Annotated in this window: 59 protein-coding genes (1 of these 59 only partly in view); 36 read left to right on the forward strand and 23 right to left on the reverse strand. The window is 70.3% G+C overall.

The window, feature by feature from the left end; genetic code table 11:
• Window positions 1–11 precede the first annotated feature (11 nt).
• Entirely contained in the window at window positions 12–2084 is a 2073-nt protein-coding gene (locus tag OO70_RS44270) for an FtsX-like permease family protein (RefSeq protein ID WP_324604910.1), read from the reverse strand.
• On the reverse strand, window positions 2078–2821 hold the full coding sequence (locus tag OO70_RS44275) for an ABC transporter ATP-binding protein (protein WP_043685250.1): 744 nt from the start codon (window positions 2819–2821) through the stop codon (window positions 2078–2080). Before OO70_RS44275 ends, OO70_RS44270 begins: the two co-directional genes overlap by 7 nt.
• Before the next feature lie 114 nt (window positions 2822–2935).
• Between OO70_RS44275 and OO70_RS44280 the strand changes: the two genes are divergently transcribed.
• Window positions 2936–4045: a DUF2786 domain-containing protein gene (locus OO70_RS44280; RefSeq protein ID WP_043685253.1), complete on the forward strand. Its 1110-nt coding sequence runs from the start codon at window positions 2936–2938 to the stop codon at window positions 4043–4045.
• A gap of 10 nt (window positions 4046–4055) precedes the next feature.
• Here the strand turns inward: OO70_RS44280 and OO70_RS44285 are convergent, their stop codons facing one another.
• The 4 genes from OO70_RS44285 to rpmB form a co-directional block, all read right to left on the reverse strand.
• Complete coding sequence (locus OO70_RS44285; protein ID WP_043685255.1) at window positions 4056–4574, reverse strand: DUF4232 domain-containing protein; 519 nt, start codon at window positions 4572–4574, stop codon at window positions 4056–4058.
• 554 nt (window positions 4575–5128) lie between these two features.
• Window positions 5129–5680, reverse strand: a complete 552-nt coding sequence (locus OO70_RS44290) for a hypothetical protein (RefSeq protein WP_234337083.1) — start codon at window positions 5678–5680, stop codon at window positions 5129–5131.
• Window positions 5681–5755: 75 nt separating this feature from the next.
• Window positions 5756–6061: a 30S ribosomal protein S14 gene (gene rpsN, locus OO70_RS44295; protein WP_043685258.1), complete on the reverse strand. Its 306-nt coding sequence runs from the start codon at window positions 6059–6061 to the stop codon at window positions 5756–5758.
• Window positions 6061–6297 carry a 50S ribosomal protein L28 gene (gene rpmB, locus OO70_RS44300; protein WP_043685261.1) on the reverse strand — a complete coding sequence of 79 codons (237 nt, stop codon included), beginning with the start codon at window positions 6295–6297 and terminating at the stop codon, window positions 6061–6063. Before rpmB ends, rpsN begins: the two co-directional genes overlap by 1 nt.
• A 74-nt stretch (window positions 6298–6371) precedes the next feature.
• Here rpmB and rpmG point away from each other — a divergent pair, with 74 nt between their 5' ends.
• The 5 genes from rpmG to OO70_RS44325 all read left to right on the forward strand — a co-directional run bounded on the left by rpmG (window position 6372) and on the right by OO70_RS44325 (window position 9250).
• Window positions 6372–6536, forward strand: a complete 165-nt coding sequence (gene rpmG, locus OO70_RS44305; RefSeq protein ID WP_043685264.1) for a 50S ribosomal protein L33 — start codon at window positions 6372–6374, stop codon at window positions 6534–6536.
• Between the two features lie 5 nt (window positions 6537–6541).
• Window positions 6542–6790 (forward strand): type B 50S ribosomal protein L31, encoded by a 249-nt coding sequence (locus OO70_RS44310; RefSeq protein WP_043685266.1) that lies wholly within the window; start codon window positions 6542–6544, stop codon window positions 6788–6790.
• A gap of 2 nt (window positions 6791–6792) precedes the next feature.
• Entirely contained in the window at window positions 6793–8478 is a 1686-nt protein-coding gene (locus OO70_RS53205) for a CobW family GTP-binding protein (RefSeq protein WP_043685269.1), read from the forward strand.
• A 2-nt stretch (window positions 8479–8480) separates the two neighbouring features.
• On the forward strand, window positions 8481–8714 hold the full coding sequence (rpsR, locus tag OO70_RS44320; protein ID WP_043685271.1) for a 30S ribosomal protein S18: 234 nt from the start codon (window positions 8481–8483) through the stop codon (window positions 8712–8714).
• Window positions 8715–9031: 317 nt separating this feature from the next.
• A complete protein-coding gene (locus OO70_RS44325) occupies window positions 9032–9250 on the forward strand; it encodes a DUF397 domain-containing protein (RefSeq protein ID WP_051742194.1) in 219 nt (72 codons plus the stop codon).
• A gap of 73 nt (window positions 9251–9323) precedes the next feature.
• Here OO70_RS44325 and OO70_RS44330 read toward each other — a convergent pair whose 3' ends face one another.
• Window positions 9324–9815 (reverse strand): ATP-binding protein, encoded by a 492-nt coding sequence (locus OO70_RS44330; RefSeq protein ID WP_051742184.1) that lies wholly within the window; start codon window positions 9813–9815, stop codon window positions 9324–9326.
• Between the two features lie 376 nt (window positions 9816–10191).
• On the opposite strand from OO70_RS44330, the gene OO70_RS44335 reads away from it, so the two are divergent.
• The 6 genes from OO70_RS44335 to OO70_RS44360 all read left to right on the forward strand — a co-directional run bounded on the left by OO70_RS44335 (window position 10192) and on the right by OO70_RS44360 (window position 15716).
• Window positions 10192–11016, forward strand: coding sequence for a helix-turn-helix domain-containing protein (locus OO70_RS44335; RefSeq protein ID WP_051742186.1), 825 nt, complete (start codon window positions 10192–10194; stop codon window positions 11014–11016).
• 90 nt (window positions 11017–11106) lie between these two features.
• Window positions 11107–12567, forward strand: a complete 1461-nt coding sequence (locus OO70_RS44340; RefSeq protein WP_043685279.1) for an aldehyde dehydrogenase family protein — start codon at window positions 11107–11109, stop codon at window positions 12565–12567.
• 134 nt (window positions 12568–12701) lie between these two features.
• A complete protein-coding gene (locus OO70_RS44345) occupies window positions 12702–13250 on the forward strand; it encodes a DinB family protein (protein WP_043685282.1) in 549 nt (182 codons plus the stop codon).
• Between the two features lie 24 nt (window positions 13251–13274).
• Window positions 13275–13916 (forward strand): PadR family transcriptional regulator, encoded by a 642-nt coding sequence (locus OO70_RS44350; protein ID WP_043685285.1) that lies wholly within the window; start codon window positions 13275–13277, stop codon window positions 13914–13916.
• Window positions 13917–14001: 85 nt separating this feature from the next.
• Window positions 14002–14958 (forward strand): daunorubicin resistance protein DrrA family ABC transporter ATP-binding protein, encoded by a 957-nt coding sequence (locus OO70_RS44355; RefSeq protein ID WP_043685288.1) that lies wholly within the window; start codon window positions 14002–14004, stop codon window positions 14956–14958.
• The gene (locus OO70_RS44360) at window positions 14955–15716 is read left to right on the forward strand and encodes an ABC transporter permease (RefSeq protein ID WP_043685290.1); all 762 of its coding nucleotides are present in this window, start codon (window positions 14955–14957) and stop codon (window positions 15714–15716) included. Before OO70_RS44355 ends, OO70_RS44360 begins: the two co-directional genes overlap by 4 nt.
• 190 nt (window positions 15717–15906) lie before the next feature.
• On the opposite strand, the gene OO70_RS44365 is transcribed toward OO70_RS44360, so the two are convergent.
• Both OO70_RS44365 and OO70_RS44370 read right to left on the reverse strand, forming a co-directional pair.
• Window positions 15907–17313, reverse strand: a complete 1407-nt coding sequence (locus OO70_RS44365; RefSeq protein WP_043685293.1) for a glutamate decarboxylase — start codon at window positions 17311–17313, stop codon at window positions 15907–15909.
• 39 nt (window positions 17314–17352) lie between these two features.
• Window positions 17353–18636 (reverse strand): ion channel protein, encoded by a 1284-nt coding sequence (locus OO70_RS44370; protein WP_043685296.1) that lies wholly within the window; start codon window positions 18634–18636, stop codon window positions 17353–17355.
• Window positions 18637–18758: 122 nt separating this feature from the next.
• On the opposite strand from OO70_RS44370, the gene OO70_RS44375 reads away from it, so the two are divergent.
• Window positions 18759–19517, forward strand: coding sequence for a MerR family transcriptional regulator (locus OO70_RS44375; protein ID WP_043685298.1), 759 nt, complete (start codon window positions 18759–18761; stop codon window positions 19515–19517).
• Window positions 19518–19542: 25 nt separating this feature from the next.
• On the opposite strand, the gene OO70_RS44380 is transcribed toward OO70_RS44375, so the two are convergent.
• Window positions 19543–19908: a YbjQ family protein gene (locus OO70_RS44380; RefSeq protein ID WP_043685301.1), complete on the reverse strand. Its 366-nt coding sequence runs from the start codon at window positions 19906–19908 to the stop codon at window positions 19543–19545.
• A 144-nt stretch (window positions 19909–20052) separates the two neighbouring features.
• Here OO70_RS44380 and OO70_RS44385 point away from each other — a divergent pair, with 144 nt between their 5' ends.
• Window positions 20053–20970, forward strand: coding sequence for a DedA family protein (locus OO70_RS44385; protein ID WP_407702893.1), 918 nt, complete (start codon window positions 20053–20055; stop codon window positions 20968–20970).
• 100 nt (window positions 20971–21070) lie between these two features.
• Here the strand turns inward: OO70_RS44385 and OO70_RS44390 are convergent, their stop codons facing one another.
• Window positions 21071–22723: a threonine/serine exporter family protein gene (locus OO70_RS44390; RefSeq protein WP_043685305.1), complete on the reverse strand. Its 1653-nt coding sequence runs from the start codon at window positions 22721–22723 to the stop codon at window positions 21071–21073.
• Between the two features lie 112 nt (window positions 22724–22835).
• Complete coding sequence (locus tag OO70_RS44395) at window positions 22836–23327, reverse strand: inorganic diphosphatase (protein WP_019070224.1); 492 nt, start codon at window positions 23325–23327, stop codon at window positions 22836–22838.
• A 79-nt stretch (window positions 23328–23406) separates the two neighbouring features.
• On the opposite strand from OO70_RS44395, the gene dacB reads away from it, so the two are divergent.
• From dacB to folE, 6 genes are all read left to right on the forward strand, one after another.
• Complete coding sequence (gene dacB / locus OO70_RS44400) at window positions 23407–25101, forward strand: D-alanyl-D-alanine carboxypeptidase/D-alanyl-D-alanine endopeptidase (RefSeq protein ID WP_078651804.1); 1695 nt, start codon at window positions 23407–23409, stop codon at window positions 25099–25101.
• Window positions 25102–25328: 227 nt separating this feature from the next.
• On the forward strand, window positions 25329–26450 hold the full coding sequence (locus OO70_RS44405) for a zinc-dependent metalloprotease (RefSeq protein ID WP_043685310.1): 1122 nt from the start codon (window positions 25329–25331) through the stop codon (window positions 26448–26450).
• A gap of 193 nt (window positions 26451–26643) precedes the next feature.
• Window positions 26644–27684, forward strand: coding sequence for a tRNA lysidine(34) synthetase TilS (gene tilS, locus OO70_RS44410; RefSeq protein ID WP_043685312.1), 1041 nt, complete (start codon window positions 26644–26646; stop codon window positions 27682–27684).
• A gap of 65 nt (window positions 27685–27749) precedes the next feature.
• The gene (gene hpt, locus OO70_RS44415; protein ID WP_019064278.1) at window positions 27750–28310 is read left to right on the forward strand and encodes a hypoxanthine phosphoribosyltransferase; all 561 of its coding nucleotides are present in this window, start codon (window positions 27750–27752) and stop codon (window positions 28308–28310) included.
• A gap of 186 nt (window positions 28311–28496) precedes the next feature.
• The gene (ftsH, locus tag OO70_RS44420) at window positions 28497–30530 is read left to right on the forward strand and encodes an ATP-dependent zinc metalloprotease FtsH (RefSeq protein WP_043685316.1); all 2034 of its coding nucleotides are present in this window, start codon (window positions 28497–28499) and stop codon (window positions 30528–30530) included.
• 132 nt (window positions 30531–30662) lie between these two features.
• On the forward strand, window positions 30663–31268 hold the full coding sequence (folE, locus tag OO70_RS44425; RefSeq protein ID WP_043685319.1) for a GTP cyclohydrolase I FolE: 606 nt from the start codon (window positions 30663–30665) through the stop codon (window positions 31266–31268).
• 66 nt (window positions 31269–31334) lie between these two features.
• On the opposite strand, the gene OO70_RS44430 is transcribed toward folE, so the two are convergent.
• From OO70_RS44430 to OO70_RS44455, 6 genes are all read right to left on the reverse strand, one after another.
• Window positions 31335–31823, reverse strand: a complete 489-nt coding sequence (locus OO70_RS44430; protein WP_043685322.1) for a DUF3180 domain-containing protein — start codon at window positions 31821–31823, stop codon at window positions 31335–31337.
• 59 nt (window positions 31824–31882) lie between these two features.
• Window positions 31883–32494 (reverse strand): 2-amino-4-hydroxy-6-hydroxymethyldihydropteridine diphosphokinase, encoded by a 612-nt coding sequence (gene folK / locus OO70_RS44435; RefSeq protein ID WP_043685325.1) that lies wholly within the window; start codon window positions 32492–32494, stop codon window positions 31883–31885.
• A complete protein-coding gene (folB, locus tag OO70_RS44440) occupies window positions 32491–32850 on the reverse strand; it encodes a dihydroneopterin aldolase (RefSeq protein WP_043685327.1) in 360 nt (119 codons plus the stop codon). The genes folK and folB overlap by 4 nt, the downstream gene beginning before the upstream one ends.
• A gap of 290 nt (window positions 32851–33140) precedes the next feature.
• Window positions 33141–33644, reverse strand: a complete 504-nt coding sequence (locus OO70_RS44445; RefSeq protein WP_043685330.1) for a nuclear transport factor 2 family protein — start codon at window positions 33642–33644, stop codon at window positions 33141–33143.
• Complete coding sequence (gene folP, locus OO70_RS44450; RefSeq protein ID WP_043685332.1) at window positions 33641–34549, reverse strand: dihydropteroate synthase; 909 nt, start codon at window positions 34547–34549, stop codon at window positions 33641–33643. Before folP ends, OO70_RS44445 begins: the two co-directional genes overlap by 4 nt.
• Window positions 34550–34824: 275 nt before the next feature.
• Window positions 34825–36636, reverse strand: coding sequence for a phosphatidylglycerol lysyltransferase domain-containing protein (locus OO70_RS44455; RefSeq protein WP_043685334.1), 1812 nt, complete (start codon window positions 36634–36636; stop codon window positions 34825–34827).
• Window positions 36637–36860: 224 nt separating this feature from the next.
• On the opposite strand from OO70_RS44455, the gene OO70_RS44460 reads away from it, so the two are divergent.
• Complete coding sequence (locus OO70_RS44460; protein WP_043685336.1) at window positions 36861–37991, forward strand: alpha/beta hydrolase; 1131 nt, start codon at window positions 36861–36863, stop codon at window positions 37989–37991.
• Window positions 37992–38072: 81 nt separating this feature from the next.
• A complete protein-coding gene (locus OO70_RS44465) occupies window positions 38073–39377 on the forward strand; it encodes a hypothetical protein (RefSeq protein ID WP_051742188.1) in 1305 nt (434 codons plus the stop codon).
• Between the two features lie 18 nt (window positions 39378–39395).
• Here the strand turns inward: OO70_RS44465 and OO70_RS44470 are convergent, their stop codons facing one another.
• Window positions 39396–40751, reverse strand: a complete 1356-nt coding sequence (locus OO70_RS44470) for a PH domain-containing protein (protein WP_043685341.1) — start codon at window positions 40749–40751, stop codon at window positions 39396–39398.
• A complete protein-coding gene (locus tag OO70_RS44475; RefSeq protein WP_043685344.1) occupies window positions 40748–41248 on the reverse strand; it encodes a PH domain-containing protein in 501 nt (166 codons plus the stop codon). Before OO70_RS44475 ends, OO70_RS44470 begins: the two co-directional genes overlap by 4 nt.
• Before the next feature lie 31 nt (window positions 41249–41279).
• Between OO70_RS44475 and OO70_RS44480 the strand changes: the two genes are divergently transcribed.
• Window positions 41280–42431 (forward strand): NADH-quinone oxidoreductase subunit D, encoded by a 1152-nt coding sequence (locus OO70_RS44480; protein WP_043685347.1) that lies wholly within the window; start codon window positions 41280–41282, stop codon window positions 42429–42431.
• An 88-nt stretch (window positions 42432–42519) separates the two neighbouring features.
• Here the strand turns inward: OO70_RS44480 and OO70_RS44485 are convergent, their stop codons facing one another.
• Window positions 42520–43548 carry an SAM-dependent methyltransferase gene (locus OO70_RS44485; RefSeq protein ID WP_043685349.1) on the reverse strand — a complete coding sequence of 343 codons (1029 nt, stop codon included), beginning with the start codon at window positions 43546–43548 and terminating at the stop codon, window positions 42520–42522.
• 118 nt (window positions 43549–43666) lie between these two features.
• On the opposite strand from OO70_RS44485, the gene OO70_RS44490 reads away from it, so the two are divergent.
• Both OO70_RS44490 and OO70_RS44495 read left to right on the forward strand, forming a co-directional pair.
• Complete coding sequence (locus OO70_RS44490; protein ID WP_043685352.1) at window positions 43667–44872, forward strand: sensor histidine kinase; 1206 nt, start codon at window positions 43667–43669, stop codon at window positions 44870–44872.
• 83 nt (window positions 44873–44955) lie between these two features.
• The gene (locus tag OO70_RS44495) at window positions 44956–45627 is read left to right on the forward strand and encodes a response regulator transcription factor (protein ID WP_043685354.1); all 672 of its coding nucleotides are present in this window, start codon (window positions 44956–44958) and stop codon (window positions 45625–45627) included.
• 30 nt (window positions 45628–45657) lie between these two features.
• Here OO70_RS44495 and OO70_RS44500 read toward each other — a convergent pair whose 3' ends face one another.
• Window positions 45658–46767 (reverse strand): DUF5937 family protein, encoded by a 1110-nt coding sequence (locus OO70_RS44500; RefSeq protein ID WP_043685441.1) that lies wholly within the window; start codon window positions 46765–46767, stop codon window positions 45658–45660.
• Window positions 46768–46866: 99 nt separating this feature from the next.
• Here OO70_RS44500 and OO70_RS44505 point away from each other — a divergent pair, with 99 nt between their 5' ends.
• Window positions 46867–47082 carry a hypothetical protein gene (locus OO70_RS44505; protein ID WP_043685357.1) on the forward strand — a complete coding sequence of 72 codons (216 nt, stop codon included), beginning with the start codon at window positions 46867–46869 and terminating at the stop codon, window positions 47080–47082.
• Between the two features lie 6 nt (window positions 47083–47088).
• On the opposite strand, the gene OO70_RS44510 is transcribed toward OO70_RS44505, so the two are convergent.
• Window positions 47089–48306, reverse strand: coding sequence for a threonine aldolase family protein (locus tag OO70_RS44510; protein WP_043685360.1), 1218 nt, complete (start codon window positions 48304–48306; stop codon window positions 47089–47091).
• 185 nt (window positions 48307–48491) lie between these two features.
• Here OO70_RS44510 and OO70_RS44515 point away from each other — a divergent pair, with 185 nt between their 5' ends.
• The 10 genes from OO70_RS44515 to OO70_RS44560 all read left to right on the forward strand — a co-directional run.
• Entirely contained in the window at window positions 48492–49412 is a 921-nt protein-coding gene (locus OO70_RS44515; protein WP_043685363.1) for a Rossmann-like and DUF2520 domain-containing protein, read from the forward strand.
• The gene (panC, locus tag OO70_RS44520) at window positions 49409–50416 is read left to right on the forward strand and encodes a pantoate--beta-alanine ligase (RefSeq protein ID WP_043685366.1); all 1008 of its coding nucleotides are present in this window, start codon (window positions 49409–49411) and stop codon (window positions 50414–50416) included. Before OO70_RS44515 ends, panC begins: the two co-directional genes overlap by 4 nt.
• Window positions 50413–52131: an L-aspartate oxidase gene (locus tag OO70_RS44525; protein ID WP_043685368.1), complete on the forward strand. Its 1719-nt coding sequence runs from the start codon at window positions 50413–50415 to the stop codon at window positions 52129–52131. The genes panC and OO70_RS44525 overlap by 4 nt, the downstream gene beginning before the upstream one ends.
• Window positions 52132–52136: 5 nt before the next feature.
• Window positions 52137–53114, forward strand: coding sequence for a carboxylating nicotinate-nucleotide diphosphorylase (gene nadC, locus OO70_RS44530; protein WP_043685371.1), 978 nt, complete (start codon window positions 52137–52139; stop codon window positions 53112–53114).
• A 2-nt stretch (window positions 53115–53116) separates the two neighbouring features.
• A complete protein-coding gene (locus tag OO70_RS44535; RefSeq protein WP_043685374.1) occupies window positions 53117–53914 on the forward strand; it encodes a type III pantothenate kinase in 798 nt (265 codons plus the stop codon).
• A 317-nt stretch (window positions 53915–54231) separates the two neighbouring features.
• Window positions 54232–54879 (forward strand): hypothetical protein, encoded by a 648-nt coding sequence (locus tag OO70_RS44540; protein ID WP_043685376.1) that lies wholly within the window; start codon window positions 54232–54234, stop codon window positions 54877–54879.
• A gap of 48 nt (window positions 54880–54927) precedes the next feature.
• Window positions 54928–55107 carry a hypothetical protein gene (locus OO70_RS44545; protein ID WP_043685379.1) on the forward strand — a complete coding sequence of 60 codons (180 nt, stop codon included), beginning with the start codon at window positions 54928–54930 and terminating at the stop codon, window positions 55105–55107.
• A gap of 108 nt (window positions 55108–55215) precedes the next feature.
• Window positions 55216–55641, forward strand: a complete 426-nt coding sequence (locus OO70_RS44550) for a BlaI/MecI/CopY family transcriptional regulator (protein WP_267881258.1) — start codon at window positions 55216–55218, stop codon at window positions 55639–55641.
• A 9-nt stretch (window positions 55642–55650) separates the two neighbouring features.
• Window positions 55651–56184, forward strand: coding sequence for an amino-acid N-acetyltransferase (locus OO70_RS44555; protein WP_043685384.1), 534 nt, complete (start codon window positions 55651–55653; stop codon window positions 56182–56184).
• A gap of 236 nt (window positions 56185–56420) precedes the next feature.
• Window positions 56421–56496, forward strand: partial view of a histone-like nucleoid-structuring protein Lsr2 gene (locus OO70_RS44560; protein WP_043685387.1) — the start only. 260 nt of this gene lie beyond the right edge of the window; the window shows 76 of its 336 coding nt (coding positions 1–76); the start codon lies at window positions 56421–56423; its stop codon lies off the right edge, out of view.

Genomic DNA, 56496 nt, shown 5'->3' on the forward strand with positions numbered 1-56496 from the left:
ACCACCGAGATCTACACGTAAGGAGTCGTCGGCAGCGTCAGATGTGTATAAGAGACAGCCCCCACGGCCACTATCGCCTCGCCCACCACAACTCCCAGCACCTGCACCCGAGTAGCCCCCGCGAGCCTCAGTGACCGCAGTTCCACACCCCGCGCGGACATCGCCATCAACAGCGTCGTGGCGAGCGAAATCCCCCCGTATATAAGGGAGATGCCCAACACCACGAACAACCCGAGCCGAGTCCGATCCCCGCCCTGACCACCCCCGCCACCCCACACCCCCATCCGCGGATACGCCTCCGCCAACCACGCCCCCGCACTCCGCACAGTCCCCCCGGACGCCCTCAACTCGGCCACCACCCGCGCCCGTTCAGCAGCCCCGCCGTCTCTGACCCGTACGTCCAGCCGATCCACCCCCGCCCCCGCCGCGTTCGCCGCCGTCACATATGCGCCGTTGTCCCCGGTCCCGCGCGCCAGCACCGCCACGATCCGCAGCCGGGTCGCCCGCCCGTCCCCGAGCCACACCCGCACCCACGTGCCGACCGTGTGCCGCTCCCACTCCTCGTTCACGACGATCGAGCGGTCGTCCAACTCCCTTACGTCACCGGCGACCACCGGCAACCGCGTGACCTCGGCGAACGCCCGCACATCCCGCACGGCACGGGCATCGGACCGGATGAGAGCGGTACCGCCCTCCCGTACGAAGACCGCAGTCGAGGCGGACGCGGAAACGACTGCCCCCGGAATCCCTGGAACCCCCGCTGCTCCCGACACCCCCGACACCCCCGGCACCCCCGGCACCTTCAACCCCTCACCCGTGACGACGATTTGCGCCCGAGTCCGCTCCCGCGCCTCCGCCGCCCGCGCCCCCGCGACCGTCCACGCCGACCCCAGCAACGAACCCGCCAGTGCCACCGTCACCAGAACAGGCGCCGCGACAGCGGCAGTTCGCCGCACCGAAGTGGCCGCGTTCTCGCGGATCAGCAGCCCACAGGCCCCCGGCAACCGCACCAGCAGTCGTACGACAGGGCCCACCAGCGCCGGTGCCAGCGCGGCCACCGCCGTGATGAGGATCATCGGCTGGGTCGTGTACGTCTTCCGTTTCAGCAGGTCCGCCGGGTCCGTCCACAACGACCGGGCGAGCAGGGCCAGTCCGGCCGCCAGCAGCAGCCCGCCGATCAGCCGACGTGACCACGGCAGCACCCCTGTGTCCACCGCCGCCTCCCGCAACGCCTCCGCCGGCCCCACCCGCCCGGCCCGTCGCGCCCCCGTCCACGCCCCGGTGAGCGCCACCAACACCCCCGCCCCGAAGGCGACTTCGTACGGCCAGCGCACCTCCTCCCGCAGCGTGAACCACGTCGGCGCCACCCCGCCCTCGACCAGCGCCCGCACCAACCAGGGCGCCGCCCACACCCCCAGCGCGCAACCGGCCGCCGATGCCACGACGCCCACCACCCCCGCCTCCCCGAGCAGCGTCCGCCGTACCTGACCCGGAGTCGCCCCCGCCATCCGCAGCAGCCCCAACTCCCTTCTCCGCAGGGCGATCACGAAGGCGAAGGTCGACGCCGTGACGAACGCGGACACGAAACCGGTGACCCCGGCGGCCGTGCCGAGCAGCGCGACGACGGACACCAACTGCTGGGCGTCACGCGCCGCGGCCGGATCGGCGAGCCGGCGCGAACTCCCCGTCAGCACACGCGCCCGCCCACCCACCACCGCCCGCACGGCGCCGACCGGTGCGTCGACCCCGACCGCGTCCCGCCGCCCGCCGCCGTCCATCTTCACCGGTCCCAACGCCCGCAAGTCGGCCAGGAGTTGGTTGTCCACAGGGTGTGGATGAGCGAGCTTCTTCGACACCCGGGCGGTGGACGGACCCCGCCGCACCTCCACCGTCAGCGTGTCCCGGCCCATCACCACGACCGGCGAGGACGCGAACCGTTCCGGCGCCCGGCCCGACGCACCGACCGCCGAGGCGAGCCCCGCGACCGTCGAGGCCATCACCGCGACACCGAGCGCCACGGCGACGAAGGAACCGAGCAGCGAGACCCACCGGGTACGCAACGACGACAGGATCAGGATCAGCACGGCACGCCCTCCAGATCCGTCAGGCGCGCCGCCACCTCGGCGGCGGACGGCGCGCGCAACTCCCCGCTCACCCGCCCGTCGACGAGGAATACGACCCGGTCGGCGTACGAAGCGGCCACCGGATCGTGCGTGACCAGGACCGTCGTCTGCCCGCCCCCGCTCCCATCACAGCCCCCGTCCACCAACTCCCGCAGCAGCAGGAGCACTTGACGACTGGTGACGGTGTCCAGCGCCCCCGTCGGCTCGTCCCCGAACAGCACCGCCGGGCGCGTGATCAGCGCCCGCGCCAAGGCAACCCGTTGCTGCTGCCCACCGGACAGCTGCGACGGCCGGTGCCCGGCCCGCTCCGCCAGCCCCACCCGCTGCAGCGCCTCGCGCACGGCCCCGCGCGAGGGACGACGCCCGGCCAGCCGTAGTGGCAACGCCACGTTCTGTGCGGCGGTGAGGGAGGGGAGGAGATTGAAGGACTGGAAGACGAACCCGATCCGCTCCCTCCGCAACAGCGTCCGCCGCCGTTCGCCCAGCGCGGCCAGCTCCACCCCGTCCACGGTCACGGTCCCGCCGTCGGGCCGTTCCAGCACCGCCGCGCACTGCAACAGCGTCGACTTCCCCGACCCGGACGGCCCCATCACCGCCGTGAACGTCCCGGTGCCGAAGTCCAGGTCCACCCCGTCGAGGGCGCGGACGTCGCCGTAGTGACGCCGTAGCCCCCGAATCCGTACGACTGTCTGTGTCATGCCCCCATCGCACCGCGTCCGGCCCGCGCGGACACGACCACCAGCGGGCGTCCCGGAGGTGGGCCCAGCCCTACCCACCCGAAGACCCCCGCCGTCCCATGACACGATCGACGGGTGAGCAGCACGACCGGCACCGTCGAGCGCGCCTTCGAGGCCGCCCTCTACACCGACACCCACGACGCCCTAGACGCGGGCGCCTCGATCCTCGCCGCCGACCCCGCGTCGGACGCCGAACTGGCCCGGCGCGGACGGGAGTTCGTGGCGGCGGCCTGGCGGCGCGGATGGCAGCCCGCAGATGTCGTACGACTGGTGCGGCGCGACCTGGACGACGTCCACGTACGACTCGTGTCGGCGCTGATCCGCGCGCAGGCGCCGGACGACCGGGCGCGCGGCCCCCGCTGGTCCGCCCAACTCGACGACCTGAGCCCCGAGGAGCCACCCCGCACGGACCGGTTCACGCACGCCACCACCGTGCTGGAGCTGTACCGTCTGCTGCTGCGCCTGCCGAGTCTCGAACCCCTGGACGAACCGAAACGGCACGACAGCCGCCGTCCCGCCTCCCGCATGCTCACCCGGATCCGCGCGCTGCTCGCGAAGGCGGAGGCGACCGGGTTCCCGGAGGAGGCGGAGGCGTTGAGCGCCAAGGCGCAGGAGTTGATGGCGCGGCACAGTATCGACGAGGCGCTGCTCGACGCGCAGGCGCCGGCGAAGGACGCGCCCGGCGCGTGCCGGATCGGGGTCGAGGCGCCGTACGAGCAGGCGAAGGCGGTGCTGCTGGACGCGGTCGCCGGCGCGAACCACTGCCGGGCCGTGTGGAACGAGGCCTACGGTTTCTCGACCGTCGTCGGCTTCGAGGGCGATCTGGAGGTGGTCGAGCTCCTCTACACCTCACTCCTCGTGCAGGCCACGACCGCGATGACGCGGGCGGAGGCGGCCCAGCGGGCGGGTGGCCGCAGGCGGACCAAGACCTTCCGGCAGTCCTTCCTCGCGGCCTATGCCCACCGCATCGGGGACCGGCTGGCGCAGGCCGCCGAGACACAGGTGACCGACGACCTGCTCCCGGTGCTCGCCACCCGCGAGGTCGCCGTCACCGACCGCGTCGACGAGATGTTTCCGGAGACGACCACGACCCGCCTGCGCGGGATCACCGACGAGGCGGGCTGGACGGAGGGCGCCGAGGCGGCGGACCGGGCACAGGTGAGGGCCCGCCCACCGCTCGACTGACGGGAGTTGTTCAGTCACCGGCCTGCGTGAAGGCGCTGACCGAGGCGTCCGAGTCGCTCACGGAGGTCTTGCCCTGGACGGGGCCGTACGACCACTTGTAGCTCGCGGTGTCGCTGCTGCCGGGCAGGGTGAGGACCAGCTTCGTCGCGGCCAGGCTCAGCTTGCCGCCCGCCGCGCCGCGTACGTAGGTGATGGTGAAGGACGCCGCGTCGCCCTTGGCGAGCTTCAGCTTCTGCGCCTTGGCACCCTTCTGTGTGGCGAGGGCGACCTTCGTGCCGCCGGCCTCCAGGGAGGCACCGGGGAAGCCGTCCAGCGTGCACGGCTTGCTCTGGTTGGTGATCGACACGGGAACCTCGCCCGTGTCACCGGCGGACGGAGCGGTACTGGCGGGCCCGACCTGGACACCGACTCCGTCGAACGAGCAGGCGGAGCCGTTCTTGCTGTCGGCCGAGCCACCACCACTGCCGTTGCAGGCGGTCAGGAGCAGGGCCGACGCGAGGGCGGTGACGGCGAGGGAAATGGTGCGCATGAGGGGATCATCCCGCACGGGAGGACACTCCGCCGACACGACGGGGTTCGGGTAAGACCGGGTTACGGCACGACTGGCCTCCGGCACGACTGGCCTCCGGCACAACCGGGCAACGGCACGACGGGCCTGTGGCAAGACCCGGCCATGGCACGACTGGCCTTTGGCACGACTGGGGTACGGCACGGCAGGGCTCCGCTACGGCTGGGCTCTGCTACGACCTGCCTCGAGCACGACCTGCCTCCGGCACCGAAGATGCCGCCCCCACCCCCGCCCCACCGCAAGCCGCCGACGGCGAGCCCGCCCCGCTGGGACCACCCGCACCCGACGACGAACCCGCCACAAACAGCGCACGCAGTGGCGGCGAAGCCGTCACGGAGGGCGCGCGCGAAGGCGACGGACCTGCCGCAGCCGCCCCCACCGGCCACGGAGCACCCGCGCCCGCCGACGGCGAACCCGCCCCACAGGGGCCACCCGCAGTCGACGACGAAACCCGCACGGGCGGTGCGGGTGGGAACACAAAGGCGGCCGAAGGCGAAGCCGAGGCCGTCGATCCGCTACGACCCGACGCTCGCCGTAGCCAGCCCGGACGGCAGCTTCCCGCCCTCCGCCCGGGTGTAGGTCTCCTTCCCGAGACTCCCCGACCAGGTGACCGCAAGGCCCGACTTACTGACGGAGCCGACCATTCCGCTAGCCCGGGCCTTGCTGCCGTCCGTGCACGTGAGATGGATCATCTGCATACCCGCCTCCTCACCGGCGGTCCCGCTGCACACACTCCCCCCGGTGGTGAAGAGCCCGGCCTCCTTACCGGTGATCACCAGCGCCACGGCCTTGCCGTCGGTCGTGGCGAGCCAGCTGCCCTGCAGCCCGTCGGACGCGGCCGACGGACTGCTGCCGGTGGAACCCCCGGTATCCGCGGTCGAGGTCGCGGTCGCGCTCGAGGTCACGGACGCGCTCGGCGTGGACGAGGAATCGTCCGTCGAGTCGCCACCACTGCACGCGGTCAGTACAAGCACGCCCGCCAGACCAGCGGCCGCGGCCACGATCCGTACCGTCGACACCGTCGACACGGTCGACCCGGCCGACACCGTCGAATTCGCCGTAGTCACTGGTAGCTCCCAAGCTGTAGCCGGACGGCCGCCCGGTCGGCCTTGGCCGGGACGACCGCAGCAAGCTACCAGGGGCTACCAGGAGGATTTACGAACGCCGGGTAGGTATCCGCTGTGAGCCTGCCCGCGCAGATTCACCCGGGACAGCCCGAAGGCGCGGAAGTAGCCGCGGGGCCGTCCGTCGACCTGGTCGCGGTTGCGCACCCGGGTGGCGCTGGCGTCACGCGGCTGACCACGCAACTCCCGCTGGGCAGCGGCCCGTTCGGCCTCGCTGGAGCCGGGCCGCCGGATGATCTCCTTCAACTCGGCCCGGCGCGCGGCATACCGCGCGACAACCCGCTGCCGCTGTTCGTTCTTCGCGACCTTGCTCTTCTTCGCCATCAGATCCGCACCCCCCGGGCACGGATCCTGGCCACGGCCGTCTCGACGCCGATCGCGTCGACGGTCTTGATCCCCTTGGTGCTCAGCCGCAGCCGTACGTAACGGCCCTCGCCTGGCAGCCAGTAGCGCTTGGACTGGATGTTCGGGTCGAAGCGGCGCGAGGTGCGCCGGTGGGAGCGGGAGATGCGGTTGCCGAAACCGGGCCGGGTGCCGGTCAGCATGCAGTGGGCGGACACGAGTGACGTACCTCTCCTCGATCGGGGCCGTAGCCGATGCTGCTAATGGAATTCATTTTCAGTAAGGTACCAGCATGGCTCGCAACGAACTCCGCCCGGTCATCAAGCTCCGGTCCACCGCCGGCACCGGCTACACCTACGTGACCCGCAAGAACCGCCGCAACGACCCCGACCGCCTGACCCTGCGCAAGTACGACCCGGTCGTCGCCCGCCACGTCGACTTCCGAGAGGAGCGCTGACCGAGATGCGCGAGAACATCCACCCGCCCTACGGCCCGGTCGTCTTCCGTGACCGCGCCGCGAACCACGCCTTCCTCACCCGCTCGACGATGACGAGCGCGAAGACGATCGAGTGGGAGGACGGCAACACGTACCCCGTAGTGGACGTCGAGATTTCCGACATCAGCCACCCCTTCTACACCGGCACGGCCCGCGTCCTGGACACGGCCGGCCGCGTGGAGCGCTTCGAGCGCCGGTACGGGAAGCAGGACTGACCGTGCCCGACCTCTCCGTCGCGATCGTCGCCGGCCTGCACGCCGACGCCCGCAGAGCGACCGTCGCCCAACTCCTCCACGACGTCCCCGGCAGCGTCGTACTCCACCACGACCTCGCTACGGCGGCGGCGGGCGTCGTCGTCCGCACGACCAGGGACGCCACCGGCATCCTCTCCCTCGTCGAGACCCCCCTCGTCAACGACTGCGCGTGCTGCGCGCTCCGCGAGGACCTGGTCCCGGAACTCCGCCGACTGGCCTCGTCCGGTCAAGTCCCGCTTGCCATCGTCGAGTTGTGGGACTCCGTCGAACCCAAGGCGATGGCCGAGGTAATCGCGTCCGGCGGCCTGACGCTCACCGGCGTCATCACGGCAGTCGACGCAGCACTGCTTCTTCCATATCTGGGCAACGGCGACGACCTCTCCACAGCCGGCCTCGCAGCGGCGGCCACGGACCAGCGCACGATCGCGGACACCTTCGCCCGCCAGCTGGAGTACGCCCCCGTCCTCGCCGTCCTCGACTCCGACCAGGCCGACGACGAAGACCGCGAGCTACTGGGCCAGTTGCACCCGACGGCACGCCAAATCCCGCTTGGGCAAGGTGACTTGAGGTGGGATGCCATCGAGCGCGACGACTTGACGGGCTCCACCCAGCCTCCGCAGGGCGACTTGGAGGACTCCGCCCCGCCTCCGCACGGCGACCTGGCGGACTCTGCCCCGCCTACTCGCGGCGACTTGGAGGGCTCCGCCCAGCCTGCGCCCGGCAACTCGGCGGGCACCGCGCCACCTCTACACGGGGACCCTGCGGACTCCGCCTCACTCCCGCGCGATGGCTTGACGGGTACCCAGCCTCCGCACGGCGACCTGGCGGACTCTGTCTGGCCTGCGCATGGTGGCTCGGCGTGTTCTGCCTCGCTTCCGCCCGGCGATCTGGCGGACGCTGCCCCGCCCGCACATGGTGACTCGGCGAGCTCCGCCTCGCCCCCGCGCCAGGACTTGGCGGGCTCCGCCCAGCCTGCGCGCGGCGACCTGGTGGGCCCCGCCCAATCCCCGCACGGTGACTTGGCAGGCCCCGACCAGCCCCCGCATGGCGACTCAGGGGACTCCACCCCACCCCCGCACCGCAACTCGCCGAGCTCCCCCCAACCCCCGCGCAGCCCACTGGCATCCGCCGCCCTCGCCGGTTTCGACGTAGAAGCCGCTGCCGCCGCCCAACACCCCGCCTGCGCCCTCCTCCCCGTCGAGGCCGACAACCACGGTGTGTCCACGTTCGTCTGGCATCGGTGCCGGCCCTTCCACCCGGAGCGGCTGTACGACGCGTTGGAGGATCTGACCTGTGCCGCCGCCCGCAGCCGGGGGCGGTTCTGGCTCGCCGACAAGCCCGACTCGTTGCTGCACTGGGACGCGGCGGGCGGTGCTCTGTGTGTGGAGAGCGCGGGGCCTTGGCTGGCGTCATTGCCGGACGCCGCCTGGGAGTTGGTGCCGCCGGTGCGTCGTGCCGCCGCCGCGCTGGACTGGCATCCGGAGCACGGCGACTGCTGTCAGCACCTCGTCTTCACCTCGCCCGGCCTGGACCGCGACGGACTCGAACAGCTCCTGGAGTCCTGCCTGTTGACCGACACCGAGTACGCCGCCGGACGCGCCGCCTGGAAACGCCTCCCGCCCGCCTTCGACACCCTCCTGGAGATCTGACCGTGCCCCGCAAGCCCGAGCGCAGGCCGACCAAGTCCCGCCGTAACCCCCTGGACGCGGCCGGAGTGACGTACATCGACTACAAGGACACCGACCTGCTGCGGAAGTTCGTCTCCGACCGCGGCAAGATCCGCAGCCGCCGGGTCACCGGCGTATCGGCCCAGCAGCAAAGGCAGTTGGCCGCTGCGATCAAGAACGCCCGGGAGATGGCATTGTTGCCGTACGCGACCCGATAGCCGCCCGCTCCCGGAACACCCGCGCCCCGGTACGCGTCTTCACTAGTGCATGTTCTGTGCGGAAGTAGCGGAAGCACATGTCCCGCACGGACTGGGGCAGACGCTGGAACGGCATCGGTAAAGCAGTCGTCAAAGCTGTAACCGGAGGACCACGCCCCGTGCACGTGCATCTGCTCATGCATCTGCACATGAACAGGGCTATGATCCGGAACAGTTGACCACTGCATCAATGGCCACACCAGCCAGTGCACAACCGGGAGCGACCTGTGGACCACCGCGTTGACAGCGTGTACTTGGGGTTCGACGTGTACAACGGCATGGCTGCCACGCAGCTGGACGGAGTGGCCTGGCAGAAGAGCAGGCACAGCAACTCGCAGGGCTCCTGCGTGGAGTTCGCGAGGCTGCCCGACGGAGACGTCGCGGTGCGCAACTCGCGGTTCCCCGACGGTCCGGCGCTGGTCTACACGCGCGCCGAGATCGAGGCGATGCTCCTGGGCATCAAGGACGGCGAGTTCGACCACCTGATAGTGGGTTAGGGCCTGTCCGACCGATACACCCACGCGACGACAACGCGCGTAGAACCGCGGCCCGAAAAAGTGCCGCGGTTCCTCACGCGTTGTTCTGCGCCGGCTCGCCCTGGAGTCGGAACAGCGCCCAGACCACCTTGCCGCTGAGCGTGCCGGCCAGCGGGTGCCAGCCCCAGCCGTCGCTGAACGAGTCGACGAGGAACAGGCCGCGGCCCGACTCCGCCGAGAAGTCCTCCGACTCGCAGGCGATGGGGCTGTCGTGACTGGGGTCGCGCACCGCGCACACCAGCCGCTCGGTCCACCGCATCAAGTGCAGCCGCACGGGCGGGTTCTGCTCGGGCGCGCGCGTGGTGTTGGCCGGCAGGGCATGCCGCAGCGCGTTGGTGACCAGTTCGGAGACCACCAGGCAGACGTCGTCGAAGCGGTCGCCTATGTCCCACTGGTCGAGCGTGCGACGGGTGAACTGCCGTGCCTCGCGCACCGCTTCGTAGCGGGCGGGCAGAGCACAAGAGGCGGCGCTGGACACGGTTGACGGGTCCAGCGGTGGAAGGCCCTGCCGTAACGGCTCGAGCATGGTCGATCCATTCGTCCCCATGCGAGGCACTCCCGGGAATTCGCGGTCGTTGCGATGCAGCGGTGGCGCGAGACCATGGTTTCGGATGCGTACAGCAGATGCAAGGGCAGATGCACGTGCAGCTGACCGAATTGGACCCTCCCGTACCGCTTGTTGGCCATTTTTTCCGCCAACTTCGCGCCGATCTCGGCCCCGGACCTTGCATCTTGCTGACGTCTTCCTGACAACTTCCTGTGAACAGGAGCCTCTTCTTTCCATTTCTGTAATCGAACGAGTACTGCTCGAAGTGTTTTAGTGGCAGACTGCGGCCCCTGAAGACGGTTGGGGAGGCTTGACGAACGTGAGCGCGGGAGAGCCCGGATCGGTGGTGCGGCGGATGCTGCTCGGCTCGCAACTCAGGCGGCTGCGGGAAGCACGCGGAATCACCCGCGAGGCCGCGGGATACTCGATCCGCGCCTCCGAATCCAAGATCAGTCGCATGGAGCTGGGGCGAGTGAGCTTCAAGACGCGGGATGTCGAGGACCTGTTGACGCTGTACGGCATCACGGACGAGGCGGAGCGCATCTCACTCCTCTCCCTCGCGAAGGAGGCCAACGTAGCGGGCTGGTGGCACAGTTACTCGGACGTCCTGCCCAGTTGGTTCCCCACCTATGTGGGCCTTGAGGGCGCCGCTTCCCTCATCCGTGTCTACGAGGTGCAGTTCGTCCACGGACTGCTGCAGACCGAGGCCTACGCCCGCGCGGTCGTCCGGCGCGGCATGAAGGGCGCCAGCGAGGCCGACGTGGAACGCCGTGTGGCGCTGCGCCTGGAGCGGCAGAAGTACCTGGTGAACGAGAACGCCCCGGACTTCCACATCGTCCTGGACGAGGCCGCCCTGCGCCGCCCGTACGGCGACCGCGAGGTGATGCGCGGTCAGCTCCAGCACCTGATCGACGTCTCCGAACACCCCAACGTCCGGCTCCAGGTCATGCCGTTCGGCTTCGGCGGTCACGCCGGCGAGTCCGGCGCCTTCACGATCCTCTCCTTCCCGGAGTCCGACCTCTCCGACGTCGTCTATCTGGAGCAGCTCACCAGCGCGCTGTACCTGGACAAGTCCGAGGACGTCGGCCAGTACGAGAAGGCGCTCAAGGAGCTCCAGCAGGACAGCCCGGGCCCGGACGAGAGCCGGGATCTTCTCCGGGGACTGCTCCAACTCTCTTGAAACACAAGTACGATGACGTGTGATCAGACCGTGATGATCGATGATCGGGTCTGCTGTTGATCGTGTCTGCTAGCGATTGAGGGATCACACATGTCGTCCTACTTCACCGACCTGGCTCAGCAGTACATCGACGGTGAGTGGCGCCCGGGCACCGGCTCCTGGGACATCATCGACTTCAACCCGTACGACGGCGAGAAGCTCGCGTCGATCACCATAGCCACGGTCGACGAGGTCGACGAGGCGTACCAGGCGGCCGCCCGCGCCCAGAAGAAGTGGGCCGCGACCAACCCCTACGCCCGCCGTGCGGTGTTCGAGAAGGCGCTGCGGATCATCGAGGACCGCGAGCAGGAGATCGCCGAGGTGATCGTCGCCGAACTCGGCGGCACGTTCCTGAAGGCCGGCTTCGAGCTGCACCTCGTCAAGGAGTTCCTGCGCGAGGCGATCCACCTCGCGCTGCGCCCCCAGGGAAAGATCATCCCCTCGCCGGTCGACGGCAAGGAGAACCGCGTCTACACCGTCCCGGTGGGCGTGGTCGGCGTGATCAGCCCCTTCAACTTCCCGCTCCTGCTCTCCCTCAAGTCGGTGGCCCCCGCACTGGCGTTGGGCAACGGCGTGGTCCTCAAGCCGCACCAGAACACCCCGATCGTCGGCGGCTCCCTGGTCGCGAAGATCTTCGAGGACGCGGGCCTGCCCGGCGGTCTGCTCAACGTCGTCATCACCGACATCGCGGAGATCGGCGACGCCTTCATCGAGCACCCGATCCCGAAGGTCATCTCCTTCACCGGCTCCGACAAGGTCGGCCGCCACGTCGCGACCGTCTGCGCCTCGCACTTCAAGCGCGCGGTCCTCGAACTCGGCGGCAACAGCGCCCTCGTGGTCCTCGACGACGCCGACATCGACTACGCGGTCGACGCGGCGGTCTTCAGCCGCTACGTCCACCAGGGCCAGGTCTGCATGGCCGCGAACCGTGTCCTGGTCGACCGCGCGATCGCCGACGAGTTCACCGAGAAGTTCGTCACCAAGGTCAAGTCCCTCAAGGTCGGCGACCCCCGCGACCCCCAGACGGTCATCGGCCCGGTCATCAACTCTCAGCAGGCGGACGCCCTTTCGGGTGTCGTCGAGCAGGCGATCGCCGAGGGTGCGACGGCTCTGGTCCACGGCACGACGACCGACAACCTGGTCGCCCCCTCGGTCCTCACCGACCTCCCCGCCGACTCGGACCTCCTCCGCCAGGAGGTCTTCGGCCCGGTCGCCTTCCTCATCACCTTCGACGGCGAGGAGGAGGCGGTGGCCCTCGTGAACGACACGCCCTACGGCCTCAGCGGCGCCGTCCACACCGGTGACATCGAGCGCGGCGTCAACTTCGCCAAGCAGATCGACACGGGCATGTTCCACGTCAACGACGGCACCGTCCACGACGAGCCGATCGTCCCCTTCGGCGGCGAGAAGTCCTCCGGCCTCGGCCGCCTCAACGGCGAGTCGATGCTGGACGCGTTCACCAGCCTGAAGTGGATCTCGGTGCAGCACGGGCGGAGCGGGTTCCCGTTCTAGACATGTGCTTCCGGTTCTAGACATGTGCTTCCGGCGGGCCATCGAGGACAGAACCTGACCTCGATGGCCCGTAGCTTCATCGACGTCGGGCAGGGGGACAGGCTCCCGGCCGGCACCGGCGAAAGGCGAAGGCCATGGTCACGCATGTACCTGCGGACGCACAGGGCGACGAGCGCGGGTCGCTGCTCACGTTCATCGAGGACCAACGGGGCGGTATCCGCAGGTCGTTGCTCGGGCTGACCGAGGAACAGGCCGCGAGCAAGCCGAGCGCGAGCGGGCTCTCCCTCTCCGGGCTGCTCAAGCATGTCGCCGACGTCGAGCAGGGCTGGATCGCGCGGGCGAAGCAGGAACCGCCGGCCGTCCAGCGTGACCAGGCCAACTGGCACGAGACGTTCCAGCTGGTCGACGGCGAGACCGTAGAGTCGCAGCTGGCCTACTGGGAGAAGGTCGCCGCCGAGACCGAGGCGTACATCCGCTCGGTGCCGAGCCTCGACGACACCTTCCCGGTCCCGAGCGAGCCCTGGTTCCCGCCGGAGGGCCGCGTCTCCGTGCGCTGGCTCTGCCTGCACCTGATCCGCGAGACCGCCCGGCACGCCGGCCACGCCGACATCATCCGCGAGTCCCTCGACGGCGCCACCGCCTACGAGCTGGTCGTGAAGGAACGGGGCACGACCGGGGGCTGACCTCGCGGGTTCTACGCTGGCCCCATGTCAGCGATCCGTCTCCTCGTGCTCGGCGCGGTCCGCCAGCACGGGCGGGCCCACGGCTACCAGGTGCGCAACGACCTCGAGTACTGGGGCGCGCACGAGTGGTCCAACGCCAAGCCCGGCTCGATCTACCACGCCCTCAAGCAACTGGCCAAGCAGGGCCTGCTGCACGCCCACGAGGTCGCGCCGTCCACGGTCGGCGGGCCGCCGCGCACGGAGTACGAGATCACCGGCCGGGGCAGCGAGGAGTTCTTCACGCTGCTGCGTGAGGCGCTGACGTCGTACGACCAGCAGATGGACGTCAAGTCCGCCGCCATCGGCTTCATCGTCGAGCTGCCGAGGGCCGAGGCGGTGGCCCTGCTGAAGGAGCGCACGCGCGGTATCGCCCAGTGGCGGGCCTCCGTCACCGAGCACTACATCCCCGAGGACGGGCCCGAACAGCTGGGCCACATCGGCGAGATCATGAACCTCTGGATCCACACGGCCGACGCGGAGGCCGCGTGGACCCAGGGGCTGATCGACCGCATCGAGGGCGGGGCGTACACCTTCGCGGGGGAGGGCGAGCCGTTCGTCGGCGTTCTGGCGGACGGTGTGGAGAACCCGTATGCGACGGGGGAGCGGCATCCCGGGGACGCCCGCTAATCAAGTTTGACTAATGCGATCGACGGCGTTACCTTCGGAGCCTTCGAGTGGGTAGTCAAGTTTGACTAGCGAAGGGATGTGTTCAGTGGCCGACGCGGTGATCACCGTCGAGGACGCACACAAGACTTACGGAGGGAAGGGGACCAAGAAGGCGTTGGACGGGCTGGATCTCGTCGTCGCTCGCGGCACCGTGCACGGGGTGCTCGGGCCCAACGGCGCCGGCAAGACCACCCTGGTCCGCATCCTGTCCACCCTGCTGCGGCCCGACGCCGGACGCGTCGAGGTCGCCGGGCACGACGTGCTGACCGAGGCCCGCGCGGTTCGCCTCCGCATCGGTCTGCTCGGTCAACACGCCGCTCTGGATGAGGAGTTGGGCGGTCGGCAGAACCTGGAGATGTTCGCCCGCCTCCACCATCTCGGCGCCCGCCACGCGCGCGTACGTGCCGACGAACTCCTGGAGCGGTTCGATCTCGGCGACACCGGGCGCAAGCCCGTCCGGGCCTACAGCGGGGGCATGCGGCGCCGTCTGGACCTTGCTGCCTCGCTGGTTACCGATCCGGAGATCCTGTTTCTGGACGAGCCGACGACCGGCCTCGATCCGCACGGCCGTGCCGAGGTGTGGTCGGCGGTTCGCTCACTGGTCGGCGGCGGTACGACGGTTCTGCTCACCACGCAGTACCTGGAGGAGGCCGACCAACTCGCCCACCGGGTCTCGGTGGTTGACCGGGGTCGGGTGATCGCCGACGGCACTCCGGACGAGCTGAAGTCGCGTACCGGCGGCGACCGTATCGATGTCGTTCTGCGCGACGCGGGGCAACTGGGTGCCGCCGTCGCCCTGTTGCCGCTTCCTGCGGCCGACATCCGGGTCGATGCCGACCGGCGGTTGCTCAGCGCGCCGGTTGTGGATCGGATGACGGCGCTCTCCGGTGTCGTACGGGCGCTGGAGGAGGGCGGGATCCAGGCCGAGGATGTGGCGTTGCGGCGGCCGACCTTGGACGAGGTGTTCCTGCATCTCACGGGAGCGGAAGAGGTGGCTGCGTGAGCGCGTATGTCCTGACGGATTCCTGGACCATGACCCGGCGTGAACTCGCCCACTGGGCGCGGCAGCCCGTGCAGGTCGTGGTGAGTCTTGTGTTTCCGGTGATGCTGTTGTTGATGTTCGGCTATCTGATCGGTGGCGGTCGGGCGGTCGAGGGTCAGTACGTCGACTATCTGGTTCCCGGGATGCTCGCGTTGACCATGGCCTTCGGGCTGGAGGGCACGATGGTCGGCGTCACGCAGGATCTCAACAAGGGTGTGATCGATCGCTTTCGGTCCATGCCGATGGCGGACGGAGCGGTGCTGGTGGGGCGTTCGGCTGCCGACATGCTGCAGTCGGCGATCGGGCTGGTCGTGTTGATCGGGGTCGGGCTCGCGCTCGGGTGGCGTCCGCATGCCGGGCCCGGTGAATTCCTGGGTGCCGTGGGGCTGTTGTTGCTTTTTCGGTTCGCCATGTTGTGGGTCGGGATTCAGCTGGCGCTGGTGGCGGGGCGGCCGGAGTTGGTGCAGGCCGTGCAGATCCTCGTGTGGCCGGTCGGGTTTCTGTCCAACGCGTTGGCTACCCCGGCGGCCATGCCTGACTGGCTGGGCACGGTCGTGCAGTGGAACCCGATGTCCCAGACCGCCACGGCGGTACGCGATCTGTTTGGCGGGCCCGGCGGTGAATCGGGGCACGTGTGGGCGGCTGTTGCGTGGCCGCTGGCGCTGCTCGCGGTGTTCTTTCCGCTTGCGGTGCGGCGGTTCCGGGCGCTTGGGGGGTGAGTCGGCAGTGGGTGGTTCGCCCGCGGTTTGGTGGTGGGTCGGGGCCGCGCCGGGGGGTGTCCGTCCTCGGAACGGCGCGGAATCGGTCGCTTACCAACGTGCTCGTGTTGACGCGCCAACCGCTGCGGGCGGACACCCCCCGACACGGCCCCTTCTCGCCGTACGCGGCTGACGGTCCGCTCTGGCCGTCTTAGTGGTGGAAGCCCGTCGCCGCCTGTTTGTCTCGGGTCAGGGGGTACGGCTGGTTTCGCAGCTGGGGGAGGAGTAGTTGCAGGTCTTCGAGGAACAGTTCTGCCAGGTCGGTCGAGAAGCCGTTGCGGCATACGATCCGTAGGACTGAGAGGTCCTGGCGGTTGGCCGGGAAGGTGTATGCCGGGACCAGCCAGCCGCGTTCGCGGAGTCGGCGGGAGACGTCGAACACGTCGTACGCCGTGACGTCCGGGCCTGTGGTGAAGGCGAAGACCGGCAACTCGTCGCCCCGGGTGAGGAGTTTGAAGTCGCCGAGCGCCTGTACTTGTTCGGCCAGGCCTTGGGCCACGTTGCGGGTGGACTGCTGTACGGCGCGGTAGCCCTCTCGGCCGAGGCGCAGGAATGTGTAGTACTGGGCGACTACTTGGGCGCCGGGGCGGGAGAAGTTGAGGGCGAAGGTGGGCATGTCGCCGCCCAAGTAGTTGACGCGGAAGACGAGTTCCTCGGGGAGGGCTTCTTTGTCGCGCCACAAGGCCCAGCCGACACCCGGGTAGACCAGGCCGTATTTGTGTCCCGAGGTGTTGATCGAGGCCACGCGCGGGAGGCGGAAGTCCCAGATCAGGTCCTGGTCCAGGAAGGGGGCGACCATGGCGCCGGACGCGCCGTCCACGTGGACCGGGATGTCGAGGCCCGTGCGCTCCTGGAGGGCGTCGAGGGCGGCACAGAGGTCGGCGATCGGCTCGTAGGAGCCGTCGAAGGTGGAGCCGAGGATGCCTACGACCCCGATCGTGTTCTCGTCGCACAGCTCGGCCGCTGCTTGTGGGTTCAGGTGGAAGCGGTCGCCCTCCATGGGGACTTGGCGGGCCTCTACCTCCCAGAAGTTGCAGAACTTCTCCCAGCAGACCTGGACGTTGACCCCCATCACCAGGTTCGGGCGGGCGGCCGGGTAGCGGTCCTTGTTGCATTGCATCCAGCGGCGCTTGAGGGCCATTCCGGCGAGCATGCAGGCCTCGCTGGAGCCGGTCGTCGAGCAGCCGACGGCGGCTGAGGGGTCCGGTGCGTTCCAGAGGTCGGCGAGCATTGCCACGCAGCGTTTCTCCAGCTCCGCCGTGCGTGGGTACTCGTCCTTGTCGATCATGTTCTTGTCCCGGCACTCCGCCATCAGGACGCCGGCTTCCGGCTCCATCCACGTGGTGACGAAAGTCGCCAGGTTCAGGCGGGAGTTGCCGTCCAGCATCAGCTCGTCGTGGACCAGCTGGGCCGCCGTCATCGGCGGCAACGGCGTGTCCGGGAGCCGGTGCTTGGGCGGGGCCTCGGTCATGCCGCCGACCGGATTGGCCTCTCCGTAGAAGGGGTTCACGGACATGGGGCGCTCGTCGGGCTGGTCGGGACCTTTGTGCAACGGCATGGGCGTGCCTCCGATAAGGATCAAAAGAACCAACGGGTACTAGCGGACCGGAGTTCCGTCCGCGCGCAACTGCATCTGAGGCCTCCCGGTCACCAACAGCCAGGCCGGCAGCGAGGCGATGCACAGCAGGGCGAGGATCGCTGGCGAAGCCACCAGGATCGCGGCCGTGAACAGGCTCACCCAGCCCTGCCTGGTGATCGCCAGGAGCATGCCGAGTACGCCTGCGGCGACCGCGAGTGCCGGGTCCACGGCGGGTACGACCGCGTGCGCGAACAGGCCGAACGCGACCCCGATGAAGACGGAAGGGAAGATCCGGCCGCCCCGGAAGCCGCATGACGCGGCGACCAGCAGCGCCGCCAGCTTCACCACCGTCATCGTCGCGAACTGGCCCGCCGACCAGCCCTCGGGATCCGCCGCCAGCTCCCCGACCTCGTCCAGTCCCTTGAAGAGCGTCAGATGGCCGCCCACGGCCGCCAGAAGGCCCAGTACCAGTCCACCGGCCGGAAGCGCCAGCATGGGGTGCCCGAGCCGTGAGAAGGCGCCATGGGCGTATGGGAAGAGGTAGACGGCCGTCATGCCGAGCGCCGCTGCCAGCGGCGCCAGTACTAGGACAGTGAGCAGATCGCCCCATCCCGGGCGGCCGAACGCGGGCAGGTGCAGGTCGAAGGTCGGATGGGCCACCAAGGTGGTCGTCAGTGCGCCCGCCGACGCTGCCGCGAGCGGCGCGAACACGTTGTCCCACAAGGCGCCCTTGGTCTGCCGCTTGGCCAGCGCCTCCGAGATGAGCAGTGCCGCCGCCACCGGTGTGCCGAACAGCGCCCCGATCGTCGCCGACTCGGCCAGCGCTCCCCACACCCCGCCCGGCACCCTGGGCGCCAGCCTGCGTCCCACCCACAGCGCGAGCCCCACGTTCACGGCGATGATCGGGTTCTCCGGGCCGAGACTCGGCCCGCCCGCGAGCATCAGGGCGGTCGCCAGCAGGAGACCTGGCAGCACCATGGGCGGCAGCGGTACGGCCTCCAGGCCGGTGGTGGCCGGATCGGGACCGGCATGTCCGGGGACCTTCCACACCACCAGCCCGACCGCGATGCCGGTGGCCGTCAGCATGACGAGCATCCACAGCACCGAGTACCGGCCGATGCCCAGGGCGTCGGGCAGGTTCTTCCACAGCACGTGCTGAAGCTGCTCGGCCGCCGCGCTCACCCCGAGGAACAGCAGACTCGCGAGCACGCCCACGACGAGAGCGGGGACGATCAACGGCAGCAGGGTGCGCGCCGGGGTCGTAGGGGCAACGGGTGCCTGTTGCACGCTGTCCTGGGCCACGGGCTCACCATAAGCGGGCAAAACGGACCCAACATCTTGGAGGCAAAGGGCTTGTACCTCACGTGGCGTGAGGCCTCAGCGTGGAGTGCGGACACAAGAGCGGACACAAGAAGGGAGCGGGAGTGAGCTACTCCGTAGGGCAGGTCGCCGGATTTGCCGGGGTCACCGTGCGCACGTTGCACCACTACGACGACATCGGCCTGCTCGTCCCGAGCGAGCGCAGCCACGCGGGTCACCGGCGCTACGGCGACGCCGACCTCGACCGGCTGCAACAGATCCTGTTCTACCGGGAGTTGGGCTTCCCGCTCGACGAGGTCGCGGCCCTGCTCGACGACCCGGAGACGGACCCCCGCGCGCATCTGCGCCGGCAGCACGAGCTGCTGACCGCCCGGATCGAGAAGCTGCAGAAGATGGCCGAGGCCGTGGAGCACGCCATGGAGGCACGCACTATGGGCATCAACCTCACCCCCGAGGAACGCTTCGAGGTCTTCGGCGACAAGGACCCCGAGCAGTACGCCGAAGAGGCCGAACAGCGCTGGGGCGGCACCGAGTCCTACGCCGAGTCGCAGCGCAGGGCCGCCCGCTACACCAAGGCCGACTGGAAACGCCTCCAGGCCGAGGTCGACGCCTGGAGCGAGCGCTACGCCACCCTGGTGACCGCCGGCGAACCCGCCACCGCCGAGGCGGCGATGGACCTCGCCGAGGAACACCGCCTGCACATCGACCGCTGGTTCTACCCGTGCGCGTACGAGATGCATGTGTGCCTCGCCGAGATGTACGTCTCCGACGAGCGCTTCAAGGCGTTCTACGACTCCATGGCCCCGGGTCTGGCCGAGCACCTCAGGGACGCGATCCTGGCGAACGCGTCCCGCCGCACCTAGTAGGCGACTGGCCCGGGGGTGTCCACTACACCCGGGCCAGCACCACCGCCGTCCCGTAGGCGCACACCTCGGTGCCCACGTCCGCCGCCTCGGTCACGTCGAAACGGAACGCCAGGACGCCATTGGCGCCACGCGCGCGTGCCTGCTCGATCAGTCGCTCCATGGCCTGGTTGCGGGTCTGCACGAGGGTCTTGGTGAGCCCCTTCAGCTCACCGCCGACCATCGACTTCAGACCGGCGCCGATCTGGCTGCCGAGATGCCGTGAGCGCACGGTCAGCCCGAACACCTCACCGATCACCTGCTCGACCCGGTACCCGGGAACGTCGTTCGTCGTCACGACCAGCACGTCGGCCTGCGGCCCCTGGCCGCCGCCGTATTCGTCGATGCCCATGGCTCACAGCTTTGTCCTATGCGGCGCACAGTGCATCCTGGAGACACCGGTGGAACCTGGGGCGGACACATCGCGTTGATAGCTTTGTGCGGCTGTACCTGGACGCTGGCACCTCCCTCCACCCCTCAGGAGCCCGGAACCGTGATGACGCTCGCCCTCGGCCCGAGCTGGCTCGATCCGAACACCATGCTCGACAGGTTCGGAATCTGGGGCCTCCTGCTCGTGGTCTTCGCGGAGTCCGGCCTGCTCATCGGGTTCTTCCTGCCGGGTGACTCCCTGCTGTTCACCTGCGGTCTGCTGATCACCGCGGGCACGCTTGACTTCCCGCTGTGGGCGGCGATCGCGCTGATCTGCGTCGCCGCGGTCCTCGGCGACCAGGCGGGCTACGTCTTCGGCAAGAAGGTCGGCCCCTCGCTCTTCAACCGCCCGGACTCCCGCCTCTTCAAGCAGGAGAACGTGGTCAAGGCGCACGAGTTCTTCGAGAAGTACGGCCCCAAGTCCCTGGTCCTGGCCCGCTTCGTGCCCATCGTGCGCACGTTCACGCCGATCATCGCCGGCGTCAGCGGCATGAAGTACCGCTCGTTCATCACGTTCAACGTCATCGGCGGCGTCCTGTGGGGCGCGGGCGTGACCCTGCTCGGCTCCTGGCTCGGCAAGATCGAGTTCGTCAACAAGAACATCGAACTGATCCTGATCCTGATCGTCCTCGTCTCGGTGGTCCCGATCGCCATCGAGTTCCTGCGCGCCCGCTCCAAGGCCAAGAAGGCCCCCCAGGGGCACGAGGAGCAGCCGGCCGACCCGGCCGCGACCCAGCCGTTCCCGGTCATCATGGACGACTCGACGACCCAGCTCCGCCGCGTGGACCCCCCTCAGCAGCAGCCCCAGCAGCAGCCCCAGCACAACAACGGCTACGACCAGAACAACGGTTACGACCAGAACGACGGCTACGACCAGTACTACGCCCAGCCCCAGCAACAGCAGCCGTACCAGCAGCCCTACGGCAACCAGCAGCAGTACGAGCAGTACCCGCCGTACAACAACCAGGGCTATCCGCAGGCCTAGCTGCAGCGCCCCTTTAGGGGCGCGGGGAACTGCGCGACCAGCCACAACGAACCCGCACCCGCCAACGCACAAGGCCCCCGAGCTATTAGGCGCTCAGAAATCAGAACCCCCGAGTCCGCTTAGCAGCCCGCCGAGCCCCCGCCGAAGCCCCCGGAACCCGCAAGAACAACCGCGAGATCTCCGACCCCAGATTCACCCCGATGGCGATGGCCATGGCGAGAGACGCCGCCGTGGCCAACGACACCAGCCCCTTGTCGACCTCGTTCTGAGCGATCGACAACAGCCCGAAATATGTGGCCGACCCCGGCAACAGGGGCCCGATCGCCGCGGTCGTGTACGGCAACGCCGACGCGAACCGGTACCGCGACAGCAACTGCCCGAACAACCCGACCAACCCCGCCGCCACGGCCGTAGAGGCAACCGGCGAGATCCCGGCGACGAAGTGCATCGCCCCGTACACAGACCAGGCGACACCCCCGTTGAGGGACACCAGCAGCACGGTGGACCGTTCCTGCTGCAACAGCACCGCGAAGGTCAGCGACAGCAGGACGGCCGCGGCGATCTGCCACAGCGGCCGCTTGGAGATGCTCAGCGCGGTGTCCGGATTGAGCTCGGCGCCCAGCTTCACGCCGAAGTACAGGACGATGAGCACCCCGCCCACGATGCCGACGAAGAAGTACATGACCTCCAGGAGCCGGGCCGCCGCGGTGATGTAGAAGCCGGTCAGCCCGTCCTGCACGCCCGCCACCAGCGCCCGCCCGGGCAGCAGCGCGAACAGCCCACCGGTGATGACCGCGGAGGCCTTCACATCGACGGCGGCGACCGTGAGGGCGACCCCTATCGCGGCCGGCGGCATCGCGGCGACCGTGAACTGGTAGAACTCCGGCAGCCCGCGCCCCGCGCACAGCCACGCCAGCCGGTCCCCGAGCATCGCGCCGAGCGCGGCGGCGAAGAACACGACGACATCGCCGCCGACGAGCACGGAGGCGGCGCCCGCGAGCAGCCCACTGGCGCCGGTGAGGACCCAGCCGGGGTACGGGTGCCGGTTGCGCCGCATCTCGGCGAGGCGGCGGTAGGCGTCCTCCAGGGAGAGCGCCGTCTCCGGGTCGCTGAGGTCCTGGACCAGCCGGAACACGGCCGCGAGCCGCGTGTAGTCGGTGCCCCGGCGGCGCACGGTCCGGGACGCGGTCACCGGATCGTCCACCAGGGAGGGCTGATAGGAGATCGAGAGGAGGGTGAAGGTGACGGTCGGCTCGCAGCGGTCGAGGCCGTAGGAGCGGCAGACCGCGAACATCGCCGCCTCCACGTCCTCGGCGCCCTCCCCGCCCGCGAGCAGCAACTCGCCGATGCGGAGCGTCAGATCGAGCACGCGCGGTACTGCGGGCCCGCTCTCGTCCTGCTTCTGCACCGGCTCCGGCGCGGGCCGCTCGGTCACCGGCATCCGCAGCATCGTGCGCATCCGGTCCTGCCAGGGCACGTCCTTGGTGAGGCTGACGAGAGGGATGCCGGTCGGCGGGGTGAAGGCGGGCGGCGCCTCTCTGGCGCTGTAGGTGTTGGGCGGACTGAACGCCGACCCCTCCGACTCGTCGACGGCCGGTGCCGCCGCCACGTCGAGCCCGCGCGGAACGGCGAACTCGGATGTCGTAGAAGACTCCCCGTCGACGGCCGTGACCGCCGCTTCGACCCCCGGGGGAGCAGTGAACGCACTCCTGGCCTCGTCCGACTGCGACTTGCGGTCCTCCGCGTCCGTCACTCCGTAGCACTCCCTGAACGACACCTCCAGTGATCCTCAGTATGCGCACAGACATGCAAACGGGCCGCACGCGTGCGCGTGCGGCCCGTTTGCATGTCTGTGCGCAGAGGGCTCAGTGGCCGCCCTGCTCCTTCAGTCGCTTGTACGACCGCTCGATCTCCGCCTCGGCGTCCGTACGGCCCACCCAGTTGGCACCCTCGACCGACTTGCCGGGCTCCAGGTCCTTGTAGACCTCGAAGAAGTGCTGGATCTCCAGGCGGTCGAACTCCGACACGTGGTGGATGTCACGCAGGTGCTCCACACGCGGGTCGGACGCCGGGACACACAGCAGCTTGTCGTCGCCGCCGGCCTCGTCGGTCATCCGGAACATGCCGATCGCGCGGCACTTGATGAGGCAGCCGGGGAAAGTCGGCTCCTCCAGGATGACCAGCGCGTCCAGCGGGTCGCCGTCCTCGCCGAGAGTGTTCTCGACGAAGCCGTAGTCGGCCGGGTAACTGGTCGAGGTGAAGAGTCGACGGTCCAGGCGGATCCGACCGGTCTCGTGGTCCACCTCGTACTTGTTCCGCGAACCCTTCGGGATCTCGATCGTGACGTCGAACTCCACCGGTGGCTCCTCCATGATCAGCACATAGTTCTGGTGGTTAAGTGTCCCTCACGCAGGTGTGTGATCGCGAAAGGGGCTGGTGGTCGTGCCGGAGCTGAGGCCTTGGCGGGCCGCGAGACCGCGGGTGAAGCGGGTCGCGCGAGCCGTCCGGCCCCGTCTCGAGCGGGCCGCACAATCCGTGAAACCGCAGGTCACACGGGTCACCCAAGCCGTGAAGCCTCAGGTCACGCGGCTCACCGAAGCAGCGAAACCACAAGCCGCGCGGCTCACCGAAGCCGTGAAACCGAAGGTCGCCCGGCTCGTCGCATCCGTGTCACCGCAGGTCGCGAAGTTGCCGCGGCCCGACAGGACCTGGCGGTACACCGCGGTCGCCACCACCGCCGGAATGGCGCTGGCCGCCGTCGTGGTGACCGCCGCGGGTCCCTGGGACTCCTCCGGTCAGCGTACGGCCGAGCGGGACCACGCAGTCGCACAGGAACGTTCAGGTGGCGTAGATCACGACCGTAATTCCGATACGTCCGCGAAGGCACCCCGACCCGCGCCCAGCGCCCCCTCCGTCCTCGTCGGCCTCGGCGGCTCCGCGAACTCGGTGAAGTCGGCCCCGACCGGCACGGCCCTCGCGGACGTCCTGAGCCCGCTCCTGGGCAACTCCGCGCTCGGCACCCGCCACACGGCCGCCGTGGTGGACGTATCGACCGGAAAGCGCCTCTACGGCGTCGGCGCAGACGACGCGCTGACCCCGGCCTCGACGACGAAGATCGCCACCGCCGTGGCCGCCCTCTCAGCCCTGGGCGCCGACCACCGCTTCACCACCCGCACCGCCTTGGAGCCCGACACCAAGGAACTCGTCCTGGTCGGCGGCGGCGACCCCACCCTGACGGCCCACCAGGACTCCGACGGCTGGGCGAGCCTGCGCACGCTCGCCGACACCACGGCCACGGCCCTGAAGAAGCGCGGCGTCCACGAGGTGACGCTGTCGTACGACAAGACCCTGTACTCCGGTTCCGAACTCCACCCGATCGGGGTCAACGACAACCTCGCCCCGGTCAGCGCCCTGATGGCCGACGAGGGCCGTACCGACGACTCCTCCAGCGGCCCGGTGCTGCGCGTGACGGACCCGGCGGCGGACGCGGTCAAGAAGTTCGCGGGCTTCCTCGAGGAGCACGGCATCAAGACGACGTCCCCGGGCCCCTCGAAGGCGACCGCCCGCGCCGACACCCTCGCCACGGTCTCCTCACCCCCGCTGTCCGACATCGTCGAACGGATGCTGACCAACAGCGACAACGACATCGCGGAGGCCCTGGCCCGCCAGACCGCCGTGGCGACGGGCAAGCGGGCCGACTTCGACGGCGGCGCCGCCGCGATCGACGCCCAGCTGACGAAGCTCCAACTCCCGGTCAAGGGCGCATCGTTCAACGACGGCAGCGGCCTGAACCGCGACGACCGCCTCACCGCCGACCTCCTGACCGCCCTCCTCGTCAAGGCCGGCTCCCCGGCCCACCCCGAACTCCGCCCGGTCCTCACCGGCCTCCCCATCGCCGGCTTCACCGGCACCCTCACGACCCGCTACACGGACGCGACAGGCGCGGCAGGCGTGGTCCGCGCCAAGACCGGCACCCTGACGGGCGTCAACACCCTCGCCGGCACAGTCGTAGACAAAGACGGCCAACTCCTGGCCTTCGCCTTCCTGGCGTCGAATACGACGAATGCGTTGGAGGCCCAGGCAGCCCTGGACCACACGGCAACGGCGTTGGCGGCCTGCGGCTGCAGCTAGACGACGGCCTGGGCTCAGCGGACTGCCGTCGCCGCCGCTGCACCGCTGCCGCATGTACCGCTGTGGGCAGGCGTTCCGCACGGCGGTGGGGGTCCCCCCGCTCGAGCGAAGCCGAGAGTGGGGGAGGGTGGGCACAGCCATCAATACCGGGTGCCGTTCAAACAGACGCTCACCTGACCGACGCTCGCGGCCTGCCCCAAGTGGGAGCGACCACGTACGGTTGACGCATGACGAGCATCGGTGGTGCCGAGATGGTCGACTGGAATCTCGCGGTGGCGACCGCGACCCGACTTGTGCGGCCGGGCCCCGAGGTGAGCCGCGACGAGGCCCGGGCCGTCGTCGCGGAGCTGCGCCGGCATGCGAAGGCCTCGGAGCAACACGTCCGGGGTTTCACCCGGATGGGCACGGACGACATCCACGACACCCCGATCCTGGTCGTCGACCGCCCCGGCTGGGTGCGGGCGAACGTCGCCGGGTTCCGGGAGGTCCTCAAGCCGCTGCTCGACAAGATGCAGGAGCGGCGCGGCAACACCCCGGGCGGCGCGGTCTTCGGCGCGGTCGGCGGCAAGGTGACCGGCGTGGAGCTGGGCATGCTGCTGTCGTTCCTGTCCTCGCGGGTGCTCGGCCAGTACGAGACGTTCGCCCCGGCGACGCGCGAACTGCCGGCGGGGGCGAAGGGGGGCCGGCTGCTGCTGGTCGCGCCGAACATCGTGCACGTGGAGCGCGAACTCGACGTACAGCCCCACGACTTCCGCCTGTGGGTGTGCCTGCACGAGGAGACGCACCGCACGCAGTTCACGGCCGTGCCCTGGCTGCGTGACCACCTGGAGGGCGAGATCCAGTCGTTCTTGGGGGAGACCGAGGTCGACCCCATGACGGTCCTGGAGCGCATCCGGGAGGCCGCCCAGTCGCTGGCCGGCGGCCGGCCCGAGGGCGAGGAAGACGACGAGGGCCGGTCTCTCGTGGAGATCGTGCAGACGCCCGCGCAGCGGGAGATCCTCGGCCGCCTGACCGCCGTGATGTCCCTCCTGGAGGGGCACGCCGACTTCGTGATGGACGGCGTCGGTCCTGATGTGGTGCCGAGCGTCGCGGAGATCCGCGAGAAGTTCCAGCAGCGCCGCGCAAAGGGCGCCTCGCGGCTGGACTCGGCGCTGCGCAAGCTGCTGGGTCTGGACGCCAAGTTGCGGCAGTACCGGGACGGCGAACGCTTCGTGCGCGCGGTCGTCGACCAGGTCGGCATGGACGGCTTCAACCGTGTATGGACTTCCCCGAACACGTTGCCGACCAAGACGGAGATCGCCAAACCGGCGGACTGGGTCGCGCGGGTGCACCGCAAGGCCGAGTCGTGAACCTGCCGTAGGCGTGGTGAAACGAATCCGGCCTACGGCAGGCGAACGCCCCTGCAATCACCCGTCCGAGGGACCGTGAGCGATGGGTAGGCGTGCAATGCTCGGGGAACGCCCCGGTTCTGTCACCATCTACACACTCTGAGTGACCGAACCTCGGGCCAACCCCCCGAAAACTTCATGAAGGGAACCGGACATGGGTCCCCATCCTGCGGTCGCGGCGATACGCCTGGCGGTCCGCCGCGTCCTCCACGACATCCTCACCGACCACGAGGCCCTGCAGACCGCCGGCGCCTCCCGGCACACCTCGCACGAGCGCCCGCCCTCGCCGCTCGTGCTCGTGGCGTGCTCCGGCGGCGCCGACTCCATGGCGCTAGCCTCCGCCCTCGCCTTCGAAGCACCCAAACTCGGCATCCGGGCCGGCGGCATCACCGTCGACCACGGCCTCCAGGCCGGCTCCGATCTCCGCGCAGACGAGGTCGTCCTGCGCCTGCGCGAACTGGGCCTGGACCCCGTAGAAGCCACCGCAGTGACCGTGGGCCGCGAGGGCGGCCCCGAGGCAGCCGCCCGGGACGCCCGCTACGCCGCCCTCGACGCCTGCGCCGCCCGACACGGCGCCGCCGCCGTCCTGCTCGGTCACACGCGCGACGACCAGGCGGAAACCGTCCTGCTGGGCCTCGCCCGCGGCTCGGGCATCCGCTCCCTGTCCGGGATGGCCGCGGTCTCGGGGGCCGACGGCCGTTACCGCCGCCCGTTCCTCCAGCTCGACCGGCAGACCGCCCGCAAGGCCTGCATGGTCCAGTCGCTCCCCGTCTGGGACGACCCGCACAACGCCGACCCCGCGTACACCCGTTCCCGTCTGCGCCACGAAGGCCTGCCGGCCCTGGAGAAGGCGCTCGGCAAAGGGGTCGTGGAAGCGCTCGCCCGTACGGCGCAACTCTCCCGCGACGACGCCGACGCCCTCGACACCTGGGCCAGCCAGGCCGAGGCCTCCGTACGGGACGCCACCGGCCTCCTGGAGTGCGCCAAGCTCTACGCCCTGCCGCCCGCCGTGCGCCGCCGCATCCTGCGCCGCGCGGCCATCCAGGCGGGCGCCCCGGCCGGTTCGCTGTTCGCCCGGCACATCGAGGAAGTCGACCGCCTGATCACGGGCTGGCGCGGCCAGGGAGCCATCAATCTCCCGGGCAAGGTCGTCGCCCGGCGCCAGGGTGGCAGACTGGTGATTCGGCAAGGCTGAATCGACACCCCCTCCGGGCCTCCGGGGGCGGGGCCAGGTAGTAGCCGGTTGGACGACCGAAAGTGATGCGGGTGGACGCGAAAGACATGGGTGACGACCTCCAGTCGGTGCTCATCACCAAGGAAGAGATCGACGCGAAGCTCGTGGAGCTCGCCGCGAAGATCGACGCGGAGTACGCGGGCAAGGACCTTTTGATCGTCGGCGTCCTCAAGGGCGCGGTGATGGTCATGGCGGACCTCGCCCGGGCGCTGTCCACCCCCGTCACCATGGACTGGATGGCCGTGTCGTCGTACGGCGCGGGCACCCAGTCCTCCGGTGTCGTGCGGATCCTCAAGGACCTCGACACCGACATCAAGGGCAAGCACGTCCTCATCGTCGAGGACATCATCGACTCCGGTCTGACGCTGTCCTGGCTGATCTCCAACCTCGGCTCCCGCGAGCCCGACTCGTTGAAGATCTGCACCCTGCTGCGCAAGCCGGAGGCGGCCAAGGTCGCCATCGACGTGGAGTGGGTCGGCTTCGACATCCCGAACGAGTTCGTCGTCGGATACGGCCTCGACTACGCGGAGAAGTACCGCAACCTGCCGTTCGTCGGTACGCTCGCGCCGCACGTCTACGGCGGCTAGAGCCACTCGGCCCAAGCCCTGTAAGACGATCGGGAACCCCAGCGGGTTTCGCGCCGTTGGAGCATGCAGACGCGTCTCCCAGCCGTCCCGTGCGACTTCGGGCAACATTGCTGGGGTACGGTCAGAAGAACTGTCTTTATCAAACTCACTATGGCAGGAGGGACGGAGCGAATTCGCTCCGTATGGATGGACGTGAAGCGATACTTCCGTGGGCCGGTCATGTGGATCGTGCTGGCCGTCCTTGCCGTGGTCGTGTTGATGCAGGTCGTCGGCTCGTCCGGCGGCTACAAGACGGTGGACACCGGCCAGGTCGTCCAGGCGATCAATGACAACAAGGTCGAGTCGGCCAAGATCACCACCGGCGACGAGCAGACCATCAAGGTCACGCTCAAGAGCGGCGAGAAGGTCGACGGCAGCTCCAAGATCCAGGCGAGCTACATCGGCGACCAGGGCGTGACCCTCGCGGGCACGCTCCAGACCAAATACCAGGACAAGCAGATTCCGGACGGCTACACGGTCTCGCCGACGAAGCAGAACGCTTTCGTCGGGATTCTCCTGTCGCTGCTCCCCTTCGTCCTCATCGTGGTCGTCTTCCTGTTCCTGATGAACCAGATGCAGGGCGGCGGCTCCCGAGTCATGAACTTCGGGAAGTCCAAGGCCAAGCTCATCACCAAGGACACCCCGAAGACGACGTTCGCGGACGTCGCGGGCTCCGACGAGGCCGTCGAGGAACTGCACGAGATCAAGGAGTTCCTCCAGGAGCCGGCGAAGTTCCAGGCCGTCGGCGCCAAGATCCCCAAGGGCGTACTCCTGTACGGCCCTCCCGGCACCGGCAAGACCCTGCTGGCGCGAGCCGTCGCGGGCGAGGCCGGGGTGCCCTTCTACTCGATCTCCGGTTCCGACTTCGTCGAGATGTTCGTCGGTGTCGGTGCCTCCCGAGTCCGTGACCTGTTCGAGCAGGCCAAGGCGAACGCCCCGGCGATCGTCTTCGTCGACGAGATCGACGCGGTCGGCCGCCATCGCGGCGCCGGCCTCGGCGGTGGACACGACGAGCGCGAGCAGACGCTGAACCAGCTGCTCGTCGAGATGGACGGCTTCGACGTCAAGGGCGGCGTGATCCTCATCGCCGCGACGAACCGGCCCGACATCCTCGACCCGGCCCTCCTGCGCCCCGGCCGCTTCGACCGCCAGATCGCGGTCGACCGCCCGGACATGCAGGGCCGTCTGGAGATCCTCAAGGTCCACCAGAAGGGCAAGCCGGTCGCACCGGACGTCGATCTGTCGGCCGTCGCGCGCCGTACGCCGGGCTTCACCGGCGCGGACCTGAGCAACGTCCTCAACGAGGCCGCCCTGCTCACCGCCCGCGGCAACCGCAAGCTGATCGACAACTCCATGCTGGACGAGGCGATCGACCGTGTGGTCGCGGGCCCGCAGAAGCGGACCCGGATCATGTCGGACAAGGAGAAGAAGATCACCGCGTACCACGAGGGCGGACACGCCCTGGTCGCGGCGGCTTCCCCCAACTCCGACCCGGTCCACAAGATCACGATCCTCTCCCGAGGCCGTGCTCTGGGCTACACGATGGTCCTGCCGGAAGAGGACAAGTACTCGACCACGCGCAACGAGATGCTGGACCAGCTGGCCTACATGCTGGGCGGCCGCGCGGCCGAGGAACTGGTCTTCCACGACCCGACCACGGGTGCCGCGAACGACATCGAGAAGGCCACCGCCACGGCCCGCGCGATGGTCACGCAGTACGGCATGACCGAGCGCCTCGGCGCGATCAAGTTCGGCGGCGACAACACCGAGCCCTTCCTGGGCCGGGAGATGTCGCACCCGCGCGACTACTCGGAAGAGGTCGCCGCGCTCGTCGACGAAGAGGTCAAGAAGCTCATCGAGAACGCCCACAACGAGGCCTGGGAGATCCTGGTCGAGAACCGTGACGTGCTCGACGCGCTCGTGCTGCAGCTGCTGGAGAAGGAGACGCTGAACAAGGAGCAGATCGCCGAGGTCTTCGCTCCCATCGTCCGGCGTCCGGCCCGTCCCTCGTGGACCGGCTCCTCCCGGCGTACGCCGTCCACCCGCCCGCCGGTGCTCTCCCCCAAGGAGCTGTCACTGACGAACGGGACGAACGGCGCGGGTCCCGCGATCACCGCCGGTGCGACCGCCGAGTCCTCTCCCACGCTGGAGAAGGCCCCGGAGGAGCGCCCCGAGAACTGACGCGAGTCTCACACGGCCCGAAATGGAAGCCGCGCCCCCCTGGATTTAGCCTGGGGGGCGCGGCTTTTCCATATGCCCGCAACTGAGGCGTGTGTCCGCACACGCGTGACCCGCACAGGAACGAGGCTTCACATGACCGACCCCGTGACGCTGGACGGCGAGGGAACGATCGGCGTCTTCGACGAGAAGCGCGCCGAGAACGCCGTACGCGAACTGCTGATCGCGGTCGGCGAGGACCCGGACCGCGAGGGGCTCAGGGAGACGCCGGCGCGGGTGGCGCGGGCGTACAAGGAGATATTCGCGGGGTTGTGGCAGAAGCCCGAGGATGTGCTGACGACGACGTTCGACCTGGGGCACGACGAGATGGTCCTGGTGAAGGACATCGAGGTCCTCAGCAACTGTGAACACCATCTGGTGCCGTTCGTCGGGGTCGCCCATGTCGGGTACATCCCGTCCGCCGACGGGAAGATCACCGGGTTGTCGAAGCTGGCCCGGCTGGTGGACGTGTTTGCTCGGCGGCCTCAGGTGCAGGAGCGGTTGACCACGCAGGTCGCGGATTCTCTGATGGAGATTCTGGAGCCGCGTGGGGTCATCGTCGTTGTCGAGTGCGAGCACATGTGCATGTCGATGCGGGGGGTGCGGAAGCCCGGCGCCAAGACCATCACGTCTGCGGTGCGGGGGCAGTTGCGGGATCCGGCTACCCGTAATGAGGCGATGAGCTTGATTATGGCTCGCTGAGGTCGTTTGCCGGGTGCGGCGCCGTTGTGGCTGGTCGCGCAGTTCCCCGCGCCCCTTCAGGGGCGCTTAGGTGACCGGTGTTGCACCCGCCGTGTTGTTGTCGTTGTCCTCCGGGAGTTTGCAGACTCGCTCCAGGAAGATGGCCGCCGCTATCACCGCGATGCCCGCTACGACCGAGAAGCCGGCGTAGATGGCCTGGTCTCGGCGGGCCGGGATGTCCAGGGACTCCAGGAGGTAGGCGCCCGTGCCGCCGTACATGCCGGCGACGAGGGCGGCGACCAGGGCGCTGGCCTGGCCGAAGACGACCGCGCGGGCGGCCATCAGGGGGTCGACGCCCTTGGCGCCGGGGCGGCGCTCGCGCTGTGCCTTGAGGCGGGCGCGCAGGGAGAGCGCCGTGGCCAGCAGGACCACGGCGATCACGGCGAGGACGATGGGGGCGGCCAGTGGGACGCTCGGCAGGGTCCCCACCGCGCTCCACAGGCGGGCCCCCGCCCAGGACAGCACTCCGGCGACGACGAACACGCCGGCCAGCATCCTGATCCGCAGCTCTCTCACGGTGTCCCTTCAGCTCCCCGTGCCCTGTCCGGGCGTTGTGGTCGTCTCGACCTTAACGACTACTCGGGCAGCCGGAGTTCCAGATCCTTGCGGGGTTCGACACCGTCACGGGTGATGTCGTCGAGGAGGACGGCGACCGGGCCGTGGCCGGGCAACTGGGCCTCGGGATCCACGTCGTGCCAGGGGACGAGCACGAAGGCCCGCTCGTGGGCGCGCGGGTGGGGGAGCGTCAGCACCGGGTCGTCCGAGACGACGTCGGCGTACGCGACGATGTCGACGTCGATCGTGCGCGCGCCCCAGCGCTCCTCGCGGACCCGGTGGAAGGCCTCCTCGACCGCGTGCGCCCGCTCCAGCAGGGAGGACGGGGGCAGGGTGGTCTTGAGGACGACGACCGCGTTGAAGTACGACGGCTGGCTGCCGGGCTCGACGCCCCACGGCTCCGTCTCGTAGACCGGCGAGACGGCCTTGATGCGGACGCCGGGGGTGTCCTCCAGCGCGTCGATGGCGCCCTGGAGGGTTTCCAGGCGGTTGCCCAGGTTCGAGCCCAGGGAGATCACGGCGCGCCTCGGGTTGCTGAGCGTGGTGTCGGCGGCGTCCACCTGCCGGACCACCGAGGCGGGCACCGGCTGGACGGTCGGGTCGCTGTGACCCTCGGTGAACGAGAAGGTCATACTCGGCTCCGGGTGATGGTGACGGTCACGTCGTCGAAGGGGACGGTGATCGGGGCGTCCGGCTTGTGGACGCGGACCTCGACCTCCTCGACCCCTTCGTGCTTCAGGCAGGTCTGCGCGATGCGCTCGGCGAGGGTCTCGATGAGGTTGACGGGCTCGCCCTGGACGACGGCCACGACCTCCTCGGCCACGATGCCGTAGTGCACGGTCTTCGCCAGGTCGTCGTCCGCGGCGGCCGGGCGGGTGTCCAGGCCCAGGACGAGGTCCACGATGAAGGTCTGGCCCTCCTCGCGCTCCTTGGGGAACACGCCGTGGTTCCCGCGGGCCTTCAGGCCGCTCAGCGCGACACGATCCACGCGAATCACTCCTGCAATCGTCGATGACGGCCGGTTCGCACCGGGTGCGGGCGGTACGCCCGGCCTCGAACGAATCTACCTGCGGGCACTGACAATGCCGGGCCACGAGGGCGCGGGCACGGTTCGGGCCCACAGGTTTCATCGACCGTTACCCCCGGGGAACCCGGTGGCTCATGGGTCGGTAGCCGCCCCTACCCGCGACTTCGTGATTCCAACCACTTCTTGGTCCTGATGGGTTCCGACGGCCTCCGACGGGTTCTGTCGGGGCCTTCCTGCGGGCGCCTACCCACTCAGGAGGGTGAGTCGTCGCCCTCGTCCTCGTCGTTCTCGGCCAGCACCGGGGACGCGTGGTGCGACCAGAGCTTCCAGCCCTCGGGCGTGCGCCGGAACACGTTCGTGGCGACCACGAGCTGGCCGACGAGCGGGCCCAGTTCGTCGCTGTCGTCGGGGGACGGGCCGCCGCTGAGGATGTTCTCCGTGCAGGTGACCAGCGCGGTGTCGCCGGTCACCGAGACGTGCACGTCGGTGAGGAAGAACTGGATGTACTCGGTGTTCGCCATGATCAGCGCGTACGACCGCAGGACCTCGCCGCGCCCGGTGAGCACCGGCCAGCCCGGGTGCACGCAGGAGATCACGCCGCTGTCCGCCGGGTCGTGGTACTCCTCGTCGACGCCGAGGTCGGCAAGGGTGAGCCAGAGCGCGGACAGCTCGTCGAAGTCGCCGCGCTCCAGGGTCTCGTAGAACGCGGTGTTGGCGAGTTCCACCTGCTCTACGTCGGTGTGGGGGGCGCTCACCGGGCTCCCTCGGAGTCGGTGTGCGAGGCCGCGCGGGCGCCGGTGGCGCGCGCTCCCTCGACGGCGCGGGCGACGCGTACGGCGTCCGCCGTGGCGCGTACCTCGTGGACGCGCACCGCCCATGCGCCGGCGTGCGCCGCGAGCGCGGAGACGGCGGCCGTGGCGGCGTCACGCTCGCGCGCGGGCGGGGGTGCTCCCTCGGGACCGGCGAGGACACGGCCGAGGAACCGCTTGCGGGAGGCGGCGACGAGCAGGGGGTGGCCCAGGGCGAGCAGGCGGTCGAGGTGGGCGAGGAGGACGAGGTCGTGTTCGGCGTCCTTGGAGAAGCCGAGGCCGGGGTCGACGACGACGCGGTCGGGGGAGACACCGCCGGCCAGAACGGCCTCCACGCGTGCGTGCAGTTCGTCGACGACCTCGGTGACGACGTCGTCGTAGACCCCCCTGACGTTGCCGCCCTCCAGGAAGCCGCGCCAGTGCATGACGACGAAGGGGGCGCCCGAGGCGGCGACGACCGGGATCATCGCGGGGTCGGCGAGGCCGCCGCTGACGTCGTTGACGAGGGCGGCGCCGGCGGCGAGGGCCTGCTCGGCGACGGAGGCGCGCATGGTGTCGACGGAGACGGTGACGCCCTCGGAGGCGAGGCCGCGGACGACGGGGATGACGCGCTTGAGTTCCTCGGCCTCGTCGACGCGGGTGGCGCCGGGGCGGGTGGACTCACCGCCGACGTCGACCAGGTCGGCGCCTTCGGTGACCAGTCCGAGGCCGCGCTTCACGGCTGCCGTGGTGTCGAAGAAGCGGCCGCCGTCGGAGAAGGAGTCGGGGGTGACGTTCACGACCCCCATCACCGCGCACCGGTCCCACTCCGGAAGGCCCGCGACGCGCCCGCGTCCGCTCTGCTTGCTCATACGTTCAGCGTAGGCCCAGGGAGAGGGGGCACGGTCCCGCGGGCCGGACCCAAGGGGGCTGGTCCGGCGGGGGAGAGGCGGGTGGGCCGCCGCGCGGCGGGAGCGACGCGAGGCCCTGGAGCGGGGTCCCCGGCCGTGCACGGACGTCTGACCGCGGCCACCGGCCCCGGCGGCCCGAGCGGACTGCCCGGGCCGGCCGGAGCGACGCTCAGGGGCCGGTCCGGGCGACGGCCCCCGCCCGGGGGCGAGGTCATCACTCGGGCCGGCCCCGTCGGTCAAGCCGCCCGCACGTCCCGTTCCGCCAGGGCGTGGGCGCAGGCCGGAGCCACGACCTTGCGGTGGCGGAGGAAACGCGGCAGCGGGAGAGCCAGGTTGACGAAGCCCTCTGCCTGCATCGCGGCGAAGCCGATGCGGGGGAGGTCTCCCGAGGCGCGGTAGACGACGAAGCGGGGTTCCCAGCGGGGCTGGAACTTCGCGTTGAACTTGTACAGGGACTCGATCTGGAACCAGCGCGACAGGAAGACGAGCAGTCCGCGCCAGGCGCGCAGCACCGGGCCCGCGCCGATCTTCTCGCCGCGTGCGAGGGCCGACCGGAACATCGCGAAGTTGAGCGAGACCCGGGTGATGCCGAGCTTCGGTGCCGCCTGGAGGGAGGCGACGATCAGCAGTTCGTTCATCCCGGGGTCCGCCGAGCGGTCGCGGCGCATCAGGTCCAGCGACATGCCGTCGGTGCCCCAGGGCACGAAGTGCAGGATCGCCTTCAAGTCGCCGTACTCGCCCGGGTGTTCGTCCGCCTTGTGGGCGGTCGCGATGAAGCAGTCGCCGTCCTCGGGGTCGCCGATGCGGCCGAGCGCCATGGAGAAGCCGCGCTCGGTGTCGGTGCCCCGCCAGTCCTCCGCGGCGAGCCGGATGCGCTCCAACTCGCCCTCGCCGAGGTCACGTACACGCCGTACCCGGGTTTCGTAGCCGGCCCGCTCGATGCGCTTCACCATTTGGCGTACGTTGCGCATCGCGCGCCCGGCGAGCGAGAAATCCGCCACGTCGACCACCGCCTCGTCGCCCAGTTCGAGGGCGTCGAGTCCGGTCTCGCGGGTCCACACCTCGCCGCCCGTCTCCGAGCAGCCCATGACGGCCGGCGTCCAGGAGTGGGCCTTCGCCTCGTCCATGAACCGCTCGATGGCGCCCGGCCAGGCCTCCACGTCGCCGATGGGGTCACCGCTGGCGAGCATCACTCCGGAGACCACGCGGTACGTCACCGCCGCCTTGCCGCTGGGCGAGAAGACGACGGCCTTGTCGCGGCGCAGCGCGAAGTGGCCGAGGGAGTCACGACGGCCGTGCTTCTCCAGGAGGGCGCGCAGATGCGTCTCGTCCTCCGGGGTGAGGCGTGCGGCCGGGTGTTCGGGCCGGAACGCGAGGTAGATCGTCGTCACGGCGGTGAGCAGGCCGAGGGCGCCGAGCGAGAACGCGACCGTCCAGGAGGTGCTGCCCTCGTAGTCGACCGGTCCCTCGAAGCCGAACAGGCCGTACAGGACGTGCGTAATCCGATCGGCCAGGCTCGGGTCGCCGACCATGCGCTTGGAGTGGACGCTGACGATGACCAGTCCGAGGACGAGGGAACCGGCGCCCATGAGCACGAAGTTGGCGAGCGCGCGCCACCGGCTGCGCGGGTCGGGCAGCGCCCGGAACTCGTCGCGGTGCATCAGCAGGGGCGCGAGCAGCGCGGCCGAGATGACGACTCCTATGAGCGAGTGCCGGTACGCGAACTGTGCCACCGCGCCCGCCGGGAGCAGCGCGACGGCGGCCCGCCAGGCCCGGCGCTTGCGCCGCCTGAGCCCGTGTGCCAGGAGCAGCAACAACACGCCGGCGCTCAGCGAGAGCGCCGCGGCGAAGGGGCCGAGCGCACCCGGCAGCACCTCCGCCATGGTGTGCATACGGCTGTGCCGGAAGCGCGGGAACACCCCCGCTGCGATGTCCAGCAGGCCGACGAGGGCACAGGCCCTGGCGACGATCGTGGGAACGACCTCGGGGCGCGGACCTCGGACTATGCGCCGGACCCGACCTGTTCGGCTCGGAACCCCACCCGACATTTCCCCATCTATCCTGACAGACATCGCATCCCGTAGTTCTGCGAGAGACCTTGGATCCGGGCCCGATTCGGGCATCCGGCGACATTGCGCCCTCTAGGACGGTGTCCAGAGGAAGGAGGTTCCTTCCTTACCGAAAAGCCGGTTCAAAGGCAGAGGAAAGCCCGGGGCAAGCGTGCGCGAATCTTGCGTGCGTCGTGGGCGGAAAGCGCAGGCGGGGACAGCTGATGGGACTCACGAGCGGGAAAGTGCTGGTACTGGCGGTCGTCTGCGCCGTGCTGCTGTTCATCGGCACAGTATGGCTGTGGCCGCGCCTGGCCAGACGCAACTGGCGGGCCGTCAGCGGGCGCGTAGGTCTGCTGCTGGCAACCCAGTTGGTGCTCTTCGTCTCCGTGGGCCTCGCCGTCAACCAGGCGTTCGGGTTCTACGCCAGCTGGGCCGACCTGTTCGGCAAGGAGACGGACCAGGGCGTCGTCGTCGACCACACGGCGCTCCAGGGCGCCGGCGGACCGCTCCACGTGGTCGAGACCCGGCGGGTGGACGCACCGGGCGGCGCTTCCCTGCCGGAGAGCGTGGGACAGGTGCAGCGGGTCGCGATAGTGGGCCGTACGACCCACATCGCCACCCCCGCGTACGTCTACCTCCCGCCGGAGTATTTCCAACCGCGGTACCGCACGCGCACGTTCCCCGCGACGGTCGTCCTCACGGGGTATCCGGGTACCGCCAAGGCACTCGTCGACAAATTGAACTACCCGCGTACGGCACTGGAGTTGGCCAAGGGCGGCCGTATGAAGCCGATGATCCTGGTGATGATGAGGCCCACGGTGGCGCCGCCGCGCGACACGGAGTGCGTGGACGTCCCGGGCGGGCCGCAGACCGAGTCGTTCTTCGCCAAGGATCTGCCCGATGCCGTAGTGGCCCACTACAGGGTGGGCAAAAAGCCCGGCAGCTGGGGAATCATCGGTGATTCCACGGGCGGTTACTGCGCCCTGAAGCTCGCCATGCACCACCCCGGGGTGTACGCGGCGGGCGCCGGTCTCTCGCCGTACTACAAGGCGCCGAGCGACCCCACCACGGGCGACCTCTTCCAGGGGCACGGGACGCTGCGCGACGAGGCCGACCTGTGGTGGTACCTCAAGCACCGGCCCGCGCCCGACACCTCACTGCTCGTCACCAGCAGCAAGATCGGGGAACACAATTACAAGGACACCCTGAAATTCATCGACCGGGTGAGGGCCAACAACTCCACCCGTATCGCGTCGATCATCCTGGACAGCGGCGGACACAACTTCAACACCTGGCGGCGGGAGATTCCGGCGGCCCTGCAGTGGATCAGCGGGCGGCTGAGTGGCCGTTGAACCAGTGTGAGGGAATAGGGGTGGCTGTGTTTTTACCGGGCGGGGCACCATGATTCGCCTACGCGCGGTAAGTTTCTGGCCATGCCACGTGGACGTCACCGCCATTCCCCGCCGTTGCACCGGTTGTTGCCTCCTTCGGCGATCGCAGGCGTGTCGCTCGTCTGCGCCTTCGGGCCATGGGTCTTCTCCCAGGCGGCGGCGCTCCGCATAGTCGCGGCGATCGCCGCCGCGACCGCGCTCGTCGGCGCGGCCGTCATGCGCCGCTGGGACACTCAGGCGGGCAAACAGGTCGCTGACCTGGTACGCGCGCGTACGAGCGACGAGTGGCGCTACGAGGAGCGGCTCGCCGAACTCGAGTCCGACCTCGACGAGTCGCGCGAACTGCGCGTCAAGCTGGAGCACAAGCTGCGCGCCAAGCGCACGGAGCTCGCGGGCCTGCGCAACGAACACGCGGCGCTGCTGCGCCGGTACGCCACGGCGGAGACCGAGCGCGCCAGTGCCCTGGAGGGCCGCCGCCTGCTGGAGATAGAGGCCGCGGAACCCACGCGCGCGTTGCCGGCGATCCCGGCCGACGGTGACGACGACGTCTCGGCGGACGTGGACGCGGATCTCGTGGATCTCCAGGACGACGAACTCGACGCGGACGAGACCGAGGCTGTGGCTGCCCCGGTCGAGGCCGAGACCGACGCGGAGACGGACGCAGAGGCCGAGATCGAGGACGAGGAGTCCGACGACTCCGCGGATTCCGAGGCGGAGGCCGAGGCTGTCGAGGAGAAGAAGCCCGCGGTCGCCACGGTGTTCTCCCCGGAGGGCTCCAAGCTGTTCCTGCGGGCCAAGGCGGCGCTGGTCCGGCTCGACGACGACGCCCCCGAGTCCGCGGCGCCCGCGCCGAAGGACGACGACTCCGCGCCGGCCGAGCCCGCCCCGGTGGAGGCCGGCGGCGGCGCCACCGAGTCGGAGGCCGCGCAGGAGGACGAGGCGGAGGGGAAGCCCGAGGCGGTCGACGGGCATGAGCACGCGGCCGCCGTCCCCCCGGCCGTGAAGTCCGCCACGCCCGTGCCGCTGTCGGGGCACTTCACCGTGCCGACCGCGGTGGCGGTCGTACCGGCGTCTCCCGTACGGCGGCCGATGATCGAGGGCGGGTTCGACTTCTTCGGTATGCAGAAGGGGTCGACGACCGCCGCGATGGACGCCGTGCAGAACGAGGATCTCGCCGACGTCGTGGGCCAGGAGGCCCTCGCGGTGCACAAGGCGGAGGCCGAGTCGCAGTTCAAGCCGGCCGACGAGCGGTCGCGCGGTGTGGGGGTCAGCCAGGTCATCGACCTGACGGCGCACGACGAGACCGAGCAGATCAACCTCCACGGACTGCGCAGCGCGGCCTCCTGAACGGGTCCTGACCGGGCGTCAGGCCATCCAGCGGTCAGGGCGTGCGTCCCTGCGGCCCGTCCGTGAGCGCTCGGCCTGTTCGCGGAGCAGCTCCGCGGCCTCCTCCGCGTCCCGCAGGCGGGCTGTGACGGTCCCGTTGGCCCCGGTGTCCACATGGACCTCGGCGAGCCGCCAGAACCGCTCCCAGGGCCCCTGCTTGAGCCGTACGCTCTGCACCTTCGCGTGCGGCACCAGCGCCAGGCTCCGGCGCAGCAGTCCGTGTCGGGCCGCGAACACCGTGTCGGTGACCGCCAGGCCGTAGCCCCGCCACCACAGCGGCACGCACCAGTGCGCCCGTCGCGGCGGGCGGGACAGCGCCGGGAGCGGCGGCACCGTCACACCGGGCAGCACGCGCGCGACGACCGACTCGGCGATCTCGCGCGGAGCGACCGGCACCAGCACGGAGTTGGACGAACCGGCCACGTCCAGCTCGACCCGCACCCAGCCGCGCCGCCGCCACAACAGCGGTTCCACGATCCGTACGGTCTGCACGCGCCCCGGCGGCACCGTCTCGTGCGTGCGGTCCAGCAGCCCGTGGTCGATGCGCAGCCCGTCCGGGGACTCGCCCAACGTCCAGTCGTACTCGCCGACGAACCGCCCCACACTGCTCGCGCCCGCCGCGCCCAGCAGCGGCAGCGCGGTCGCGAGGACCGTCCACACGCTGTGGGTGGCGAGCCACAGGAGCGGCGGTACGACGAGTGCGGCGGCCAGCGATCCCCAGGTGGCGCCGGTCAGCACCAGGGACACCGCGAGGACGCCGGCCGGTACGTGCAGCAGTTGCTGCGAGGGCGCCTCGCCGACGTCGTGCACGGTCTCGGGCGCGAACCCGGCCGCCCGCGCGAGCAGTTCGGCCCGCAGCGCCCGCGCCTCGCCCTCGCCCAGGAAGGCGAGCTCGTCCTTCTTGTCCGTCCCTACGACGTCCAGCTTGAGCTTGGCGACGCCCGCCACGCGCGCGAGGAGGGGCTGTGTCACGTCGACGGCCTGGATGCGTTCCAGCCGGATGTGCGCGGTACGCCGGAACAACAGGCCGGTACGGATGCGCAGTTCGGTGTCGGTCACCGAGAAGTGGGTGAACCACCAGGTCAGGAAGCCGTACAGACCGGCGGCCGGTACGAACACGGCCAGCCCGATCAGCAGGGTGATGGTGGTCAGCCGGGTCAACTGCTCCTGTGCCTGGTTGGGGTCGTGCACCGCCCACCCGATGATGACGGCGACCGGCGCCCACGCCCGGCGCAACGGCGTCACCGGATGCAACCGCCGCTCCACGACAGGCACTTGCTCCCGTACGACCTCGGCGGCCTCGGGTACGTCCTTCTCGGCGCCCGGCGTCGTCACAGCCCCGCCGATCGGGCCTCGCCCAGCTCGGTGAGCCGGTCGCGCAGCCGTTCGGCCTCGGCCGGGACCAGCCCCGGGATCGTCGCGTCGGTCGCCGCGGCCGCCGTGTGCAGCTGCACGCTGGCCAGCCCGAAGTGCCGCTCCACAGGCCCCGAGGTCACCTCCACGAGCTGCATCCGCCCGTACGGCACGATCGTCTCGTGGTGCCACAGCACACCCCTGCTGATCAGCAGGTCGTCGGCGCGCTCGGCGTACCTCCAGGACCGCCAGTTGCGGCCCAGGAGCACCCAGCCCCACACGATCAGGGCGAGCGGCAGCAGTGCGAACGCCGCCCAGGCGGGCCCCGCGAACAGGTTCAGGAGTGCGCCCAGGACCACGGTCAGCAGCCCCAGCCACACCACCAGCAACAGCCGTCGCATCTTCAGCAGCCCCGGCGGCAGCCCGGTCCACACCGGCTCGCGCGCCGCGTCGTCGTGCGCGGCAGTCCCCGTTTCCATGCCGCAAGCGTACGTACGAGAGACTGTGTCCATGACTCCCACGACGGAGACCATGGTCGGGATCGGCGGCGCCGCGGAGAGCACCGACATGGTGCTCAACATCGGCCCCCAGCATCCCTCCACGCACGGTGTGCTGCGCCTGCGGCTCGTCCTGGACGGCGAGCGCATCCAGCACGCGGAGCCGGTGATCGGCTATATGCACCGCGGCGCCGAGAAGCTCTTCGAGGCGCGCGACTACCGCCAGATCATCATGCTCGCCAACCGCCACGACTGGCTGTCGGCCTTCTCGAACGAGCTCGGTGTGGTCCTCGCCGTAGAGCGGATGCTCGGCATGGAGGTGCCCCCGCGCGCGGTGTGGACGCGCACCCTGCTCGCCGAGCTGAACCGGGTGCTCAACCACCTGATGTTCCTGGGGTCGTACCCCCTGGAACTCGGCGGTATCACCCCGGTGTTCTACGCGTTCCGGGAGCGCGAGGTCCTCCAGAACGTCATGGAGGAGGTCTCCGGCGGACGCATGCACTACATGTTCAACCGCGTCGGCGGCCTCAAGGAGGACCTCCCCGCCGGATGGGCCTCCCGCGCGCGTGAAGCCGTCGCCGCCGTGCGCTCCCGGATGGACCGCTTCGACGACCTGGTGCTCGGCAACGAGATCTTCCGGGGCCGCACGCGCGGGGTGGGCGAGCTGTCTCCCGAGGCCGTGCACGCGTACGGCGTGAGCGGGCCCATCGCGCGCGCCTCGGGCGTCGACTTCGACCTGCGGCGCGACGAGCCGTACCTCGCGTACGGCGAACTCCAGGACACCCTGAAGGTCGTCACCCGCCAGGAGGGCGACTGTCTCGCCCGCTTCGAGGTGCTCCTGGAGCAGACCCACAACGCGCTCGACCTCGCGGACGCCTGCCTCGACAGGCTCGCCGAGCTGGAGCCCGGACCGATCAACCAGCGGCTCCCGAAGGTCCTGAAGGCGCCCGAGGGGCACACGTACGCGTGGACCGAGAACCCGCTCGGCATCAACGGCTACTACCTCGTCAGCAAGGGCGAGAAGACCCCGTACCGGCTGAAGCTGCGCTCGGCGTCCTACAACAACATCCAGGCGCTCGCGGTGCTGCTCCCGGGGACGCTGGTGGCGGACATGGTGGCGATTCTGGGGTCGTTGTTCTTCGTGGTCGGGGACATCGACAAATAGGGGCCAAGTAGGGCGCGCGATTGGTCGGTTGGGCAGCAGGTCAGTTGGGCGGTAGGTCAGTTGGGCAGCCGGTCAGTTGGACAGCCGGTCAGTTGGACAGCGGGTCCGGAATTCCAACCGACTGCACGAGCCAGCCGAAGTCGCCGAGGCCGCCGGTCGCGGTGAGTTCGGCGGCTTCTCCGGCGCCCGCGAGGGCGCGGACGTATGCCGCGGGGTCGGTGGAGGCCAGTGTGAGCGGGGGGCGCGCGCCTGTGATGCCGAGGGCGCGCAGGGCGGCGCGTTGTGTGAGCAGGCCTGCGCCGGGGAGTGCGCCTGACGTGTCGGCCGCCGTCGCGCCCGCTTGCGCGCAGGCGTCCAGGGCGACGTGCGCCGTGATGTCGCACGAGCCGTCCGGTACGGGTGCCGTCTCGCGGCCCTCGCGGAAACCGGTGAGCGTGCCGAACGGGGGGCGGGTGTCCGCGGTGTGCGCGTAGTCGACGGCGATTGCGAGCCCCCGGTCGACGCAGGCGACGGCGGACGCCCAGGCGGTGTCCCTGGGGAGACCGATCTCGGCGCGCAGCCCCTCCTCGGGCGCCTGTGGCCACCACCGGGCGAGCCACGCGGCCTCCGCACCGGCCACCGGCTCCCCGAGCCGCTCGGTCCCGTCGTCCCGTACGAGCACGAGCCGCGGTACGCCCGCCGGGTCCACCTCGGCGACCTCCACGGGCACGTTGTCGAGCCACTCGTTGGCGAACAGCAGCCCTGTGATGCCCTTCGGCAGCTCGCCGAGCCACTCGATGCGACGGTCGAGCCCCTCGGGGCGGTCGGCGATCTCGACGCCGTACGCACGCACGCGTGCGGCCACTTCGGCGGGGAGCGCGGCCAGCACGCCGGTCACCAGCTCGCCGCGGCCCGCGCCCAGGTCCACGAAGTCCAGCGCCGCCGGCCGGTCCAGCGCCTCGTCCACCCGGCACAGCAGCTTCGCCACGGCCCCGGCGAACAGCGCCGACGCGTGTACCGACGTACGGAAGTGCCCGGCGGGTCCCTCGGGCCTGAGATAGAAGCCCCCGGGCCCGTACAGGGCGTCCTCGGCGGCCTCCCGCCAGCCGCGCCACCGGCCCGTGGTGTCTTCCGTCACGTGGTCAGACTAAGTGCACAGGACAACGGGGCCTCCACCTTGGGGAGTACGCGGGACGTATACGGATCGATCCTCCGGTTGACCCCGGCACACTTCGCGCTTCCCTACGCTGGGTTACGTGCAGCGCCTCTACGACTTCCTCCGCAGACACCCGACATGGGTCGACACCTTCTGGGCTGTCTTCCTGCTGGGGCTGAGCGGCGTGAGCATCGCCAGTACCAGCTACGCGTCGGGTCGGCACGGGACGGCGGCCGGGGCGATCGCGGCGTCCGCCGTGATGTGTGTGGCGATCGCGCTGCGCCGCCGCTGGCCGGAGAAGATGCTGGTCCTGGCCGGGGCGACGGGCCTGGTGCAGCTGGTCCTCGACATCGAGCCCGTGGTGGCCGACTTCGCCATGCTGGTGATCGTCTACACGGTCGCCGCGATCGGTGCCCGCTGGGCCTCCCGCTTCGCCCTGGCCGCCGGGCTGTCCGCGGCGACCCTGGCGCAGATCCGCTGGCCCCAGGAGCACACCAGTTCCGCGGGGCTGGTCGCGCTGGCGATCTTCCAGACGGTGCCGTTCGCGCTGGCCTGGGTGCTCGGCGACTCGATGCGCACCCGGCGCGCGTACTTCGCGCAGCTGGAGGAGCGCGCCGCCCGGCTGGAGAAGGAGCGCGAGGCGCAGGCCAAGGTCGCGGTCGCCGCCGAGCGCGCCCGGATCGCGCGCGAGCTGCACGACGTGGTCGCGCACAACGTGTCGGTGATGGTGGTCCAGGCCGACGGCGCCGCCTATGTCCTCGACTCCGCGCCGGACCAGGCCAAGAAGGCCCTGGAGACGATCTCCTCCACCGGCCGCCAGGCCCTCGCCGAGATGCGCCGCCTGCTGGGCGTGCTGCGCACCGGCGAGCACAAGGAGGCCGGCGAGTACGTTCCGCAGCCGGACGTGGAGCAGATCGACGACCTGATCGAGCAGTGCCGTACGTCCGGACTGCCCGTCGACTTCAAGGTCGAGGGCACCCCGCGCCCGCTGCCGAGCGGCGTCGAACTGACGGCGTACCGGATCGTGCAGGAGGCGCTCACCAACACCCGCAAGCACGGTGGCCCGAACACGGGCGCGAGCGTGCGCCTGGTCTACTTCGACGACGGTCTCGGGCTGCTCGTCGAGGACGACGGCAAGGGCGCCCCGCACGAGCTGTACGAGGAGGGCGGCGCCGACGGCCAGGGGCATGGTCTGATCGGTATGCGGGAGCGGGTCGGCATGGTCGGGGGCACCCTGGACGCGGGCCCGCGGCCGGGCGGCGGTTTCCGCATCAGCGCGCTGCTGCCGCTCAAACCCGCGCACTGACCACCGACGCCTTTCGCGCGCCGGGCATTGACACCTGTAAGGACCCGCACCACCACCCGCCGACCGAACGGAAGATGACCCCCATGACGATCCGCGTGATGCTCGTCGACGACCAGGTGCTGCTGCGCACCGGGTTCCGGATGGTGCTCGCCGCCCAGCCGGACATGGAGGTCGTCGCGGAGGCGGGCGACGGCGTCGAGGCCCTCCAGGTGCTGTCCGCGACCGCGGTCGACGTGGTGCTGATGGACGTCCGTATGCCGAAGCTGGACGGCGTGGAGACCACCCGCCGCATCTGCCAGGGCGAGAACCCGCCGAAGGTGCTGATCCTGACCACCTTCGACCTCGACGAGTACGCCTTCTCCGGGCTGAAGGCGGGCGCCTCCGGCTTCATGCTGAAGGACGTGCCGCCCGGCGAACTCCTCACCGCGATCCGCTCCGTGCACAGCGGGGACGCCGTCGTGGCGCCCTCGACGACCCGTCGGCTCCTGGACCGCTTCGCCCCGATGCTGCCCTCCACCGGCAAGGAGCCCCAGCGCAAGGAGCTGGAGCGCCTCACCGAGCGCGAACGCGAGGTCATGATCCTCGTCGCCCAGGGCCTGTCCAACGGCGAGATCGCGGCCCGCCTGGTGCTGTCCGAGGCGACCGTGAAGACCCACGTCGGCCGCATCCTGACCAAGCTCGGCCTGCGGGACCGGGTGCAGGTGGTGGTCCTGGCGTACGAGACGGGGCTGGTGCGGGCCGGCGGCCACGGCTGAGGAGTCACCCCTCCGGCTGCCCGGCGGCGGCTATCTGAGGATGCCCTCCAGGAAGTCGCTGCCCAGGCGGGCCACCACCGTGACGTCCAGCTGGTGCAGGACGTAGCGGCCGCGGCGGCGGGTGGTGATCAGGCCGGCCTTCTTCAGGACGCTCAGGTGGCGGGATATCTCGGGGGCGGTCATGCCGTGCATCTGGGTCAGCTCGCCGGTGGTGAAGGCGCTCCGGGCCAGGTTGCGGCACAGGCGCATGCGGACCGGGTGGGACAGGGCGGTCATCCGCAGGGTCAGCTGCTCCACGGAGGGCGGTGCGGCGAGCTTGGGCGTGCCCACGGGGTAGTGCACGACGGGCTGCCAGTCGTGCCGGTACAGGACCGTCAGGTGCGGCCAGCCCAGGCTGGTGGGCACCAGGAGGAGGCCGCCGTCCTGGGTCGCCGTGCAGCCGGTGCCGAGTTTGTCGACCGTGATGCGGGTGGCGCTCTCGTCGAGTGCCACCGCCGTGGACATCGACTTCAGCGCCTCAGCGAGCCCCTTGCGCCGCAGGAGGTCCGTCTTGTGGCGGGCGTCGGCGGCGAGCTGGTGGTGCATCCGGGACCAGGTCTCCGCGAAGAACGCCTCGTCGCAGTCCTCCAGGAACTGCCGCAGCCAGGCCCTGGTCCGCGGCGGGTCGGCCAACAGGCGCTCGGTGAACGCCAGTTGACGCGGACCGCGCGCGGCCGCCTGCTCCAGGGCGCGCCGCCGGATCCCGGCGTCGGTGAGCGGGCCGGGTCCGCCCGTGCTGTAGGTGATCGCGCAGGTCGTGAACTCCATCGCCGCGTCCACGAACTGCTCGTCCGTCAGCTTGTCCAGGAGGTCCAGCTCCTCGGCGAGCGTGGCCCCGGGGAGCGTGCTACGGCCCGGGATGCCCGCGTACGGCAGGAACAGGTCGGAGAACGTCGACCGCCACAGGAAGTCCGCCTCGCACATCCGGTCGGCCAGATGCGGGTCGAGCCCGGCGGTGACGCCGGTCACCCAGCCCTGGAGGCCGGGATGGTGCCCTGGCTCGGACAGCGCGTGCAGCGCCATGCACAGCTCGCCCAGGGGCGAGGGCGCGAAGGTGATCCGCTCCTGCCGCAGCCCGGTGATGTCGATGTGCACGCTCATGTCCCCCATCGTGCACCCCGCCACTGACAACGCACCGCTCGATTGACGGCGCCCGTCAATCGACGCGACAGCCACCGGGCGGCGGCGCAGCCTGGAGACATGAGCATCACCCAGCAGTACTTCCTCGACACCTACCGCGCCCAGCGGCTCGGCGAAGTGCCGCCGCCCCCGCCCGGCGCCCACGACTGGCGAACGGCCCGCGAGCTGCGCGGCTACCGGCAGTTCCGCGCGGTCGTCGCGGAACGCCCGGTCCATGGTCGGCTACGGCGGGCCCTGGGCCGCCTGCTGCACCCGCACCCGCGTTCCGCCTGCTGACATCCGTCAGCCCCCGGTCTCCTCCTTCAGGCGGACCACGAAGTCCGCGACCGCCGCCTTCACGTCGTCGGCCGTCCACTCCAGGGCGGCGGCCCGCACATAGACCTCGGTGACCGCCAGACCCGGACCCTTCGCGTCCCAGGGGTTGGCGAAGAGGGCGGTCTTCGTCTCCTCGGCCTGCCGGATCGCGGCCTCCGAGACCGCGTCGGGGTCGTACGGCAGCCAGACCTGGAACTCGTTCGTGTGCGGCTGCTCGGGCTGGACACCGATCCAGGGCACCCCGGCCGCCGCGAACCCCTCGCGCAGCGCCTCGGCGACCACGCGCGCGTGGGCCACGTACGAGGGCAGCCGGGGCAGTTCCCGGTCCAGGCCGGCGAGTGCCGTCAGCGCGGTGGGGAACTGCTGGAAGATCTGGCCGCCGTACCGGTGCCGCCAGGTCTTCGCCTCGTCGATCAGGGTCTTCGGGCCGGCGAGCGCGGCGCCGCCCAGTCCTTCGAGGGACTTGTAGAACGACACGTAGATGCTGTCCGCCAGGTCGGCGATCTCGTCGAGCGGGCGGCCGAAGTGGGGGGCGGACTCCCACAGACGGGCGCCGTCGAAGTGGACCACCGCGTCGCGTTCGTGCGCGGCCTCGACGACGGCGGAGAGTTCCTCCCAGGAGGGCAGGACGAAACCGGCGTCCCGGAGGGGCAGTTCGAGCATCAGCGCCCCGAAGGGCTCCGGGAAGTCGCGCACCTCGTCGGCGGTCGGCAGCCGGGGCTCGCTCGTCACATGGACCGGGCGCAACCCGCTGACCTGGCTGAGCGCATTCCGTTCGTGCACTTCGGGGTGGGCGAGCGGGTGCAGGGCGACGACCGGGTTTCCGGTGCGGCCCGCCCAGCAGCGCAGGGCCACCTGCTGGGCCATCGTGCCCGTGGGGAAGAAGGCCGCGGCCTCCTTGCCGAGCAGTTCGGCGACCCGCTTCTCCAGGGTCTCGACGATGCCGCCGCCGTACATGTCCGACGTCTCGTCGAGGTCGTAGAGCTCGGCCGCCTCCTGGAGGAACGCCAGCCGCTCGCGGAGGGGGTCCAGGAAGCCGAGGCGCGCGAGTGCGCGCTTCGCGTTCCGGTTCGCGCTGATGCGCCGTTTGCGGCGCTCCAGGATGCGTTCCTCGTCGGTTGTCGGCTCCGCTCCCCGCTCGTCCTGCTCCGCCTGCTCTTCGCCCTGTTCCGCCGCATCGCTCATGCTCCGGATGATGCCTGGTGCGGGTCCGCGCGAGCACCCGGATTTCCCCAGGCTTTCCCGTTCGCCGGTGGTGTGCGACAACCCACAGCCTGTGGACAACCGGACGCCCCTCGAACCGATCGCGTTAACATGACGAGAAATCGTCCGGTACCCGGAGCGGACTGGAACGGGAAGGCCGCCGTCGCGTGAGTACATTCCAACAGCCAGAGCCCAAGGACCGCCCCGCGCGGCTCGCCGTCGGTGTCGTCGGCGCCGGCCGGGTGGGCCCCGCGCTCGCCGCGTCCCTCCAGCTGGCCGGGCACCGCCCGGTGGCCGTCTCCGGGGTCTCCGACGCGTCCAGGCGACGGGCCGCGCTGATGCTCCCCGAGGTGCCGGTCGTCACGCCCGCGCAGGTCCTGGAGCGCTCCGACCTGGTGCTGCTGACCGTCCCGGACGACGCCCTGCCCGGACTCGTGGAGGGCCTCGCCGAGACCGGCGCCGTACGCCCCGGGCAGCTGCTCGTGCACACCTCGGGACGGTACGGCGCGAAGGTCCTGGACCCCGCTCTGCGGGTCGGCGCGCTGCCGCTGGCCCTGCACCCCGCGATGACGTTCACGGGGACCCCGGTGGACGTGCAACGCCTCGCCGGGTGCTCCTTCGGGGTCACCGCGCCCGAGGAACTGCGGCTGGCCGCCGAGGCCCTGGTGATCGAGATGGGCGGCGAGCCCGAGTGGATCGCCGAGGAGAACCGCCCGCTGTACCACGCAGCCCTCGCGCTGGGCGCCAATCACCTCGTGACCCTGGTCGCCGAGTCCATGGAGCTGCTGCGCACCGCCGGCGTCGAGGCCCCCGACCGGATGCTCGGCCCGCTGTTGGGCGCCGCCCTGGACAACGCCCTGCGTTCCGGTGACGCCGCGCTCACCGGCCCCGTCGCGCGCGGGGACGCGGGCACCGTCGCCGCGCACGTCACCGAGTTGCGCAAGCACGCCCCGCAGACCGTCGCCGGCTATCTGGCGATGGCCCGCGCGACCGCCGACCGGGCCCTCGCGCACGGGCTCCTCAAGCCGGAACTCGCCGAGGACCTCCTCGGTGTGCTCGCCAACGGCACCGAGGGAGATGCCGGATGACCACCACCCTGCTGCGCACCGCCGACGAACTGCACGCACGCACGCGTGCGGGCCGTCGCGTCGTCGTCATGACGATGGGCGCCCTGCACGAGGGCCACGCCACGCTGGTCCGTACGGCCCGTGAGATCGCCGGGCCGGACGGCGAGGTCGTGGTCACCGTCTTCGTGAACCCGCTGCAGTTCGGCAAGGGCGAGGACCTCGACCGCTATCCGCGCACCCTGGACGCCGACCTCAAGATCGCCGAACAGGCGGGCGCCGACGTCGTGTTCGCGCCTTCCGTGGACGAGGTCTACCCGGGCGGCGAACCCCAGGTGCGCATCTCGGCGGGCCCCATGGGCGAACGCCTGGAGGGTGCGGTCCGCCCAGGCCACTTCGACGGCATGCTCACCGTCGTCGCCAAGCTGCTGCACCTCACCCGTCCCGACGTGGCCCTGTTCGGTCAGAAGGACGCCCAGCAGCTCGCCCTGATCCGCCGCATGGTGCGCGACCTGAACTTCGGCACGGAGATCGTCGGCGTGCCGACCGTGCGCGAGGCCGACGGCCTGGCCCTGTCCAGCCGGAACCGCTATCTGTCCGCGCGGGAGCGGCGCACCGCGCTCGCCCTCTCGCAGGCCCTGTTCGCGGGCCGCGACCGGCACGCCGCCCAGGAGGCGCTGCGCGCGCGGGCCCGCGAGGTGCCCGCCACACACGCGCGTGCCGAGGCGCTCAGCGCCATAGGGGAGTCCCGCGCTGCGGCCGACGCGCACGCCGTCGCCAAGGCCGCCCCCGGCCCCGGCAGCCCGGCGTCCGTCCGCGCCGCCGCCCGCCTGGTCCTCGACAACGCCGCCCGCCTGGACCCGCCGCTCGCCCTGGACTACCTCGCCCTCGTCGACCCGTCCGACTTCACGGACGTGGACGAGGACTTCACCGGGGAGGCCGTCCTCGCCGTCGCCGCCCGGGTCGGGACGACCCGGCTGATCGACAACATCCCACTCGCTTTCGGAACCTTCGGAGCCGCCTCGTGACCAGCACAGGCATACGACTGCACGCGCCCGCCCCCGGGTGGTCCATCGCCGCGGACGTGGTGGTGGTCGGCTCCGGAGTGGCCGGCCTGACCGCTGCCCTGCGCTGCGAGGCGGCCGGGCTGCGGACGGTCGTGGTCACCAAGGCCCGCCTCGACGACGGCTCCACCCGCTGGGCCCAGGGCGGTATCGCCGCCGCCCTCGGGGAAGGCGACACCCCCGAACAGCACCTGGACGACACGCTGGTCGCGGGCGCGGGCCTGTGCGACGAGGAGGCCGTCCGCATCCTCGTCACCGAGGGCCCGGACGCCGTACGACGGCTCATCGAGACCGGTGCCCACTTCGACGAGTCCTCCGAAGGAGGACTGGAGTTGGCCCGTGAGGGCGGCCATCACCGGCGCCGTATCGCGCACGCGGGCGGCGACGCGACCGGCGCGGAGGTCTCCCGGGCGCTCGTCGAGGCCGTACACGCGCGTGGCCTGCGTACGATCGAGAACGCGCTCGTGCTGGACCTCCTGACGGACGCGGAGGGCCGTACGGCGGGCGTGAGTCTGCACGTCATGGGCGAGGGGCAGCACGACGGGGTGGGCGCGGTGCACGCGCCCGCCGTTGTCCTCGCGACCGGTGGCATGGGGCAGGTGTTCTCGGCGACCACCAACCCGTCCGTGTCGACCGGCGACGGGGTCGCCCTCGCGCTCCGCGCGGGTGCCGAGGTCTCCGACCTGGAGTTCGTGCAGTTCCACCCGACCGTGCTGTTCCTCGGCGCCGACGCGGAGGGCCAGCAGCCCCTCGTCTCCGAGGCGGTGCGCGGCGAGGGCGCCCACCTGGTCGACGCCGACGGCGTGCGCTTCATGGTGGGCCAGCACGAACTGGCCGAGCTCGCGCCCCGGGACATCGTCGCCAAGGGCATCACGCGGCGCATGTTGGAGCAGGATGCCGAGCACATGTTCCTCGACGCCCGGCACTTCGGCGCCGACATGTGGGAGCACCGCTTCCCGACGATCCTCGCCGCCTGCCGCAGCCACGGCATCGACCCGGTCACCGAGCCCGTCCCGGTCGCCCCGGCCGCCCACTACGCCTCCGGCGGCGTCCGCACCGACTCCCGGGGCCGTACGACCGTCCCCGGCCTGTACGCGTGCGGAGAGGTCGCCTGCACCGGCGTGCACGGAGCGAACCGGCTCGCCTCCAACTCCCTTCTCGAAGGCCTCGTCTACGCCGAGCGGATTGTCGCCGACATCACGGAGAGCCAGGCCGAAAACGCCCTCCACGCGCGTGTGCCCGAGCCGGTCCCGCACCCGCACAAGCCCGCGCACCCGCTGCTCGCCCCCGAGGCCCGCTTCGCGATCCAGCGGATCATGACCGAGGGTGCGGGTGTCCTGCGCTCCGCCGACTCCCTCGCCAGGGCAGCCGGACAACTCCAGCAGCTGCACACCGACGCCCGTGATGCACTCGACGAGAACGGCAAGACCGCCGAGCCCGGCGTCGACACCTGGGAGGCCACCAACCTCCTGTGCGTGGCCCGCGTCCTGGTCGCCGCCGCCGCTCAGCGCGAGGAGACCCGGGGCTGCCACTGGCGCGAGGACCACGCCGAGCGCGACGACACCGCCTGGCGCCGCCACATCGTCGTACGGCTGAATCCCGACCGCACGCTGGCCGTAGACACCACGGACACCGCAGACTTCCCCCCGACCCGGCAGCACCGTCCCCAGGAGCAGTGACAGAAGTGAGCACCCACGACCTTCCCCTCGTCGACAGCGGTGGCTGCGGTGACGGCTGTGCCTGTGGCGCGGGCGCCGATGAGGAATACATGGAGTGCGGTCTTGACCCCGCGCTCGCCGAACTCCTGGCCGACGCCGGACTCGACCCCCTGGAGGTCGAGGACATCGCCAACGTCGCCATCCAGGAGGACCTGGCCGGCGGCGTCGACGTGACGACCGTCGCGACCATCCCCGAAGAGGCCGTCGCCACCGCCGACTTCACCGCGCGCGAAGCCGGTGTCGTGGCGGGCCTGAGGGTCGCCGAAGCGGTGGTCTCCGTGGTCTGCACCGACGAGTTCGAGGTCGAGCGGCACGTGGAGGACGGCGACCTCGTGGAGGCCGGACAGAAGCTCCTGTCGGTCACCACGCGCACGCGTGACCTGCTGACCGCCGAGCGCAGCGCGCTCAACATCCTGTGCCGCCTCTCCGGCATCGCGACCGCCACGCGCGCGTGGGTCGACGCCCTGGAGGGCACGAAGGCGAAGGTCCGCGACACCCGCAAGACGACGCCCGGCCTGCGCTCCCTGGAGAAGTACGCGGTCCGCTGCGGCGGCGGCGTCAACCACCGCATGTCCCTCTCGGACGCGGCCCTCGTCAAGGACAACCACGTGGTCGCCGCGGGTGGCGTCACCCAGGCGTTCAAGGCCGTCCGGGAGGCCTTCCCGGACGTGGCGATCGAGGTCGAGGTCGACACCCTGCACCAGCTCCGCGAGGTCCTGGACGCGGGCGCCGACTTGATCCTGCTGGACAACTTCACGCCCGACGAGTGCGCGGAGGCCGTCGGCATCGTCCACGGCCGCGCCGCCCTGGAGGCCTCGGGCCGGCTCACCCTGGACAACGCCAAGGCGTACGCCGACACCGGGGTGGACTACCTCGCCGTAGGGGCCCTGACCCACTCCGCGCCGATCCTGGACATCGGCCTCGACCTCCGTGAGGCGCAGTAGTCATGCTCCTCACGATCGACGTGGGCAACACGCACACCGTTCTGGGCCTGTTCGACGGCGAAGAGATCATCGAGCACTGGCGCATCTCCACGGACGCGCGCCGCACCGCCGACGAACTCGCCGTACTCCTGCAGGGCCTGATGGGCATGCACCCGCTCCTCGGAGAGGAGCTGGGCGACGGCATCGACGGCATCGCGATCTGCGCCACCGTGCCGTCCGTCCTGCACGAACTGCGCGAGGTCACCCGCCGCTACTACGGCGACGTGCCCGCCGTCCTCGTCGAACCGGGCGTCAAGACGGGCGTCCCGATCCTGACCGACAACCCCAAGGAGGTCGGCGCGGACCGCATCATCAACGCGGTCGCCGCCGTCGAGCTCTACGGCGGCCCCGCGATCGTCGTCGACTTCGGTACGGCGACCACGTTCGACGCGGTCTCCGCGCGCGGGGAGTACGTCGGCGGCGTCATCGCCCCCGGTATCGAGATCTCGGTCGAGGCACTCGGCGTCAAGGGTGCCCAACTGCGCAAGATCGAGGTGGCCCGGCCGCGCAGCGTGATCGGCAAGAACACCGTCGAGGCGATGCAGTCGGGCATCGTCTACGGGTTCGCCGGCCAGGTCGACGGAGTCGTCACCCGGATGGCCAAGGAGCTGGCCGACGACCCGGAGGACGTGACGGTGATCGCGACCGGCGGCCTTGCCCCGATGGTCCTGGGCGAGGCCTCGGTGATCGACGAGCACGAGCCCTGGCTGACCCTGATCGGCCTGCGGCTGGTCTACGAGCGGAACGTCTCGCGGATGTGACCACGCGCGCGGGGCGTTGACGTTTGCCGCCGGGGGTGCCCCCGCCCAGTCTGCGGCGGCTTACGCGGCCCCACGAGGCGCGCCGCGAACGTTCGGCTCGTCGCGGTATTCGCACCGCCCACTCGCACGAGGTGCCGTCGCCAGGTGCGCCCACAGGGCGCCGCTGCTCCCGGCGGCAGCTGCGGTGCGCGCGGCGGAGCGGACGGTCCCCGCCACCCGGGCGGAAACCTCCGCGCCACACCCGCCCCCTATGTCGAATTTGTCTGATTAGCGCGTATCGTCGCCGCATGCCCACGCCATACGGATCCCGCGGCGGCATGGCGTTCGGTGCGGAGGAGCTGCGTGTGCTCCGTCGCGCTCTCGCCCTCGCCCTCCAGCCCAGAACCGCCTCGGCCGAGGACGTCCAGGACTGTCTACGGCTCGCCGAATCCCTCGACGAGGCGGTACGCGAGGGAGTCCGGCTGCGCGCCTTCCTGGTCGCCGACCTCGCCCGGTACCGCGCCGCCCTGCCCGGCACCACCGCCGGCTACCTCACGCTCCTGGAGGAGGCGCTCGGCGCCGGGTACCGCCCGGACGTCGACGATCTCTCCGCCCTGCGGGCGCTGCGCGGCAACCCGGCCGCCGCAGCCCTCCTGGACCGCTGTCTCACACTCGCCGAACAGGACGTACGCGCGCGCCTCGCCCGTCGTACGACCGTGCGGCCCGCCCCGACCGTCCCGGCTTCCCGCACCCGCCTCCTGGCGCTCCCCGGAGGCCTCTCCGGGCGCCCTTCCGGGGCGGCCGGGGAAATCCTCGGGGAGGACGCCAAAGAGCCCGTGCGCAAGCCCGTGGAGCGGCCCGCGCCCACACCAGCGCCCGCGGCGCCGAAGCCGTCCCGGCCCATCCCCACTCCCGGCGAGGTCTTCCCCCGGCGCAAACCGGCACCCCCACCCGCGAATCCGCCGCAGCAGCTCGCCGCCGGCTGAACCGACCCCGCCCCGTCCTCCTTCGGGCCCGTGGCTACTCTGGAGGGCATGGACTATGTCTCCGCGCTCGTGCCCCCGGTCGTCATGGCCGTGTTCTTCATCGGACTGATCCGGGTCATCGTGAAGACCCAGGGCGGGGCCATGAAGGCCAAGGAGGACGCGGCCGTCGACGCCGCCATCGCGCGCGCGGAGAGCGCCCGCCAGGCCTCTTCGGCCACCGACGCCTGAACCTTCCCCATTCGGCGGCGCCTTCAAGGGCGTACGACTCCTGCACGCGTGCGCGTGCTTTCCGAGTCGTACGCCCTTTTTGTGCCTTTTCCACTATGGTTCTGAGCTGTGCCTCGCCCATTGGGAGAACTCGAAGACTCGGTCATGACGCGGGTGTGGAAGTGGAACCGCCCGGTGACCGTTCGAGAAGTCCTGGAAGACCTTCAGCAGGAACGGTCCATCGCGTACACCACGGTGATGACCGTTTTGGACAATCTCCATCAGAAGGGCTGGGTGCGTCGTGAGGCGGAAGGCCGGGCGTATCGATATGAGGCGGTCTCCACACGAGCCGCCTACTCCGCCGCCCTGATGAACGACGCCTGGTCCCAGAGCGACAACCCCGCGGCCGCTCTCGTGGCCTTCTTCGGGATGATGAGCGACGAACAGCGCGAGGCCCTGCGCAGCGCCGTGCGCATCGTCCAGGGACCGGAAACACCCGAACCCGCGGATGGTGTACAGAACCCCGGCTCCGCGCCCTCCGGCGACGGGCGATAGCGTCCGCTCATGTCAGCAGAGCAGCCCGAAGTCACCGCGAAAGCCATCACCGTCCGGCGGGCCAGGACCGGCGATGTCCCGACGGTGCGCCGACTCCTTGACGCCTACGTCCGCGGTCGCATCCTGCTCGACAAAGCGACGGTGACGCTTTACGAGGACATACAGGAGTTCTGGGTCGCCGAACGGGACGACAACGCGGAGGTCGTCGGCTGCGGGGCACTGCATGTCATGTGGGAAGACCTCGCGGAAGTCCGCACTCTCGCGGTGAAGCCCGGGTTGAAGGGCGCCGGTGTAGGTCATCAGTTGCTGGAGAAGTTGCTGCACACGGCTCGCTGGCTAGGCGTTCGTCGCGTTTTCTGTCTCACCTTCGAAGTGGACTTCTTCTCGAAGCACGGCTTCGTGGAGATCGGTGAGACACCGGTTGACACCGATGTCTACGCGGAGCTGTTGCGTTCCTATGACGAGGGCGTGGCGGAGTTCCTCGGGCTCGAACGAGTGAAACCGAACACCTTGGGCAACAGCCGGATGCTTCTGCATCTGTGATCGCCGCGCACAATTCGGCGGGGACTTCGGCGGGGACGCCCTGCCCAGGTTCCCTATGTCCGAAACGCGCATCTTTCCGGACCGGCGAGGTCGGTCGGTCTCTCCCAGGGGTTTGTGTTTTTCCAGCAAAAGCGGTTTGCTTTCCGACGTACTGCAGTACTGCATATAACAGGGGACGGCGAAACGGCGGACGCCGCAGACCCCAGACCCGCAAGTAATCGATGAAAGGAAATCCGGTGGCACAGAAGGTTCAGGTCCTTCTTGTCGATGACCTCGACGGCGGCGAGGCGGACGAGACGGTGACGTTCGCGT

The sequence above is a fragment of the Streptomyces xylophagus genome, from assembly GCF_000716435.1.
In the GTDB taxonomy this organism is placed as follows: domain Bacteria; phylum Actinomycetota; class Actinomycetes; order Streptomycetales; family Streptomycetaceae; genus Streptomyces; species Streptomyces xylophagus.

Bases quoted from the DNA above. Each gene is read 5' to 3' on its own strand.
- OO70_RS44275 (WP_043685250.1), bottom strand. From the start codon at position 2,821: ATGACACAGACAGTCGTACGGATTCGGGGGCTACGGCGTCACTACGGC.
- OO70_RS44285 (WP_043685255.1), bottom strand. From the start codon at position 4,574: ATGCGCACCATTTCCCTCGCCGTCACCGCCCTCGCGTCGGCCCTGCTC.
- rpsN (WP_043685258.1), bottom strand. From the start codon at position 6,061: ATGGCGAAGAAGAGCAAGGTCGCGAAGAACGAACAGCGGCAGCGGGTT.
- rpmG (WP_043685264.1), top strand. From the start codon at position 6,372: ATGGCTCGCAACGAACTCCGCCCGGTCATCAAGCTCCGGTCCACCGCC.
- OO70_RS44310 (WP_043685266.1), top strand. From the start codon at position 6,542: ATGCGCGAGAACATCCACCCGCCCTACGGCCCGGTCGTCTTCCGTGAC.
- OO70_RS44325 (WP_051742194.1), top strand. From the start codon at position 9,032: ATGGCTGCCACGCAGCTGGACGGAGTGGCCTGGCAGAAGAGCAGGCAC.
- OO70_RS44330 (WP_051742184.1), bottom strand. From the start codon at position 9,815: ATGCTCGAGCCGTTACGGCAGGGCCTTCCACCGCTGGACCCGTCAACC.
- OO70_RS44335 (WP_051742186.1), top strand. From the start codon at position 10,192: ATGCTGCTCGGCTCGCAACTCAGGCGGCTGCGGGAAGCACGCGGAATC.
- OO70_RS44340 (WP_043685279.1), top strand. From the start codon at position 11,107: ATGTCGTCCTACTTCACCGACCTGGCTCAGCAGTACATCGACGGTGAG.
- OO70_RS44345 (WP_043685282.1), top strand. From the start codon at position 12,702: ATGGTCACGCATGTACCTGCGGACGCACAGGGCGACGAGCGCGGGTCG.
- OO70_RS44350 (WP_043685285.1), top strand. From the start codon at position 13,275: ATGTCAGCGATCCGTCTCCTCGTGCTCGGCGCGGTCCGCCAGCACGGG.
- OO70_RS44365 (WP_043685293.1), bottom strand. From the start codon at position 17,313: ATGCCGTTGCACAAAGGTCCCGACCAGCCCGACGAGCGCCCCATGTCC.
- OO70_RS44380 (WP_043685301.1), bottom strand. From the start codon at position 19,908: ATGGGCATCGACGAATACGGCGGCGGCCAGGGGCCGCAGGCCGACGTG.
- OO70_RS44385 (WP_407702893.1), top strand. From the start codon at position 20,053: ATGACGCTCGCCCTCGGCCCGAGCTGGCTCGATCCGAACACCATGCTC.
- OO70_RS44405 (WP_043685310.1), top strand. From the start codon at position 25,329: ATGACGAGCATCGGTGGTGCCGAGATGGTCGACTGGAATCTCGCGGTG.
- tilS (WP_043685312.1), top strand. From the start codon at position 26,644: ATGGGTCCCCATCCTGCGGTCGCGGCGATACGCCTGGCGGTCCGCCGC.
- hpt (WP_019064278.1), top strand. From the start codon at position 27,750: ATGCGGGTGGACGCGAAAGACATGGGTGACGACCTCCAGTCGGTGCTC.
- ftsH (WP_043685316.1), top strand. From the start codon at position 28,497: ATGGACGTGAAGCGATACTTCCGTGGGCCGGTCATGTGGATCGTGCTG.
- folE (WP_043685319.1), top strand. From the start codon at position 30,663: ATGACCGACCCCGTGACGCTGGACGGCGAGGGAACGATCGGCGTCTTC.
- folK (WP_043685325.1), bottom strand. From the start codon at position 32,494: ATGACCTTCTCGTTCACCGAGGGTCACAGCGACCCGACCGTCCAGCCG.
- folP (WP_043685332.1), bottom strand. From the start codon at position 34,549: ATGAGCAAGCAGAGCGGACGCGGGCGCGTCGCGGGCCTTCCGGAGTGG.
- OO70_RS44455 (WP_043685334.1), bottom strand. From the start codon at position 36,636: ATGTCGGGTGGGGTTCCGAGCCGAACAGGTCGGGTCCGGCGCATAGTC.
- OO70_RS44460 (WP_043685336.1), top strand. From the start codon at position 36,861: ATGGGACTCACGAGCGGGAAAGTGCTGGTACTGGCGGTCGTCTGCGCC.
- OO70_RS44465 (WP_051742188.1), top strand. From the start codon at position 38,073: ATGCCACGTGGACGTCACCGCCATTCCCCGCCGTTGCACCGGTTGTTG.
- OO70_RS44475 (WP_043685344.1), bottom strand. From the start codon at position 41,248: ATGGAAACGGGGACTGCCGCGCACGACGACGCGGCGCGCGAGCCGGTG.
- OO70_RS44480 (WP_043685347.1), top strand. From the start codon at position 41,280: ATGACTCCCACGACGGAGACCATGGTCGGGATCGGCGGCGCCGCGGAG.
- OO70_RS44495 (WP_043685354.1), top strand. From the start codon at position 44,956: ATGACGATCCGCGTGATGCTCGTCGACGACCAGGTGCTGCTGCGCACC.
- OO70_RS44500 (WP_043685441.1), bottom strand. From the start codon at position 46,767: ATGAGCGTGCACATCGACATCACCGGGCTGCGGCAGGAGCGGATCACC.
- OO70_RS44505 (WP_043685357.1), top strand. From the start codon at position 46,867: ATGAGCATCACCCAGCAGTACTTCCTCGACACCTACCGCGCCCAGCGG.
- OO70_RS44510 (WP_043685360.1), bottom strand. From the start codon at position 48,306: ATGAGCGATGCGGCGGAACAGGGCGAAGAGCAGGCGGAGCAGGACGAG.
- panC (WP_043685366.1), top strand. From the start codon at position 49,409: ATGACCACCACCCTGCTGCGCACCGCCGACGAACTGCACGCACGCACG.
- OO70_RS44535 (WP_043685374.1), top strand. From the start codon at position 53,117: ATGCTCCTCACGATCGACGTGGGCAACACGCACACCGTTCTGGGCCTG.
- OO70_RS44540 (WP_043685376.1), top strand. From the start codon at position 54,232: ATGGCGTTCGGTGCGGAGGAGCTGCGTGTGCTCCGTCGCGCTCTCGCC.
- OO70_RS44545 (WP_043685379.1), top strand. From the start codon at position 54,928: ATGGACTATGTCTCCGCGCTCGTGCCCCCGGTCGTCATGGCCGTGTTC.
- OO70_RS44555 (WP_043685384.1), top strand. From the start codon at position 55,651: ATGTCAGCAGAGCAGCCCGAAGTCACCGCGAAAGCCATCACCGTCCGG.